Raw genomic sequence first — 57,671 nt, forward strand, 5'->3', positions numbered from 1 at the left:
AGTTGAGCCTACTGTGCCCGGCGGCGCGCCCGCGACGATCACCACCAGGTCCCCTCGTTGGTAGCGGCCGAGTTGCAGCAGCGCCTTATCGACCTCCCGGATCATGCCGTCGGTGGAATTCTGGTGCGGGACGATGAACGTTTCGGTGCCCCAGGTCAAGGCCAGTTGGCTGCGGATCTCGGGCAGATCGGTGAAGGCCAGCAACGGCAGCGGGGTGTGCAACCTGGCCAGGCGCCGCACGGTGTCGCCGGACTGGGTGAACGCGACCAGGGCCTTGGCGTCCAGCCGCTCGCCGATGTCCCGGGCGGCATAGGAGAGCACTCCCCGCTTGGTGCGGGGGATGTGCGTCAGCGGCGGTGCCGCCGTCGAATTCTCCTCCACCGCACACACGATCCGCGACATCGTCCGCACCGCCGCCAGCGGATACTTCCCGACGGCGGTTTCCCCGGACAGCATCAGCGCGTCGGCACCGTCGAGCACCGCGTTCGCGACGTCGGACGCCTCGGCCCGGGTGGGCCGCGGGTTGTCAATCATCGAATCGAGCATTTGGGTTGCGACAATCACCGGCTTAGCGTTCTCCCGGGCGATCTGGATGGCCCGTTTTTGCACCAGCGGGACCTCCTCCAACGGCAGCTCCACCCCCAGGTCGCCGCGGGCCACCATCACGGCGTCGAACGCCAGCACCACCGCCTCCAGGTTGTCGACGGCTTCCGGTTTCTCCAGCTTGGCGATCACCGGCACCCGCCGTCCGATCCGGTCCATCTGCTCGTGGACCAGCTCGATGTCGGACGGCGAGCGCACGAAAGACAGCGCCACCATGTCCACACCGAGGTCGAGCGCAAACCGGAGATCCTCGATGTCTTTGTCCGACAGGGGGGGAGCGGACACGTTCATCCCGGGCAGCGACATCCCCTTGTTGTTGCTCACCACGCCGCCCTCGGTGACGGTACACACCACGTCGTCGCCGTCGATGTCTTTGACGACCAGTCCGATGTTGCCGTCGTCGACCAAAACGCGGTCCCCGCAGGCCGCGTCCCTGGTCAGCTGCTTGTAGGTGGTCGACACCCGATCATGGTCGCCTTCACAGTCGGCAACGGTGATACGCACCGTTTCGCCTTCGGCCCAATAGGTGGACCCCCCGCGGAAGCGCCCCAGCCTGATCTTGGGGCCCTGCAAGTCGGCCAGTATCCCCACCGCGCGGCCGGTGGCATCCGAGGCGGCCCGTACCCGCTCGTAGGCCGCCTTGTGTTCCTGGTAGTCGCTGTGGCTGAAATTGAGTCGGGCAACGTCCATCCCGGCCTCGACCAGCGCCCGAACCATCTCGTCGGTGTTGCTGGCGGGGCCGAGAGTGCAAACGATCTTCCCGCGCCTCACGCCGCCAGCATAGCCGCGCCCGATCACCGTCTCGACCGCTGTGAATTCGGTCTCACATTGCGGTTCGCGGGCGCGGCTTTCCCGTGCGGCTATCCGCCGAGAGTGGTCGGAACCAGCGGAAAACCGGGGAGGTTACGCAGCACCGTCCAGGCGATCGCCGCCACCGCGAGGGTCACGATCACCGGCGCCGGCAGGGCCGGTTGGTCGCGGCGACGGCGCAGCAGCAGCCAGGACGCCAGCGCCGGGATGCCGACAAGCAAAACCACGTTGTCGCTCACGGCGGCCGCAAGGTGGCCGTGCAGCAGGTCGTGCACCATCCGCAACCCCCCGCAGGTGGGGCAGTTCCAGCCGGTGAGCAGCCGGAACGGGCATGGCGGGTACACGGCGTGACGATCGTGGGGGTCGACGAATCCGAGGTAACCGAGCGCACCGGCCAGCACCAATCCCGCGATCACCCACCCGCCCCGGCACGGCGGATCGGATCGCGTCGCGTTGCGGGCGGCCCCGGGGATCACGTCCCCGTCCGGTCAGGATGTTCGGTCACGCTGTTCAGGATGCCAGAACGGCTAAAGACGGCGCGCGTTCGTTTGACGATTGACCGGACGTCAACGCCGACGGCCGCCCAATCGGCTCCACCAGCGCCGGCGGCCGGCATCGCCGAGCGAGCCGACGTCGCTCTCATCGACGGGTTGTGCCGCCTCGGGCGCTACCGTCGCGGGTGCGGCCCCACCCTCGGGGGCTGCCTCGTCGGCTTCCGCCGAGGCGGCCTGGATGTCATCGCCTTGAGCGGCTGGCGCCTCGGCCGGCGACTCCCCCGGGGTTTCCGGCGCCTCCTCTTCCGCGGGACCAGCCTCGGTCTCGGTAGCGTCGGTGGTGACGTCAACCGGCTCGCCGTCGTCACGGTCGGCGACCATGACCGCCGCGGTCGCACCGGACGCCGGCGCGGCGGCTGCGGCCTGCGCCACCGGCTCGGGGACCGCGGGTGCCTCGGCACGACGGGCACCGCGCAGGGTCGCCGGGTCCTCGCGGCCCCGCGGGGCCAGGATGAAGTAGACGACCGCGCCGATGAACACGAACGTCGAGGTGAAGGAATTGATCCGGATCCCGGCGATGTGGGTGGCGGGATCGGCACGCAGCAGCTCGATCCAAAACCGTCCGACGCAGTAACCGCCGACATAGAGCGCGAACAAGCGGCCGTGGCCGATCGTGAACCGCCGGTCCGCATAGATCAGCAAGGCAAAAACCAAAACGTCCCACAGCAATTCGTAGAGAAACGTCGGTTGCACGACGAGCGCCACCTGCCCGGTGGAGACGCCATCGAGGGAATGCACGTCCACGTATCCGTCGGGGTCGCGGCGGTAGAACACCTCCATGCCCCACGGCAGCGTGGTTTCCCGGCCGTAGAGCTCCTGGTTGAAATAGTTTCCCAGCCGGCCGATGGCCTGCGCCAGCACAATGCCCGGGGCCGCGGCGTCGGCGAAAGCCGCAAACGGGATGCCACGACGCCGGCAAGCGATCCACGCGCCGACACCGCCGAGGGCTATCGCGCCCCAAATGCCCAGGCCGCCGTCCCAGATGCGCAGCGCGGCGCCCAGCCCGACACCGCCGCTACCGAAATAGGTTCGCCAATCGGTGATGAGGTGATACAGCCGCCCGCCCACAAGCCCACAAGGAACCGCCCACAGCGCGATGTCGTAAATCGCGCCGTGTTCGCCTCCACGGTTTTCCCAGCGACGGTCGCCGATCACCAGCGCGACCACGATGCCGACGATGATGCACAGCGCGTAGGCACGAATCGGTATCGGCCCGAGGTGCCAGACCCCGCGCGGCGGGCTGGGGAAATAGCCGGGCAGACTGGTCATAGCGTGGAGATCCTTTGGCGCACACCGGCAGCGAGTTCCCCGGCCAGCTTACGCAGCTCGGGCAGGCCGGCGGCCAAAGCCGACACTAGCGCCGATCCCACGATGACGCCATCGGCGTAGGCCCCGATCTGGGCGGCCTGGTCTCGCGAGCGCACCCCTAACCCCACGCCCACCGGGATGTCGGACACCGCCTTCACCCGGCGCACCAGTTCGGGCGCCGCGCGCGACACCGCGTCACGGGCACCCGTGACACCCATCGTCGATGCCGCGTAGACGAACCCCCGCGACGCCTCGACCGTCATCGCCAGCCGCTGCGGGGTCGATGACGGCGCCACCAAAAAGATGCGGTCCAGCCCGTGCCGCTCGGATGCGGCCATCCATTCGTCGGCCTCATCGGGAATGAGATCGGGCGTGATCACGCCCTGGCCGCCGGCCGCCGCGAGGTCTCGGGCGAACGCATCAACCCCGTAGCGCAGCACCGGATTCCAGTAGGTCATCACCACGGCTCGGCCGCCGGCGGCGCTGATCGCCTCGACCGCGGCGACCGAGTCGCGCACCCGCACCCCGCCGCGAAGCGCGGCCGCGGATGCCCTGGCGATGGTCGGGCCGTCCATGCTCGGATCCGAGTAGGGCACACCGACTTCAACGATGTCGCAACCGGATTCGATGAGGGTTTTCATCGCGTCCACGGAGGTCCGCACGTCGGGGAACCCGGTGGGCAGGTAACCGATCAACGCCGCCCGGCCGTCCCGCCGACAGGAGTCGAAAAGCGGTGCCAGTCTGCTCATTTGGCTCATTCGGCTTTGGCCGGCAGTCATCATCCGCCACTGCCCCGATCCTCGAGCAGGCCGAACCACTTGGCAGCGGTCTCCACGTCCTTGTCGCCGCGGCCGGAGAGGTTCACCACGATGACCGCATCCCGGCCCAGCTCGCATCCCAGCCTCAGGGCCCCGGCCAGCGCGTGCGCGGATTCGATGGCCGGAATAATGCCTTCGGTGCGACACAGCACGCCGAACGCCGCCATCGCCTCGGCGTCGGTGACGGGCTGGTACTCCGCCCGCCCGGTCTCTTTGAGCCAGGCGTGTTCCGGGCCCACACCGGGGTAGTCCAGGCCCGCCGAGATCGAATGGGATTCGATGGTCTGCCCGTCCTCATCCTGGAGCAGGTAGGAAAACGATCCCTGGAATACCCCCGGAGAACCGCCGGTGAACGTGGCGGCATGCCGGCCGGTCTGCACGCCATCCCCCGCTGCCTCGAACCCCACCAGCCGGACACCGTGATCGTCGAGGAAGGCGTGGAAAATCCCGATCGCGTTGGATCCCCCGCCGACGCAGGCCACGACCGCGTCGGGCAGCCGGCCCGCCTGATCTAGGATTTGCGCGCGCGCCTCCAGGCCGATGATCCGCTGAAAATCCCGCACCATCATCGGGAACGGATGCGGGCCGGCCGCGGTGCCGAAGCAGTAATACGTGGTGTCGGCGTTGGTGACCCAGTCGCGGAATGCTTCGTTGATCGCATCCTTGAGCGTTTTGGAGCCGGAGTCGACCGAGACGACCTGCGCACCCAGCAGCCGCATCCGCGCCACGTTGAGCGCCTGGCGCTCGGTGTCGACGGCACCCATGTAGATCACACAGTCCAGGCCCAGCAACGCGCACGCGGTGGCGGTGGCCACCCCGTGCTGACCGGCGCCGGTCTCGGCGATCACCCGGGTCTTGCCCATCCGGCGGGCCAGCAGGGCCTGCCCGAGCACGTTGTTGATCTTGTGAGAACCGGTGTGGTTCAGGTCTTCTCGCTTGAGGAAGATCCGTGCCCCACCGGCGTGCTCACGCAGGCGTGCGGCCTCGTACAGCGGGGACGGCCGGCCGGCGTAGTTGGCCTGCAGGGTATCGAGAAGCTCCAGGAACCCGTGATCGGTGCGCGCTTTCTCATAGGCGGCGGTGACCTCCTCGATTACCGCCATCAACGCCTCGGCGACATAGCGACCGCCGTACCCGCCGAAATGACCGTGTGCGTCGGGTTCGTGGCGGGTGGGTTCGGCCACGGCCGCACTCGGGCGTGGCAGATCCGGGCCGCGGTGTGGCATCATCACGAGGCTTTAACGCATAACCGGCTCATCGGGTTCACCGGGTTCGGCATGGGCGCCTCATCGGGGTCAGCGAGCCGGCTTCGGACAGGATGGATGCGTGCCGGCGGCAACCAGATCGGCAACCGCCGCCCGGGGATCGTCGCTGGTGACCAGGCCTTCACCGACGAGCACCGCATCCGCGCCCGCGCCCGCATACGCCAGCAGGTCGGCGGTGCCGCGCACCCCGGATTCGGCGATCCTGATCACGTCGGTCGGCAAGCCGGGAGCGATCCGCGCAAAGCAGTCCCGGTCCACCTCCAGCGTCGTGAGGTCGCGGGCGTTGACCCCGATCACCTTCGCGCCGGCCCGCAACGCCCGGTCGGCTTCCTCCTCGGTGTGCACCTCCACCAGCGCGGTCATGCCCAGCGACTCGGTGCGGTCCAGCATCGACACCAGCGCCGACTGATCCAACGCAGCGACGATGAGCAACAGCATGTCGGCCCCGTGTGCGCGCGCCTCGTGAATTTGGTAGGGCCGCACCACGAAATCTTTCCGCAAGACCGGTACCGACACCGCCGCCCGCACCGCGTCCAGATCGGCCAGGCTTCCGTGAAAACACCGTTCCTCGGTCACCACGCTGATGATTCGGGCACCACCATCCTGATAGGCCCGGGCCAGTTTCCCCGGGTCGGCGATCGGCGCCAGTCGGCCCGCCGACGGGCTGGCGCGTTTGACCTCGGCGATAACGCCGATACCGGGTGCCCGCAACGCCGCCATCACGTCGAGTGGCGGCGGTGCCGCTTCGGCGGCCGCCTTGACCTCGGACAGGCTTACCGCGGCCTCACGAGCGGCAACATCCGCGTGGACTCCCTCGATGATGGAGTCGAGCACGGTTACCGGACTCATGCCCTGCCGGTTCCTTCCCCCGGTCCCACCGGTTCGTGACAACGTCCATCGAAGGGTAGCGAGCGCCGACGGACGCTTCGTCACCGACCCTCGGTGCCGGATTCGGTGCCGGATTCGTGATCGCCCGCCCCCGCGGAATTCTCGGGCTGATCGGTCGGATCACGGCCCTCGTCAAGCGCCTCCCAGAGGGCGCGCTGGGACACCGGGGTGTCCTCAGCGGCCGCGGCCGAGCGGCGCGCCGCCGGCGCCAGGTATTTCGACGCCCGCGAAGCCCCCGAGATCGCGGCCGACCTCATCAACAGCACGCCGGCCATCAGCGTGCCCATCCCCGCGGCCAGCGCCGCCGTCGCGCCGGCGTAGTGCCGCTCGCTGCCCACCAGGAACACCACCGGGACGTGCGCGAGATCGGCCGCCCGCACCGCCACATCCGGGATGACCCACAAACTGATTGCGAGATAACCGATCACCAGACTCGCCAGCGCCGCCAGCACCGCGACCATCCGCAGCGGGCGGCCGCGCACGGCGACCGCGGCCACGGCGATGGCCAGCAACAGCAGCGCCAGCGGCAGCAGCGCCGTCGACCACGACGCCCCGGAGAGCGTCGCGGACCTGGGCGGCCCCAGCCCGTCGAACGAGTGGATCACCACCCACGGCAGCCGCGATGCCACCCACAACGCCCCGGCGGAAACCGCAAGCAACACCTGGGCGGCACCGATCAGCACCCGGCCCCGTCGCTCAGGGTCGGCCGTCACCGTCCGCCTCCTGTCCGGGTCGGGTCATCGCCGTCCCTGGGGCGGAACCCGTCGCGGGCTCGGTCAGCGTCTCCGCCGCGGCGATCGCGTTCAACACCGCGCGGGCCTTGTTGGCCGCCTCGGTGTATTCGTAGGGGCCGTTGGAATCGGCCACCACCCCACCGCCGGCCTGCACGTAGGCCGTGCCGTTGCGCATCAGGGCGGTGCGGATGGCGATCGCGAAATCGGCGTTGCCGGCGAAGTCGAGGTAGCCGACCACCCCGCCGTAGAGGCCGCGGCGGGTCTTTTCCACCTCCTCGATCAGCTCCATGGCCCGCACCTTCGGCGCGCCCGACAGGGTGCCCGCGGGAAAGCAGGCGATCACCGCGTCCAGGGCGGTGCGGCCCTCGGCAAGCATCCCGGTCACCGTGGACACCAGGTGCATCACGTGGCTGTAGCGCTCGATGTGGCTGTAGTCCTCGACGCGAACGGTGCCCGGCACGCACACCCGCCCGAGATCGTTGCGGCCCAAATCGACCAGCATCAGATGCTCGGCGCGTTCCTTGTCGTCGCGCAGCAGCTCTTTTTCCAGCTGCTGATCCTCCTCCTCGGTGCGCCCCCGCCAGCGGGTTCCGGCGATCGGATGGGTCGTCGCCCAGCGATCCTGGATGGTGACCAGCGCCTCCGGGCTGGACCCGACGATCGAAAACGCCAGCTCCCCATGCTCGTCGGGCACGTGCAGCAGATACATGTAGGGGCTCGGGTTGGACACCCGCAGCATCCGGTACACGTCGATCGGATCGGCGCCGGTGTCCATCTCGAAGCGCTGCGAGGGCACCACCTGAAAGGCCTCACCGGCCGCTATTTGCGCGACCAGGTGCTCGACGATCGCGCCGTATTCGTCGACGGTGCGCTGCGCGCGGTGTTTCGGCTCCGGCCGGCTGAACGTTGCGACGGTCGACGGCAGCGGTTGGGCCAGCGCCGCGGTCATCACGTCCAGGCGTGCCACGGCGTCGTCGTAGGCCTCATCGACCCGCTCGTCGGTGCCGTTCCAGTTGACCGCGTTGGCGATCAGGGTGATGGTGCCCTCGTGGTGGTCGACGGCCGCCATGTCGGTGGCCAGCAGCAGCATCATGTCGGGCAACCCGAGGTCGTCCACGGTCAGCTCGGGCAGCCGTTCCAGCCGTCGCACCAGGTCGTAGGCGAAAAAGCCGACCATGCCGCCCGACAGTGGGGGAAGCCCGGGAAGCGCCGCGGTGGCCAGCAGCTCGAGGGTGGCCCGCAACGCCTGCAGCGGGTCCCCGCCGGTGGGGGCGTCCCGCGGCACCGCCCCCAACCACGCCGCCTCGCCGTCGCGCACCGTCAGCGCCGACGGCGACCCGGCGCCGATGAAGGACCACCGCGACCATGACCGCCCGGTTTCGGCCGACTCCAGCAGGAATGTGCCCGGACGATTGGCGGCCAGTTTGCGGTAGGCCGACAGCGGCGTCTCGGCGTCCGCCAAGACCTTGCGTGTCACCGGAACCACCCGATGCCCGGCGGCCAGCGCGCGGAATTCCGTCCGCGAGGTAGTGGCGGCCAGGTCAGCGTGCACCCCCTCATCTTCGCAGACGCGGCGTCGGCCCCCGGCGTAGCGTGGCTCCCATGAAAACCGGTGACAGCGTGCCCGACTTCGAGCTTCCCGACCAGACCGGAGCACCGCGCAGGCTCAGCGAGCTTCTTGCCGGCGGGCCGGTGGTGCTGTTCTTTTACCCCGCCGCCGGAACGCCGGTATGCACCCGCGAGGCCTGCCACTTTCGCGATCTGGCCGGCGAATTCGCCGCCGTCGGGGCGTCCCGGGTGGGCATCAGCACCGACCCGGTGACCAAACAGGCCACCTTCGCCGGCGATCACGGCTTGGACTACCCGCTGCTGTCCGATTCCGACGGCACGGTCGCCGCCATGTTCGGCGTCAAGCGTGGCCTGCTCGGAAAGCTGATGCCGGTCAAGCGCACCACGTTCGTCATCGACACCGACCGCAGGCTGCTCGAGGTGATCGGCGGCGAGCTCAGCTTCAACGCCCACGCCGACAAGGCGTTGGCCACGCTGCGGTCCCGCGGCTAACCGCCGGCCCGGCGCGGTTCCCTTCGGCCCGCCGGGGCAGCCGGTTGCGTGCAACCTGTTGGGGCGCAATCGAATACGACCGCCGGGTCGAGGCATCCGGCATGCGTTGGCGCGTTGGCGCTAAACGTCCTGGATTAGCATGCTCGCATGCCGCTCACGGATGGCCTACGAGAAGGTGACGTGTTCGCCGGATACACCATCCTGCGGCGGCTGGGCACCGGGGGCATGGGTGAGGTGTATCTGGCGCAGCATCCCCGCCTGCCCCGCCGCGACGCGCTGAAGATCCTGCCCGCCCACCTCAGCGCCGACCGTGAATTTCGGGAACGGTTCAGCCGGGAAGCGGCGCTGGCCGCGCAGTTGTCGCACCCGAACATCATCGGCATTCACGACCGGGGGGAAGCCCGGGGCCGGTTGTGGATCTCGATGGACTATGTGCCGGGCACCGACGCTGCGCAGCTGCTGCGCCACCGCTACCCGTCCGGCATGCCGCGAGCCGAGGTGGTCGAAATCGTCACCGCCGTTGCCGACGCCCTCGATTACGCGCATGCGCGCGGCTTGCTGCACCGCGACGTCAAACCCGCCAACATCCTGCTCGGCGAGGGCACCACGCGTGGACGCCGGATCATGCTTGCCGATTTCGGCATCGCCCGCCACCTCGGTGACATCAGCGGCCTGACCGCGACCAACATGATGGTCGGCACCACGGCCTACTGCGCCCCCGAGCAACTCACGGGCGCCGACACCGATGGCCGAGCCGACCAATATGCCCTGGGGTGCACCGCTTTTCACCTGCTGACCGGCTCACCCCCGTTTCCCCACTCCAACCCGGCGGTCGTCATCAGCGGCCACCTGTCCGCGCCACCGCCGCCTATCGGCGAGCGCCGGCCCGAGTTAGCTTGTCTGAACGCCGTTTTCGGTAAAGCGCTGGCCAAGGATCCCGGCGATCGGTACCCGAGTTGCTCGGATTTCGCGGCGGCGCTAACCGGGGCCTCTCCCGGCGGGTCGTCGCAGGGCACGCCGCCGCGGCGGCGCCGGCGACCGGCGATGCTGATCCCCGTCATCGCCACCGTCGCGCTGATCGCGGCGGCCGCGGTACTCGGCACGCACCTGGTGCGACACGCGCATTCGTCACCCTCCGGTGTGGTCGCCGCGTCCGCGCCGGCGCCGCCGATCCGGCTGTCGCGCTATATCACCGATCAATCCGGTGTGCTGACAGCTTCCGGCCGCGCCACGGTGCAACGGGCCATCGATACGCTCTACCTCGAGCGCAACGTCCGCCTGTGGGTGGTCTATGTCAGCAATTTCGCCGGCCTCAGACCCATCAGGTGGGCGGAAGAGACCATGCGGGCCAACGGGTTGACCGACACCGATGCCCTGCTGGCGATCGCCACCGACGAACGGCACTTCTCCTTCCGGGTGCCCGCCGTGGTGGCCCCTCCGGTCAGTGCCGAGGCGATCCGGCGAGACCGTATCGAGCCGGCGGTTAGCCGTGGCGAATGGGTCCGCGCGGCGCTCGGCGCTGCCGACGGGCTGCAGACGCGCGGCGGCTAAAACGGCGGCGGTTGGTTGCGCTCGGCGATGTGGGCGGCGTTAAGCGCGCGCTCGGCGTCGATGCGGCGGGCACGGTCGTGTTCCCGGGTGCGGCACCGCGTGGGCATCATGATCCCGCGCTCACCAGGCTGCCGATAAACCGTTGGGGCAGATGGCAATTCGCCGGTAGGCAGGCACAGCGCGGGGAACAGCAATCGACTGCCCGGGCGAGTGATGTAGGTGTGCCCGGTGGGTGCGGTCCACGCGACGGTGGCGTCGGGCAGCTGCTGGTCGCGCCAACCGTCGGCACCGGTCCAGAAAGTTTTCAGCAAATGATGCTTTCTGCAAAGGCATTTCAAATTCGATGGGTGGGTCGGCCCGAGCGGCCACGCGATGGTGTGGTCGATATCGCAAAGCTCGGCGGGTCGATCGCAGTTGGGGAACCGACACGTCATATCCCGGCACCGGATGAACCGCTCCAGCGCGGCCGAGGGGCGGTAGCCGGGTTCGGGCACCACCGCCCCGCCGGGATGGCACACCGGGCGGACCTTGGCCCCGGTCCGGATCAGCTCGGTAAGCAGCGGGCCGGGTATCAGCCCACCGGTAGTGAGCACGGCGGCCGGCGGTGCGGTCCCGGCGACGGGCGGATCGGGTTCGGGATCGGGGGCCAGCGCCTCAGCCAGCGGGGTCTCGCCGGTGATGGGTCGCGGGGTGGGCGGCTCACCCGAGATGTGCGGGTCGGGCTGACCGTGAAGCGCCGCTTCACCGGCGACGATGTGGACGACCACGCTCGCCGCGCGCTCATCATCGTCGGCGCCGACCGGGCAGTCGGGGCTGGCGCAGCAGCACGCCAGCCCCCCGGCGCCGGCGGCCAGCGCCCCCAGCGCATCGGCGCGACGCTGGGCGATGGTGCGCGGATCGCCATCACACACCTCATGGGCCATCTGGGTGAGCCGACGATCCAGCACCGCCGCGTCGGTGGCAAATAGCCGGCCCCACAGGGCCGCGGTGCCCGCCTCCTGGTGGGCGCTGTCGATGACCACATCGCGACTGCGCGCGGTCGCCCGGGTGCGCCGCAACGCCCCCGGGTCAAAACGATCCACCACCGCCTCGATGGCCTCCGCGGTTTTGTTGACAGACAGCGGCCCCCAGCGTGCCGCGTCCCCGGCCAGGGTCTTATCGACCAGCCGCAGTGTTTCGGGGTCTTTGATCAATTCGGTGTGCCACACGATCGCCGCCGCCAACCGCGCACCGATAATGCCCTCGGCGAACAACGCACCCACCCGGGGCAGCCGGTCACGCAACGCCACACCCAGAGACATCTGCCCCAACGCCATGGCATGGCTCATGCCCTGGGCGGCGGCGACTTCAGCGGCCATGGCGTCCCAGTTATCGCAGGACCACCGCCCGCGTTCGGGGGAGCCTCCGTCGACGCGGCGGGCGACCAGCTCGGCGATGGCCGCCAGCCGGCGCGCCGACGCGGCGGCCTCCGCCCGCGCCCAGCCGGCGATCGCCGCCACCAGCGTCGCGTCATCGGCCCCCGCCAGCGCCGCACCCTCCGGCAACGAGCCATCGAACATACCGCCGTAACTTGGGGTTAGTCGGGCCCTCCGACGCCCGCGGCGGCCCGGCCGGCAACCTGGGGATGAATGCCCAACTGTGGACAAGCGATCGAGACAAGCGATCGAGACAAGCGATCGACAGGGGCGGAGCGGATAGCGAGTGAGCGCCCCGGCGAGACCTCAGTCCTCGGGTGCCAGCAGCACGTCGGCGTCGAAGCAGCTGTGATCCCCGGTGTGACAGGCACCGCCGACCTGGTCGACCAGCAGCAGCACCGCGTCACCGTCGCAGTCCAGGCGCACCGAATGCACATGCTGGGTGTGCCCCGAGGTCGCGCCCTTGACCCAGTGCTCGCCGCGGGAGCGGGAAAAATAGGTGGCCCGGCGGGTGGCCAGGGTGCGGGCCAGGGCCTCGTCGTCCATCCAGGCGACCATCAGCACCTCGCCGCTGGCGCGCTCTTGCACCACCGCGGTGAACAGCCCGTCGGCGTTGCGTTTAAGCCGGGCCGCGATGGCCGGGTCGAGCGTCATCGCACCGTGATCCCCTCGGCCGCCATCGCGGCCTTCACCTGGGCGATGGTCAGCTGGCGGAAGTGAAAAACACTGGCCGCCAATACCGCATCGGCGCCGGCGCGGACCGCGGGCGCGAAATGCTCCACCGCCCCGGCGCCGCCGCTGGCGATCACCGGCAGGCGCACCGCGGCGCGCACCGCCCGCAGCATCGGCAGGTCGAAGCCGGCCCGGGTGCCGTCGGCGTCCATCGAATTGAGCAGGATCTCCCCCACCCCCAGCTCGGCGCCCCGGACCGCCCACTCGATCGCGTCGATGCCGGTGCCGCGGCGCCCGCCGTGCGTGGTGACCTCCCAGCCCGAGGCCGTCGGCGCCGCGCCGGCGGGCACCGTGCGCGCGTCGACGGAGAGCACAATGCACTGCGAGCCGAAAGCCCGGGCCAGCTCCCCCAACAGGTCCGGCCGCGCGATCGCGGCGGTGTTGACCGCAACCTTGTCGGCCCCGGCGCGCAGCAACGCGTCGACATCGGCCACGCTGCGCACCCCACCGCCCACCGTGAGGGGAATGAATACCTGCTCGGCGGTGCGGCGCACCACCTCGAGCATGGTGGCCCGCCCCGAGGAGGAGGCCGTCACGTCGAGAAACGTCAACTCGTCGGCCCCCTCGGCGTCGTAGGCGGCCGCAAGTTCGACGGGATCACCGGCGTCGCGCAGGTTTTCGAAGTTGACGCCCTTGACCACCCGGCCGTCGTCGACGTCTAGGCACGGGATCACCCGCACCGCGACACCGTTAGCGGCACCCATCAGTAATCCTCCGGTCTGCCGGTGCGCTGCAGGATCTCCAGCATCTGGGAGTGCACGCCCGGGGCGGCGGCCAAGGCGGAGCGGGCGTCCGGGGTCCAGGGCTCACCGGCCAGGTTGGTCACGATGCCGCCGGCGGCCCGCACCAGCGCCACCCCGGCGGCGTGATCCCACACGTGGTCACCGAAACTGACTGCACCACCGAGGATTCCGTCCGCAACATACGCCAGGTCGATGCCGGTGGCGCCGTGCATGCGCAGCCGCGACGACACCCGGCTGAGGTTTTCCAGCACGGCCAGCCGGTAGCGTCCCGGAAAGCGCCCGCGCGAGTCCACGTTGAAGGTGCCCACGCCGATGATCGACTCGGAAAGCTCCCCGGCTTCCAGCGGCGGCTGCGGCACACCGTTTTTGATCAGCGGCCCACCCGCCACCGCGGTGTAGCGCTGACCGGTGAACGGCACCCAGGTCAGGCCCGCCACCGGATCCCCGTCGTGCATCAGGCCCAACAGGATCGCGGCCATCGGGGACCCGGCGGCGTAATTGAACGTCCCGTCGATGGGATCGAGCACCCACAGCAACGACGAGCCGATGTCCGGGCCGCCGAACTCCTCGCCGTGCACCCTGATGCCGGTGGCCGCGACCAGCGCATCGGCGACCCGGCGCTCGATCTCGAGATCGACCTTGGTGGCGAAGTCGTCACCTTTTTTGCGGACCGCCGAACCGGCACGGTGCCCGGCGATGAACGGCTCGGCCGCCGCGTCGAGGATCGCCGACGCCTCGGCCACCAACGCATCGAGATCCCCGAGGTCCACCGTCATCGCACCGCCGCCAGCGCCTGGGCCAGACTGAACCGCCCCGCGTACAGCGCTTTACCCACTATGGCGCCCTCCACCCCGCGGCCCGCCAGCCCGGCGAGGGCGCGCAGGTCCTCCAGGCTGGACACCCCACCGGACGCGATCAGCGGGACGCCGGTGCGCTCGGCGACCCGCGCGAGCAGCTCCACATTGGGACCGCTCAGCGTGCCGTCCTTGCTGACATCGGTGACGACGAACCGCGCACATCCTTGCGCCTCAAGGCGTTCCATTACTTCCCACAGGTCGCCACCGTCGGTTTCCCAACCGCGCCCACGCAACCGGTGCCGGCCGTCGATGATCTGGACGTCCAGGCCGACGGCGATTTTCTCGCCGTGGCGGGCAATGACTTTCGCGCACCAGTCCGGGTTCTCCAGCGCCGCGGTTCCGAGATTGACCCGGGCGCACCCGGTGGCCAGCGCCGCGGACAGCGACTCGTCGTCGCGGATACCGCCGGACAGCTCGACGTTCACGTCGAGTTTACCGACGACCTCGGCCAGCAGTTCGCGGTTGGACCCCCGCCCGAAGGCGGCATCCAGATCGACCAGGTGCACCCACTGCGCGCCGTCACGCTGCCAGCCCAGCGCGGCGTCGAGCGCCGAACCGTACTCGGTTTCGCTGCCGGCTCGGCCCTGCACCAGACGAACGGCGCGACCGTTGACAACGTCCACCGCGGGCAACACGATCAGCGCCATCAGCCACCCCGTTCCGCCGGGGCACGACGGCTCCCGCACACTCTCGGGGAGTTCCTCCTCATAGCCCTCGAAGTCCTCATAGTCCTCATAGTCCTCATAGTCCTCATAGTCCGTCGACCCAGTTGCTCAACAGCACGGCTCCGGCGTCCCCGCTTTTCTCGGGGTGAAACTGGGTGGCCGCCAGCGGGCCGTCCTCGACCGCGGCCAAAAACCGGACGTGGTGGGTGGCCCAGCTCAGCAGCGCGTCGGGCGCGCCTTCCCAGCACTGCGCGGCGTAGGAGTGCACGAAATAAAACCGGGTATCGGCGCTTAGGCCCTTGAACAGGGCGCTGCCGGGCGCCGCGGTCACCACGTTCCAGCCCATGTGCGGCACGATCGGGGCGTCCAGCCGGGTCACCGCGCCGGGCCACTGCCCGCAGCCCGGCGACTCGATCCCGAACTCCACGCCGCGGGCGAACAGGATCTGCATGCCCACACAGACCCCCAGCACCGGGCGCCCCGCCGAAACCCGGTCGGCAATGATCCGATCCCCGCCTATTGCCCGCAAACCCGCCATGCACGCCTGAAACGCCCCGACGCCGGGAACCACCAGCCCGTCGGCGGCCAAGGCGGCGCCGGCATCCGCGGTCACCTCCACCGTGGCGCCGACCCGCTGCAGCGCGCGTTGCGCCGACCGCAGATTGCCCGAGCCGTAGTCCAGGATTACAACGGATTTGCTTTTCACAGAACGCCTTTGGTGGACGGCACCCCGCTTACCCGGGGATCGGCTTCGACGGCCTGGCGCAACGCGCGGGCCACGGCCTTGTACTGGGCCTCGGTGATGTGGTGCGGGTCGCGGCCGTAGAGGACGCGCACATGCAGCGCGATCCGGGCGTTGGCCGCCAGCGTCTCGAACACGTGCCGGTTGACGACCGTGTGGTAGGGCACCCCGCTGCCCGCAATCGTGAAGTGCCGCAGGTGATCCGGTTCGCCGCTGTGCACACAGTACGGCCGCCCGGACACGTCGACGACGGCGTGGGCGAGCGTCTCGTCCATCGGGACGAACGCGTCGCCGAACCGGCGGATGCCCGTCTTGTCGCCGAGCGCCTGGCCCAGCGCCTGACCGAGCGCGATCGCGGTGTCCTCGATGGTGTGGTGGGCGTCGACGTGGACATCGCCCGTGGCACGCACGGTCAAATCGAAACTCGCGTGGCTGCCCAGCGCGGTCAGCATGTGGTCGTAAAACCCGATACCGGTGTCGATGTGGGCCCGGCCGGCGCCGTCCAGGTCGAGGTCGACGACGATTGCGCACTCCCGGGTGCTGCGTTCGATCCGCGCGCGGCGGCTGCCGGTGGTGAGTGTCACGGTGCTCCTAGGGGTTGGGCCAGCTCGGTGGCGGCAAGGCGGGCGCTGGCATCCAGAAACGCGTCGTTCTCCTCGGCTAATCCCGTGGTGACGCGCAGATATCCGGGGATACCCACGTCGCGGATCAGCACACCGGCGTCCAGGTAGCGCCGCCAGGCGGTGGGCGCGTCGGCGAACCGTCCGAACAGCACGAAGTTGGCGTCGCTGGGGATGACCTGAAACCCCATGCGGCTCAACGCCGCCGAGACCCGTTCGCGCTCGGCGACCAGCGTCGCGACGCTGGCCAGGGTGTCGTCGGCGTGCCGCAGCGCGGCGCGCGCCGCGGCCTGGGTGACCGACGACAGGTGATACGGCAGGCGCACCAGCAGCATCGCCTCGACGACCGCGGGTGTGGCGACCAAATATCCCAGCCGTCCGCCGGCAAAGGCAAAAGCCTTGCTCATGGTGCGGGTGACGACGAGCTTGGCCGGATATTCCTCGAGGAGGGCCACCGCGCTGGGCTGCCGGGAGAATTCGCCGTAGGCCTCATCGAGGATCAAGATGCCCGGTACCGCGTCCAGCAGCCGGCGCAGCTCGGGCAGCGAGACACTCTGCCCGGAAGGGTTGTTGGGGCTGGTGAGCAGCACCACGTCGGGCCGGTGCTCGGTGACCGCGGCAACGGCGGCGTCGACGTCCAGGCGGAAGTCCTCGGCCCGCATGACCGGAATCCATCGGGTGTGGGTGCCCCCGGCGATGATCGGGTGCATCGAATAGGACGGGACGAAGCCGATCGCGCTGCGCCCCGGCCCGCCGAAGGCCTGCAGCAGCTGTTGCAGGATCTCATTGGACCCGTTGGCGGCCCAGATGTTTTCCACACCCAGCCGGGCTCCGGTCTGCGCGCTCAGGTAGCGGGCCAGGTCGGCGCGCAGGGCCAGCGCATCACGGTCGGGGTAGCGATGCAGCCCCACGGCCGCCGCCCGCACCGAGCGCACCAGGTCGTCGACCAGCGCCTGGCTGGGCGGATGCGGGTTCTCGTTGGTGTTCAGCCGCACCGCAACCGCCAACTGCGGCGCCCCGTAGGGTGATTTTCCGCGCAGGTCGTCGCGCAGCGGCAGCTCCCCGAGCGTGGGGTTCATCGCTCGAACCTCCGCCGGATCGCCTCGCCGTGCGCGGGCAGGTCCTCCGCCTCGGCCAGGGTGATCACGTGCCCGGAGACGTCTTTCAGCGCCGCTTCGCTGTAGTCGACGACATGAATGCCGCGCAGGAAGGTCTGCACCGACAGGCCGCCGGAATGCCGGGCGCAGCCCGCGGTGGGCAACACGTGGTTAGAACCCGCGCAGTAGTCGCCGAGACTGACCGGCGACCAGGGGCCGACGAAAATCGCACCGGCGGAACGGATTCGGGCAGCCACACCGGGCGCGTCAACGGTGTGGATCTCCAGGTGCTCGGGGGCGTAGGCGTTGACCGTGCGCACCCCCGCGTCCAGATCGTCGACGAGGATGATCGCCGACTGGCTGCCGCTCAGCGCGGCCGTCACCCGCTGGCGGTGCACGGTGCCGGCCACTTGAGAAGCCAGTTCGCTCTCGGTGGCGTCGGCCAACTGCGCACTGGGCGTTATCAGCACACTGGCGGCCATCTCGTCGTGCTCGGCCTGACTGATCAGATCCGCGGCGACATGAGCCGGATCCGCGGTGTGATCGGCGAGGATGGCGATCTCCGTCGGCCCGGCCTCGGCGTCGATACCCACCCGCGAGCGGCAGAGCCGCTTGGCGGCCGTGACGTAGATATTGCCGGGCCCGGTGATCATGTCGACCGGCGCCAGCTCGGCCCCGTCGGTATCGGTGCCGCCGTAGGCCAGCAGCGCCACCGCCTGGGCCCCCCCGACCGCCCAGACCTCGGCCACACCCAACAGCCGGGCGGCGGCCAGGATCGTCGGGTGCGGCCGTCCGCCGAATCGCGGCTGCGGTGGGCTGGCCACCACCAGCGAACCGACCCCAGCGGCCTGCGCCGGCACCACGTTCATCACCACACTGGAGGGGTAGACGGCATTTCCGCCGGGAACGTACAGCCCCACCCGCTCGACGGGAACCCAACGCTCGGTGACCGTCGCCCCCGGCCCCAGTCGGGTGCTGTGGTCGCTGCGGCGCTGCCCGTCGTGCACCGCACGGGTCCGCGCGATCGCCACCTGCAAGGCGTCGCGGACATCGCTCGCCAGCCCAGCCAGCGCGGCGTCCAGCTCCGCCGGCGCGACCCGCACCGCCGCGGGCCGCACGTGATCGAATGACTCGCAGAACTCCAGCGCCGCCTCGGCCCCCCGCGCGGCCACCGCCGCCACGATCGGGCGCACCGTGGGCAGCACCGCATCCACGTCGGCGGAACCGCGCGGCAGCGACGCCCGCAATCGGGCGGCCGACAACCGGGCGCCCCGCAGGTCGATCCGGGCCATCAACGGTGCCGAGGTGCTCATTCGACCATTGTCCCAGAACGGCCCGACCCGACATCGTCGCGTCTCGGCCCGGCCAGGCGCCCCCGCCTTCGCCCCCGCCTTTCGCTAAAGATCCAACCCGATATCCAGCGCCCGCGCCGAGTGGGTCAGCGCGCCGACGGCCAGGTAATCCACCCCGGTGCCGGCGTAGCCGGCGGCGGTGTCCAGGGTGAGCCCGCCGGAGGACTCCAGCTTGACGGCGGGCGCGCGAGCATCACGACGCTGCACCGCGGCCCGGGTCTGCGGGATCGTGAAGTTGTCCAGCAGCACCAACTCCGGCTCCTCGCCCAGCAGCTCGTCGAACTGCTCCAGCGAGTCGACTTCGACCTCACACGGCAGGTTCGGTGCCGCCGCGCGCACCGCCCGCAGCGCGGCCACCACCGATCCCGCCGCCGCGACGTGGTTGTCTTTGATCAGCGCGGCGTCCCCCAGCCCGAGGCGGTGATTGACGCCGCCGCCGACGCGGACCGCGTATTTCTGCAGCACCCGCAGCCCGGGCAGGGTTTTGCGGGTGTCCCGGATCCGGGCCTTGGTGCCGCGCACGGCGTCGACCCAGGCCGCCGTCGCGGTGGCGATCCCGGACAGGTGGCAAAGCAGGTTCAGCAGGGTCCGCTCCGCGGTCAGCAGGCCACGGGTGTCGGCCTGCACCCGCAGCAGCGCCGCGCCCGGCCGCAGCCGCGCGCCGTCCTCGACACGGTCGAGCACCCGGTAGCCGCCGGGCCCGAGCACCTCGTCCAGCACCAGCAGCGCGACGTCCACCCCGGCGATCACCCCGGGCTCGCGGGCTCTCAGCGCCGCGCTGACCGTTGCCCCTTCGGGCACGGTGGCCAATGTGGTGATGTCCGGGCCGTAGCCCAGATCCTCATCCAGGGCACGACGGATCGTGGCCCGGGCCGCATCCAGCTCGGCACCGGATAGCGACGCCGTGCCGCCGCTCTGCGCCGCGTCAGGCCGCGTCCCCGCCGGCGCGGCCATCAGCACACCCCCGCCGGCGCCTCGACGTGCACCGCTCCCCCCGCCAGTCGGACCACGACGCTGCGGGCCTGATCCGCAGCGGCGTTGGGGTAGTCGGCGCGATGATGACAGCCCCGGCTCTCCTCACGGGCCAGGGCGGCGGCGGTCACCGCCCGCGCCGTCACGGTCAGCGCCACGTCCTCGAAATCGGCACGGCTCGCCACCCGGCGAACGGGTGCCGCGGCCAGCATGTCGGTCAACCGACGCAGTCCGCCGGCGGTGCGAACCACCGAGGCGTCCCGGGCCATCGCCCGCTGCAGCCGGCCGCGTGGCATCGCCGGCTGCGGCACCGGATCGGGTGTTCTCGCGTGGGTGCGCCCGACGGCCGCGGCGTGCGCGGCGGCGGCCCGCCCCGCGCGGCCCCCGACGACAAGGCCTTCCAGCAGGCTGTTGGAGGCCAGCCGGTTGGCGCCGTGCATCCCGGTGCGGGCCACCTCGCCGGCCGCGAACAACCCCGGCAGCTCGGTGCGCCCGTCGACGTCGGTGACCACGCCGCCGCAGCTGTAGTGCGCCCCGGGAACGACCGGAATCGGTTGGCGCAGGGGATCGACGCCGATCGCCCGGCAGGCGGCCGTGACGGTGGGAAACCGCGATTCGAGATCCGCGACAGCCCGGGCGTCGAGGTAGACGTGCGTGTCGCCGGTGGCCTTCAGCCGCGCGTCGATGGCCGCCGCGACCACGTCACGCGGCGCCAGATCCCCCATCGGGTGAATGCCCGCCGTTACTGAATTGCCTTGGCTATCAAACAATACCGCGCCCTCACCGCGGAGGGCTTCGGTGATCAGCGGGCGACGGCCGCCGGTGCGGCCGTCGAAGAGCATGGTCGGATGGAATTGGATGAACTCGACGTCGCTGACCGGCACACCGGCCCACAACGCCAACGCAATGCCGTCGCCGGTGCAACCCTCGGGGTTGGTGGTCGCGGCATACAGGTGGCCCAGCCCGCCGGTGGCCAGGACCACCGAGGGCGCGTGCACGATCCCGAAGCCCCCCGGGCCGAGCACCCAGACGCCCGTCACCGCCGCACCGTCGTGCAGCACCCGTAACACCACGTGGTTGGTGCGCACGTCCAGCGCGGCCGCCGCACGGTCGAGCACCCGCTGCACCTCCGCCCCGGTGGCGTCGCCGCCGGCGTGGATGATCCGCCGCCGCGAGTGGCCGCCTTCCCGGGTCAGCGCCCACCGGCCGGGCAGTGATTCATCGAATTGTGCTCCGCCACCGACCAATTCGGCCACCGCACGATATCCGTCGGCGACGATCGAGGACACCGCGTCGGGGTCGCAGAGACCCGCGCCCGCGGCCAGCGTGTCGGCCACGTGGGCGTCCACCGAGTCGTCGGTGTCCGGCAGCGCCACGGCGATGCCGCCCTGGGCGTAAAACGTGGCGGTCGCCCCGGGTGTCCGCTCGGCCTTGCTGAGCACCACGACGCTGCGCCCGGCGCGGTGCGCGGCCAGCGCGGCGGCCAGCCCGGCGACACCGGTGCCGACGACCACGACGTCGGTGCGCCGTTCCCACTGCGGCGCGGGGATCATTCGCCGCCGCCCGGCCGCCCGATCCGGATCATCCGCTGCACGCTGCGTCGCGCCAGCCGGGCCGTCTGCGGATCGACATCGACTTCATCGACACCCTCAACCAGGCAGCGCAACAGCGCCGCAGGCGTGATCATCTTCATGTATTTGCAGGTCGCACGGCCGTTGACGGCCCGAAAGTCGACTCCGGGGGCGGCGTTGCGCAGCTGGTAGAGCATGCCGACCTCGGTGGCGACCAGCACCTGCCGCGCCCGGGTGGTGCGCGCGGCGTCGAGCATTCCCCCGGTGGACAGGATCTTCACCCGCTCGGCCGGGAAGGCACCTTCCCCAGCCAGATACAGCGCGGAGGTGGCGCAGCCGCACTCGGGGTGCACGAACAACTCGGCATCGGGGTGGGCGCGGGCCTGTTCGGTGAGCTCGGCGCCGTTGATGGCGGCGTGCACGTGGCATTCACCGGCCCACACATGCAGGTTGGCGCGCCCGGTCACGCGGCGAACGTGCGCGCCGAGGAATTGGTCCGGGCAGAACAGCACCTCGCGATCCGGGTCGATGGAGTTGACCACGTCCACAGCGTTCGCCGAGGTGCAGCAGATGTCGGTGAGCGCCTTCACCGCCGCCGTGGTGTTGACGTAGGAGACCACCACCGCTCCGGGGTGCTCCCGCTTCCAGGCGCGCAGCTCATCGGGAGTGATCGAGTCCGCCAGCGAGCAGCCGGCCCGCTGATCCGGGATGAGCACCGTCTTGTTCGGGCTGAGAATTTTGGCGGTCTCGGCCATGAAGTGCACACCGCAGAACACGATGGTGTCCTCGGGCGCGGCGGCGGCGATCCGCGACAGCGCCAGCGAGTCACCGACGTGATCGGCGACGTCTTGGATGGCGGGCACCTGGTAGTTGTGCGCCAGGATGGTGGCGTTACGCGCCTTGGCCAACCGCCGAATCTCCGCCGCCCATCGCTCGTCGGCTTGCACCCCGGTGTAACCGGTGGGCGAGTCGCTGATATCCGCACGCAGGTCGCCGCCGGGCCGAGCCCGGGTGTCCGCACGATTCAGGACCGTCATAGCCGTTCCTTTCGCCCGTGCCGGGGTTTTCGACTTACAATCGAAAACATGCCCCATAGTAGCACCGACCACGAAGTGCTCGCCGTGGTGTTCCAGGTTCGCCGCGCCGAGACCGGGCGCGGCACCGAGAAACCACAGCTGCACGTGCTGTTGTGGCAACGGGCACGGGAACCGCACCGCGGCGCGTGGGCACTGCCGGGCGGGAGGCTGCGCGACGACGAGGACATCACCATCTCGGTTCGCCGCCAATTGGCCGAGAAGGTGGATCTGCGAGAGGTCGCGCATCTGGAACAGCTCGCGGTGTTCTCCGATCCCGGCCGGGTGCCGGGGCGGCGGGTCATCGCGGCGACGTTTCTGGGGCTGGTGCCGTTTCCCGCCACCCCCGAACTGCCACCCGACACCCGCTGGCACCCGGTCACCTCGCTGCCGCCGATGGCGTTCGACCACGGGCCGATGGTGACCCACGCCCGCAGCCGGCTGGTCGCCAAGATGTCCTACACCAATATCGGATTCGCTTTGGCACCAAGCGAATTCGTGGTGTCCACGCTGCGCGACATCTACAGCGCGGCGTTGGGGTACCAGGTCGACGCCACCAACCTGCAACGGGTGTTGACCCGCCGCGGCGTCATCACCCAGACCGGCACCCTCGCGCGGTCCGGGCGCAGCGGCGGGCGTCCGGCGGCCCGGTACCGCTTCACCGACTCGCGGCTGCGGGTCACCGACGAATTCGCCGCGCTGCGCCCGCCCGGGTGAGCTGACTGGATTCTTAAACCGCTCTTCAGCAACAATGCCCCGATGGACCTTCTCGGGGCCGCGACCACCAGCGGTGCGCAATGGATCGGCAAGCCGCCGCATGAGGAGCTGGACCGCACGGCCCGCCCGCGGCCGCCGTCAGAGGATCCCTTCTACCTGCCGCCAGCCGGCTTTCAGCACGCCGCGCCGGGAACCGTGCTGCGTTCGCGCGACGTCGAGCTGGCGTATCTGGGCCTGATACCCCAGCGGACCACCGCCACCCAGCTGCTCTACCGCACCACCGACGTGCACGGGAAACCCCAGGCCGCCGTGACCACGGTGGTCGTTCCCGAGCGGATCCCGTCGCACCGAACCTGCCCGCTGCTGTCGTATCAGTGCGCGATCGATGCGGTGACATCGCGCTGCTTTCCCTCCTATGCGCTGCGGCGGCACGCCCGGGTGATCGGTGCGCTGCCGCAGCTGGAGCTCCTGCTGATCACCGCCGCGCTGGCCGAGGACTGGGCGGTCTCGGTGCCCGACCATGAGGGGCCCAGGGGTCTGTGGGGCGCGCCGTACGAACCGGGCTACTGCATCCTGGACGGGGCCCGCGCGGCGCTGAGCTTCGAGCGCTTCGGACTGTCGGCGTCGGCGCCCGTCGCGATGTGGGGGTATTCCGGCGGTGGGCTGGCGACCGCGTGGGCCGCCGAGGTCTACGCCGACTACGCACCCGAGCTGAACGTCGTCGGCGCGGTGCTGGGATCACCCGTCGGCGATTTGGGCCACGCCTTCCGCCGGCTCAACGGCGGCCTGCTCGCCGGTTTGCCCGCGATGGTGATCGCCGCGCTGGCGCACGTCTACCCGGACCTGGACCGGGTGATCCGCGAGCACACCAACGACACCGGGCGCGCGCTGCTGCGCCGGCTGGAGACCATGACCACGGCGGCCGCGGTCGTCCGGATGGCGAAAAAGGATGTGGGCAAATACCTGGACCGGCCGCTGGAGGAGATCCTGGCGATGCCGGAGGTGCGGCACGTCTTCGCGGACATCAAACTCGGCACGGCGGTGCCCGCGCCGCCGGTGCTGATCGTGCAGGCCGTACACGATTTTCTCGTCGACGTCGCCGACGTCGACGCGCTGGCCGAGACGTACTCCGCGGGCGGAGCGCACGTCACCTACCACCGGGACGCGTTCTGCGACCACATCCTGCTGCATCCGCTGTCCGCCCCGATGACGATGCGATGGTTGCAGGACCGGTTTGCCGGCCGGCCGCTAAGCCGGCATGTGATCAGGACGACGTGGCCGACACTGCTCAACCCGCTGACCTATCTCGGCATGGTGCGCCTGGGCGTGATCGCGGCGAAGATCCTCACCGGCAGGGCGGTCCATCGCCGCCCGCGGTGACTACCTTCCGGCCCCGGGTGACACCCCTCACCGCGCTATCCGGTGGCGGTGCCGCCGGATAGCGGCCCAGGTCGTCGCGGGTGGCGGCGGCGGTCAGCAGGGCATACACCAGCGCACCCGTCGAGGCCGGCAGCAACAGGGTGGCGGCGATCTGCACCGGCCCGCGACCGAAAAACACCGGCGGCGCCTCGGTGACATAGGACACCGGGTGGTCGTGGGTGAGGGGTGCGCCGTCGACATCGACCGCCCCGTATCGCAGCCGCACCAGCAGGGCTCCCACCGCGGCCCCGGCCGCGGCCGCGGCCACCAAACCGAGTGTGAGCCCGGCGACCATCGCCGGCCCCCGGTGCTCCCGCCACTGCCACACCAGCACCGCGGCCACCACCGAAACCACGCTCAACAAGCCCAGCATCAGCACCGCCGCGACGAAGAAATGCTCGGACTCGACGCCCAGGTAGTCCAACAGACGCTCACCCGAACGCTGCAGCGCCACCACGGCGTGGATCGGCGGAGCGATCCACGCCCACAACGCTCCGATCACCACCCCGGTGACGGCCAGCCCCGCCACCACGACGACGACCGCTCGCGTTTGCGACGTGCGCGGGGCGTGATCGCCCGGCTGGTTGGTCATGGCGGTACCTCCAGGTCGGCCGAATCCACCTGCCCGTGCCGCGAACATGTCGCCCGCCAGCCGTCGGGCCGCACCTGCACGACCATCCGCCGGCCGCATTGCGCGCAGAAGCGCGGCGGCTCCAAGCCCAACTGGGCCGCCGCCGGCACCGCGGCGCCGGCCGGCTCGTCCCGGTGGCTGACACCGGTGTAAACGTTGTACACACCCGCGCCGATCGGGGCGGGCAATTGCGGAGGCACAATCTCCAGTTTCTACCGGCTGGCTAGGGGCTGGCTACAGGCTGGCTACGGGCTGACTAGAGGCTGGCTAGAGGCTGGCGTTGAGTGCCTTGATCGGCATCTGCAGGTCGTCGAGCAACGCCAGGTCGGCCGCGGCGGGACGGCCGAGCGTGGTCAGGTAGTTGCCGACGATCACCGCGTTAATGCCGCCCAAAATCCCCTGCCTGGCCCCGAGGTCACCCAGGGTGATCTCCCGGCCGCCGGCGAATCGCAACACGGTGCGCGGCAGCGCCAGCCGAAACGCGCCGACGGCCTTGAGCGCCTCGACCGCCGGCATCACCTCCAGCTCCCCGAAGGGGGTGCCGGGCCGCGGGTTAAGGAAGTTCAGCGGAACCTCGTCGGGGCCGAGTTCGGCCAGCTCGGCAGCGAACTCGGCACGCTGCGCCAAGGTCTCCCCCAGGCCCAGGATGCCGCCGCAGCACACCTCCATGCCGGCCTCGCGCACCATCGACAGCGTCTGCCGGCGCTCTTCCCAGGTGTGGGTGGTGACGACGTTCGGGAAAAACGAGCGCGCGGTTTCGAGGTTGTGGTTATAGCGGTGCACACCCATTGCCGCCAGCCGCCGCGCCTGGTCGGCGGTGAGCATCCCCAGCGAGCAGGCGATCTGAATGTCGACCTCGCGGCGAATCGCCTCGATACCGGCGGCCACCTGGGCCATCAACCGCTCGTCGGGCCCGCGCACCGCGGCCACGATGCAAAACTCGGTGGCCCCGGTTTTGGCGGTCTGCTTGGCCGCCTCGACCAGGCCGGCAATGTCCAGCCGGGCGCTGCGCACCGGCGAGTCGAACACCCCCGACTGCGAGCAGAAGTGGCAATCCTCCGGGCAGCCACCGGTTTTCAGGCTGATGATGCCCTCGACTTCGACCTCGGGGCCGCACCAGCGCAGCCGCACCTCGTGGGCCAGGGTCAGCAGCTCCTGCAGCCGGGCATCGGGCAGCCGCAGCACCTGGAGCACCTGCTCGCGGTCCAGCCCCATACCGTGTTCGAGCACCTGCCGGCGCGCCACCGCGAGGATGTCGGGTCCGTCCGGGCCGTCATCGCCGGCGCCGTTGCTGGGCCGAGTCGCCACCGCAGTCACCCAGTACTCCCCTGCATCTACTCCCCTGCATCGTGATGGCACCGCAAGCCCCGGGCGGAAAACGCCCGGAGCCGTCGGCAGCCTGCCGGCAACGGTGTTCCCGTTAGGGTAACGGTGCGCCGGCCGGCCCGGTCCGCCGGGCCGGCCGGCTACGAGCATCACCCCCGCCGTCGCGAGAGTGCCACTAGCGACGGGTCTAGTCGAGAAACGCGTCGGCAGTTGCACTCTCGCGGCCATGCGGGGCCATGCGGGGCTGGCGGGGCTTGCGGAGCTGGCGGGGCTTGCGGGGCTGGCGGGCGGACAAGCTCGTCAGCCGATCGGATGCTCGATCTTTTTCTCGCCATCCCAGCGGCGTAAGCCCTCGACCCGGCCGTGGATCTCCGCCGGGCGCCCCGCCACCCGCACCGCCCGGCCGAGCTGGGCGCCGCCGACCCTGCGGGCCAGCGTGACGTGCGCGGTCCACTGTCCGGGAAGGCAGTTGGGCATCGGCTCGGGCGCGACATGCGGCAGGCACAGCCGGTACACCTCGGCATGCAGTGCCAGCAACTCGCTCGTGGGCACCAGCAGCCGCGCCAGCACCACCTTCGCCCGGCCGAAAAGCAGCGGCGCGCCGACCACACAGCCCAGCGGGAACCGTGGGCTCAGCGACGCCAGTGCGGCATCGACGTCGGCGGCGATGCGTTCGGCCACGACCATGGTCGCGTGCGGACGGCTGGCCGGCGCCTGGCTGGGGATGCCGGCGGCCGCCAGGTCGGCCCAGATGCCCCGGATCGTCGTCTCGGTGTCCCGGTCGAAGACCAGCTCGATCGAATGAACCATCACCCCACCAGGGCGCTAACCCAAGCCGGCTCGAAGGCTCGGGCGCTCATCGCGGCAAACTCGGCGGCGTCCATCGACCCGGCGCCCGCGGGCAGCGCGGCCCGCAGCGGCGCCTGCCGGGCCAGCGCGCACCGGTTGGACGTCTCCACCGGCCCCGGGCGCGCCGGCCAGCTGCCGAGCACCAGCCCGGCGCACGAAACGTTACGGGTCGCCAGCGCTTCCAGGGTCAACGCGGTGTGGTTGAGGGTGCCCAGCCCGGCGCTGGTGACCACCAACACCCGGGCGCGCAGGGCGACCGCGAGATCGCGCAGCGTCCCGCCGTCGTGGGCGAGCTCGACCAGCAGCCCGCCCGCGCCTTCGACCAGCGTCAGGCGCTCGGGACGGTCCAGGCCCCGGATGAGGTCCAGCACCTCAGCGCGGGCGGGCAGCCGCATGCCGGCCCGCTCGGCGGCCGCGGCCGGGGCCAGCGGCTGCGGGTAACGGGCCAGGCCGGCCAGCCGGCGCACCCCGGACAGCCGGGCCACCTCGGCGAGGTCGTCGTCGCCGGCGGCGGTCCCGGTCTGCACCGGCTTGCACACCGCCACCTCGACGCCGGCCTGGCCGGCGTGCGCGGCCAGCGCCGCGGTGGCGACCGTCTTGCCGACGCCCGTGCCGGTCCCGGTGACGATCAGGATCGTCACCGCCGTGGCGCACCCAGGTCCCGCAGCACCTGCGTCAGCACGGCGCGGGCCCGCTCGAGCTCGCCGGCGTCCAGCGATGCCCGCGCGGTCAGCCGCAGCCGCGACGTTCCGGCGGGCACCGTCGGCGGCCGGAAGCAGCCCACCCGTACCCCCGCCTCCAGGCACGCGGTGGCGGCCCGATGCGCCCGCTGCGGATCGCCGAGGATCACCGGCACCACCGCCGACTGCGGCCGGGTCGCCAGCCCGCAGATCTCGGCCAGGGTGGCCGCGTGGCGCAGCACCGCCCCGGGTCGCCACGGTTCGGCGGCCAGTACCCGCAGCGCGGCCTGCGCGGCGCCCACCGCCGCCGGCGCCAGCGCGGTGTCGAAGATGAAAGCCCGGGCGGTGTCGATGAGGTGCTCACGCACCGCCGCCGGCCCCAGCACCACGCCGCCCTGGCTGCCCAGCGCCTTGGACAGCGTGGCCGTCATCACCACGTCGGGGGCACCGGCCAGCCCCAGCTCGTGCAGCAGTCCGCGCCCCCCCGCCCCGCGCACCCCCAGGCCATGCGCCTCATCGACCAGCAGCAGCGCGCCGTGGCGCCGGCAGGCCTCATGCAGCCCGCCGAGGGGCGCCAGCGAGCCGTCGGCGGAAAACACCGAGTCGGTGACCACCACCGCGCGCTCCTCGTCCCGCGCCGCCAGCGCCGCCTCCACGGCCTCGACATCGCGGTGCGGCGTCACCACCACCCGGGCCCGGGAAAGCCGGCAGGCGTCCACCACCGAGGCGTGCGCGTCGGCGTCGGACACCAGCAGCGAGCCCGGGCCCGACAACCCGGCCACCGCCCCCAGGTTGGCGGTGTATCCCGAGGAGAACAGCAAACCCGACGCGGCGCCGACGAACTCGGCCAGCGCCGATTCGAATTGCTGGTGTAGCTCGGTGTCGCCGCTGACCAGCCGCGAGCCGGTGGCGCCGGCGCCCCAGGTGCGCAACGCCGCCACCCCGCCCGCGATCACGTCGGGGTGCCGGGAAAGCCCGAGGTAGTCGTTGGAGGCCAGGTCGACTTCGGTGGCGACGGCGGGGCGGGGCCGCAGCACGCGGCGCAGCCCAGCGCGGCGACGCCGCCGGGCGTCGCCGTCCAGCCAGGCCAGCGGCGCGGGGCCGATCGGTGCCTTCATCGGCGTTTAGCCTACGAGCCGCGCGACCTCGACCATTGCGGAGGTGATCTGCGCGATCTCCGCCGGGCTGCAGATGAACGGCGGCATGGCGTACACCAGGTTGCGAAACGGGCGCAGCCACACACCGCGGTCCAGCGCCGCCGGGGTGGCGACCGCCAGGTCGACCGGCCGGTCGCATTCGATGACCCCGATGGCGCCGCACACCCGCACATCGGTCACCCGGGGCAGCGCCCGCGCCGGTTCCAGCCCGGCGCTCAACCCGGCGCTGATCCCGGCGATCACCGAACGCCAGTCCTGGCGCAGCAGCACTTCGATGCTGGCCACCGACACCGCGCACGCCAGCGCATTGGCCATGAAGGTGGGGCCGTGCAGCAGGGCTCCCGCCGCGCTGATGGTGTGCGCGATCTCGGTGGTGCACAAGGTGGCCGCCAGCCCCAGGTACCCCCCGGTGAGCGCCTTGCCCACGCACATGATGTCCGGGCTGACCCCGGCGTGGTCGGCGGCGAACAGCTCACCGGTGCGGCCGAAGCCGGTCGCGATCTCGTCGAAGACCAGCAACACCTGATGCCGCCGGCAGATATCCCGCAGGTCACGCAGGTAGCGCGGGTCGTGAAAGCGCATCCCGCCCGCCCCTTGCACCACGGGTTCGACGACCACCGCCGCCAGCTCGGCGGCGTGCGCGGCCAACTGGGCTTCGAAGGCCGCGCTGTAGCCCGGGTCGTAGTCGCGGGGCACCTGCGGGGCGAAAATCTGCGGCGCCAGGATGCCGGCCCACATCGCGTGCATGCCGCCATCGGGGTCGCAGATGCTCATCGGGGTGAACGTGTCGCCGTGATAGCCGCCCCGCCAGGTCATCAGCCGGTGTTTGCGGTGCTGCCCGCGACCGCGCCAATACTGCAGCGCCATCTTCACCGCGACCTCCACCGACACCGATCCGGAGTCGCTGAAAAAGACGGTCTGCAAACCCGCCGGGGTGATGTCGACGAGCAGCTGCGCCAGCCGGGCGGCCGGCTCGTGGGTCAGCCCGCCGAACATGACGTGGTTCATCGTGGCCAGCTGCGCGCTCAGCGCGGCGTCAAGGACCGGGTGCCCGTGACCGTGGATCGCGGTCCACCAGGAGCTCATCGCGTCCAGTGCCTCGACCCGCCGGCCGTCGCGGATCAGCGTCAGCCACGGCCCGTGCGCGCCGACCGCCACCACCGGGGGCACGGTTTCGGCGCCGACGGTGCTGTAGGGATGCCACAGGTGGGCGGCGTCGATCGCGCTGATCTGCTCGGGGGTCAAACCCGGGGTCGCCGCGGGCATGAAGATCGAGGGTAGAGCACCCGGGTCCGCCACCGGCACGCCCCGGGTCGCCGAAACACCGATTGTCGGGGAGCATTGGACGGCATGACTACGCCGCATCCTCCCGACGGCCCGTCCGGGGGCGATCGCGCCCGGCTCGCACCGCTGATCCCCGAGGACCGCCCCCGGGTGCTGCGGCTGCGGTTGGCGCCCTGGGATGTGCTCGGCACCCTGGCGATTCTGACGGCGATCGCGCTGGCGGCGCTGCTCACCGACTGGCGGGCGCTGCTTTTCGGGTTCCTTGCGGAGGTGTGCACCGGTGACGACTGCGCGCCGGTGCCTTACGGCGTCGATTTCTACATCTATCCGGTGGTCTGGGGCGGGCTCGGTGCGGCGGTCGCGGCGGCGCTGATCGGCCCGGTCGTCTCCCTCGTCAAGGGCTGGTACCTGTCCTTCTGGCCGGTGGTGGCGCTGGCCCTGGTGTTTCTCAGCGCGCTGGCCGGTTCCGCGCTGACCGCCTTCAGCGCCCACTTCTGGCACTGACCGCCGCGGCGGCGCGAGCCCGGCGATCGGGCCGTCCCCGGCCGCAGAGCGCTTCGGATCACCGTCCGGTGACGGTAACGACACAGGTTCGCCGCCATCCGGGTGGTTGCCGACCATCCGGCTAACGCGTTGTCAAAGTTACTAAAGTTACTGTTGTGAGTTTCGGACGGTCGTTGGCGCGCCTTCGGACCGCGGTGTCAGCGCGCCGAGATCCGACGGAGGGTCAGCGACGGGCCCGCAGCGGGCCCCCAGCGGGCGATTTGAGGAGGGGAACCCTGATGAGACACGGCTACGTGATCGGCCTGGGCCTGTTGATCGCGGTGGTGCTGCCGGTGGCCGGGACCGGCCGCGCGCACGCCGACCCGAGCATCCTGACGGCCGGCAACCAGAACACCATCAACTACGTGATTCAGCGCGCGCTATCGCAGCGTGGCGTGCCCTACGTCTACGGGGGCGGCAACGCGGCGGGCCCCACCCGGGGCACCGGACTGAATGCCAACGTCGTCGGATTCGACGCCTCGGGCCTGATCCAATACGCCTTCGCCGGCGCCGGCATCAAGATGCCGAGGACCTCCGGCCAGCAGTGCAGCGTCGGCTTCAAGGTCCCGCCGGCGCAGGCCCGCCCCGGTGACCTGATCTGCTATGGCCCCGGCGGCAGCCAAAGCGTCGCGATGTACCTCGGAAACGGTCAGATGATCGAGGCCACCGAGCCCGCCGTCACGGTGTCGCCGGCGCGCACCGCCGGCATGACGCCGTATCTGACCCGGATCATCGCCTGACGACCGGCGGTGCCGGCGCGTTAGTAGGCGTGGCGCCGGGCGCCCGCCGCGGACACGGTGGCCTCGCCGCCACCGACGAGTCCCGCGGGTCCGGGCGCCGGTTGGGTAGATTGTCTGGCGATGCTGAGCCTGTCTGCGACCCCCTCGGCGCCCGCTCCGGTCGCCCAGGCGGCACGCTCCGCGCTGGTGACGCGGAATCGGGCGTCGGGTTTGTACCGGCACGACCTGGACGGCCTGCGCGGTATCGCGATCGCCTTGGTGGCGATGTTTCACGTCTGGTTCGGCCGGGTGTCCGGCGGGGTGGACGTGTTCCTGGCGCTGTCCGGCTTTTTCTTCGGCGGCAAGGTCATCCGGGCCGCGCTCAACCCAGGGGGGTCGCTGTCGTTGGTGCCGGAGGTGACCCGGCTGGTCCGTCGGCTGCTGCCGGCCCTGGTCGTGGTGCTCGCCGGGTGCGCGGTGCTCACCATCCTGGTGCAGCCGCAGACCCGCTGGGAAACCTTCGCCGACCAAAGCCTGGCCAGCCTGGGCTACTACCAGAACTGGGAGCTGGCCCACACGGTGGCCGACTACCTGCGCGCCGGCGAGGCGGTCAGCCCGCTGCAGCACATCTGGTCGATGTCGGTGCAGGGCCAGTTCTACATCGCGTTCCTGGCCGTGATCTTCGGCTGCGCCTACCTCCTGCGACGGCGCCTGGGCGGGCGGCTGCGGGGCTTCTTCGTAGTGCTGCTGAGCGCCCTGACGCTGGTCTCGTTCGGCTACGCGATAGCTGCCCACCGGGCCAACCAGGCCACCGCCTACTACAACAGCTTCGCGCGGGCCTGGGAGTTGCTGCTGGGAGCGCTCGTCGGCGCGCTGGTCCCCTTCGTCCGCTGGCCGATGTGGCTGCGCACGCTGATCGCCACCGTGGCGCTGGCGGCGATCCTGTCCTGCGGGGCGCTCATCGACGGCGTCCGGGAATTCCCCGGCCCGTGGGCCCTGGTGCCCGTCGGGGCGACGATGCTGATGATTCTGGCCGGGGCCAACCGGCATACCCTGCCCGGCACCGGTGACCGGTTGCCGCTGCCGAATCGGCTGCTGGCGACCGCGCCGCTGGTGACGCTGGGCGCGATGGCCTACTCGCTGTATTTGTGGCACTGGCCGCTGCTGATCTTCTGGCTGTCCTATACCGGCCATCGGCGCGCCGGCTTCCTCGACGGCGCGGCGGTGCTGCTGCTCTCCGGGGTGCTGGCCTACCTCACGCTGCGCCACGTCGAGGATCCGCTGCGGTATCGGGCGCCGGCCGCCGATCCGCCCGTCGCGGCGGTCCCCTGGCGGGTGCGGCTGCGGCGACCGACGATGGTGCTGGGGTCGGTGGTGGCCCTGCTGGGCGTCACTTTGACCGCGACGTCGTTCACCTGGCGGGAGCACGTCACCGTGCAGCGCGCGGAGGGCAAGGAGCTCAGCGGGCTCAATGCCCGCGACTACCCGGGGGCGCGTGCGCTGGTCGACCACGTGCGGGTGCCCAAGCTGCAGATGCGGCCCACGGTGCTGGAAGCCAAAAACGACCTGCCGCCGTCGACGAAAGACAACTGCATCAGCGACTGGAACAACCCGGCGCTGATCAATTGCACCTACGGCGACAAAGACGCCACCCGGACCATCGCGTTGGCCGGCGGGTCGCACGCCGAACACTGGCTCACCGCCCTGGACCTGCTCGGCCGCAGGCACCACTTCAAGGTGGTGACGTATCTGAAGATGGGCTGTCCGTTGTCCACCGAGGAAGTCCCGCTGATCATGGGCAACAACGCCCCCTACCCGCAGTGCCACGAGTGGGTGCAAAAAACGATGGCCAAGCTCATCGCCGACCACCCGGACTACGTGTTCACCACCTCCACCCGGCCCTGGAACATCAAACCCGGTGATGTGATGCCGGGGACGTACATCGGGATTTGGCAAGCGTTCTCCGACAACAACATTCCCGTGCTCGCCATGCGCGATACCCCCTGGCTGGTCAAGGACGGCCAACCGTTCGTGCCCGCGGACTGCCTGGCCAAGGGCGGCAACGGGTTGTCGTGCGGGATCAAGCGCTCCGACGCGCTCTCCGACCACAACCCCACCCTCGACTTCGTCGGGCAATTCCCGCTGCTCAAGCCGCTGGACATGAGCGACGCGGTGTGCCGCGCCGACGTCTGCCGGGCGGTCGAGGGAAACGTGCTGATCTATCACGACGCTCATCACATCTCGGCGACCTACATGCGCACCCTGGCCACCGAGCTCGGCCGCCAGATCGCGGCGGCCACCGGATGGTGGTGACAACCCACCCGACACCGGCGCGGCTACCCTCGATGTGATGTCGTCAGACGAGTCAGCCTCCCGGCCGGACACCGCACCCGGCCCCCCGGCGCTGCCCACCGTGTGGCCGGGTAGTCCGTACCCGCTCGGGGCCACCTACGACGGCGGCGGCACCAACTTCGCGGTGTTCTCCGAGGTCGCCGAGAAGGTCGAGCTGTGCCTGATCGCCGACGACGGCACCGAGTCACGGATCCGCCTCGACGAGGTCGACGGACATATCTGGCATGCCTATCTGCCGACCGTGACCCCCGGCCAGCGGTACGGGTTTCGGGTCTACGGGCCCTTCGACCCGGCCGCCGGACACCGCTGTGACCCCAGCAAACTGCTGCTCGACCCGTACGGGAAGGCCTTTCACGGCGACTTCGACTTCGGACCGGCGCTGTTCTCCTACGACACGGCCAACCCCGATTCCCCCACCCTGCCGATGATCGACTCGCTGGGACACACCATGACCAGCGTGGTGATCAACCCGTTTTTCGACTGGCAATCCGACCGCGCCCCGCGCATTCCGTACCACCAGACGGTCATCTACGAGGCGCACGTCAAGGGCATGACCCAAACCCACCCCGCGATCCCCGAAGAACTGCGGGGCACCTACGCCGGGCTGGCCCACCCGGCGATCATCGACTACCTCAAATCGCTCAACGTCACCGCCATCGAGCTGATGCCGGTGCACCAGTTCATGCACGATTACCGGCTGCTGCGAAAGGGTCTGCGAAACTACTGGGGATACAACACATTCGGGTTCTTCGCCCCGCACAACCAGTACGCCGCCAACCGGCACTCTTCGGTGAGCGAATTCAAGACCATGGTCCGCACCTTCCACCAGGAGGGCATCGAGGTCATCCTCGACGTGGTCTACAACCACACCGCCGAAGGCAACCACCTGGGCCCGACCATCAATTTCCGCGGCATCGACAACGCCGCCTACTACCGCCTCGACGACGAGGATCCGCGCTATTACAAGGATTTCACCGGAACCGGCAACAGCCTCAACGCCCGCAACCCGCACACCCTGCAGCTGATCATGGATTCGCTTCGTTACTGGGTGCTCGAGATGCACGTCGACGGGTTCCGTTTCGATCTGGCCGCCACCTTGGCCCGCGAGCTGCACGACGTCGACCGATTGAGCGCGTTTTTCGATATCGTGCAGCAGGATCCGGTGATCAGTCAGGTCAAGTTGATCGCCGAGCCGTGGGACGTCGGCGAGGGCGGCTACCAGGTCGGCAACTTCCCGGGCTTGTGGACCGAATGGAACGGAAAATACCGCGACACGGTGCGTGACTACTGGCGCGGCGAGCCCGCAACCCTCGGCGAGTTCGCGTCCCGGCTGACCGGATCGTCGGACCTCTACGAGGCGACCGGCCGGCGTCCCAGCGCCAGCATCAACTTCGTCACCTGCCACGACGGTTTCACGCTGGCGGATCTGGTGTCCTACAACGAAAAACACAACGAGGCCAACGGCGACGACAACCGCGACGGGGAAAACTACAACCGCTCCTGGAACTGCGGTGTCGAGGGCCCCACCGACGATCCCGACATTCTGGCGCTGCGCGGCCGGCAGATGCGTAACTTCCTGGCCACCTTGATGGTGTCGCAGGGCACCCCGATGCTGTCGCACGGCGACGAGATCGGGCGCAGCCAGTCGGGCAACAACAACGCCTACTGCCAAGACTCCGAATTGACCTGGATGGACTGGTCGTTGGTCGACAAGAATGCCGATTTGCTGGCCTTTACCCGTAAGGCGACGGCGCTGCGCAGGGCCCATCCGGTTTTTCGCCGCCGCCGGTTCTTCGAAGGCGCGCCGATCCGCAAGGGCGAGCAGGTGCGCGATATCGCCTGGCTGACACCGGCCGGCCGGGAGATGACACCCGAAGACTGGGGCAGCCAGTTCGGCAAAAGCATCGCCGTGTTCCTCAACGGCGAGGCCATCCCCTCCCCGGACGCACGCGGCCAACGGGTGGTCGACGACTCGTTTCTGCTGTGCTTCAACGCCCATGACCAGGCGGTGAAATTCGTTATTCCCCAAGATCATTACGCCCAGGTGTGGACGGCGGAGCTGGACACCACCGACCCCACCGGCGACAGCGCTCTGGTCGTGGCCGCCGGCGAGAGCATCTCCGTTCCGGCCCGCTCCCTGCTGGTGCTGCGTAAGACCGCCTGAACGCCAAGCCTTTCCGGTGGCTACAGCAAGTAGCGGTAGGCCGGTGACCCCGGCTCGAGGATCTCGATGTGCAGCCCGGTGCCCCGCATCCGGGCCAGCAGCCCGTCGAGGTCAGCGGCCGACCCCAACTCGATGCCGACCAGGGCCTCACCGGTCTCGCGGTTGTTGCGCTTGACGTACTCGAACAGCGTGATGTCGTCGTTGGGCCCGAGCACCTCGTCGAGGAACCGGCGCAACGCGCCGGGCTCCTGCGGGAAATCGACCAGGAAGTAGTGCTTGAGGCCGAGGTGCACCAGCGACCGCTCCAGCACCTCGCCGTAGCGGGAGACGTCGTTGTTGCCGCCGGAGATCAGGCACACCACCGTGGCGCCGGGCTCGACGCCGGCCTCCAGCAGACCGGCGACCGACAGCGCGCCCGCCGGCTCGGCGATGATCCCCTCGTTCTGGTAGAGGTCGAGCATCGCGGTGCAGACCGCGCCCTCATCGACGGCGGTGATCGACACCATGTCGCCGGCGGCGGCCAGTGCGGCATAGGTCAGCGTGCCCGCCCGGCTGACCGCGGCCCCGTCGACGAACTGGTCGACGTGCTCCAGGGTCACCGGGCCGCCGGCGGCCAACGCCGCCATCATCGCGGCCGCCCCGGCCGGCTCCACGCCCAGCACCGCGGTGTTCGCGGTCCGCTCGGCCAGGTAGGTGGTGATGCCGGCGACGCAGCCGCCACCGCCCACCGGCACCACCACCAGGTCGGGTTCGGTGTCGAGCTGGTCGAGCAATTCCACGGCGATGGTGCCCTGACCGGCGATGGTGCGCAGATCGTCGTAGGGCGGAACCAGCGTGGCGCCGGTGCGGGCCACGTCCTCGAGGGCCGCCGCGGCCGCCATCTCATACGTCGACCCGCCCACAATCAACTCGATGAATTCCCCGCCGTGGTAGCGAATGCGGTCTTTTTTCTGCTTGGGGGTCTTGGCCGGCACGTAAACCCGGCCGTAAATCCCCAACGCGCGGCACGCGTAGGCGAAACCCTGCGCGTGATTGCCCGCCGAGGAGCACACCACGCCCGCGGCGGTCTCCTGCTCAGACAGCTGCACCAGCAGGTTGTAGGCGCCGCGCAGCTTGTAGGAGCGCACGATTTGCAGGTCTTCGCGTTTGAGATAGACCGTGGCGCCGGTGGCCGCCGACAACCGCTCGCAGTGCTGCAGCGGCGTGGGGCTGACCACCGGGGCGATCCGCTTCGCCGCCGCCTCGATGTCCGCGGCACACAAGGCGCCCGGCACGGACGGGCTCTGGCTCAGCTCAGCGGACACCGGATAATCGTGCCACCCGGTGGGGGTTTCAGTGCACCGGGGTGAGCACGAACACCGGGATCTCCCGCTCGGTGTTGGCCTGATACGTGGCGTAGTCGGGCCAGACCTGCACCGCGCGTTGCCACCAGATGGCCTTCTCCTCGCCGAACACCTCGCGGGCCTCATAGTCCCCGCTGACCGGGCCGTCCTGCAGCTCGACCCGCGGGTTCTTTTTGACGTTGTGATACCACTGCGGGTGCTTCGGCGCGCCGGCCAGCGAGGCGACGATGGCGTACTGCCCATCGTGCTCGACCCGCATCAGCGGGGTTTTCCGGAGTTTGCCCGTCTTGGCTCCCACGGTGGTCAGCAGGACGACCGGCTTTCCCTGCATCTCGGTGCCCTCGGTTCCGCCGGAGGCCATGTACTTCTCGGCCTGCTCGCGAGACCAGTCCAGCGGGCTGGGTGCGTATTCACCTGTTAGCGGCATGCCCCCACTGTAAGGGCCGGTCCGTGGGGTACGGCCACCCGGGGGCGCCGCTTCGGCGGTGCCCTCGGCGGTGCCCCGGGCGGGGCTACAGTGGCAAGAATGCCGCCGACCCTGATCACCGGTGCGAACGTCTGGGACGGGCTTTCCGGCGGGCCCGTGCCACGGCAGGTGCTCGTCGACGATGCGCGCATCCAGCGGGTGGGCGAGGCGGTCGAGGCACCCGCCGACGCGCAGCGGATCGACCTGTCCGGGCACACCCTGACACCGGGATTCATCGACTGTCACGTTCACCTCACCCTGGCCCCGCCGCTCGGCCCGGCCCTGGCCGCTGACTCCAGCGTCGCGAAGGCGTTGAAGGCGCTGCCGGTGCTGCGGGCCTTGCTGAGCAACGGGTTCACCACGGTGCGCGACCTGGGGTGCGCGGACGTCGACTACCCGACGATCGACCTGCGCGAGGCGGTGGCGGCCGGCATCGTGGACGGCCCGCGGCTGCTGGTGGCGCCGCATCTGCTGTCCGCGCGCGGCGGCCACGGCGATTTCAGCGCGATGCTTGCCGGGCAGTACCAGGGGCCGTCGCGGGCCCTGGAGCTCGCCGCCGCCGATGGCTGTGACGAGATCCGCACCCGGGTCCGCCAGGAGATCCGGGCCGGGGCGGACTGGATCAAGTTCGCCGCCACCGGGGGGTTCGCCTCCCCGTCGGATGATCCCGGGCAGGCCACCTACAGCGACGACGAGATGGGCGTGCTGGTGGCGACGGCCGCCGACCTCGGTGTCCCGGTCGCCGCGCACAGCTACGGCGACGACGGCATCCGGCGCGCGGTGCGCGCCGGGGTGCGCAGCATCGAACACGGCAACCTCGCCTCGGCGGAGACGCTGCGGATGATCCGGGACGCCGGGGTGTTTTTGGTTCCCACGCAGTATGCGATCCTCTCCGGGGCGCACCGCGGCGACGACGACCCCCGCTGGGCGGCGGCGCCCGAGTATGCCCGCCGCAAAGCCCGCAAATACCGGGCCGCGTTGCTGGCCGCCGCCGAACGGCTCGCCGGGAGCGACGTCCGGATCGCGTTCGGCACCGACGCCGGCATGTTCCCGCACCACGAGAATTGGCGGGAGTTCCCGATGATGGTGTCCGCCGGCATCACCCCGCTGCGGGCCCTGCAAGCCGCCACCAGCACGGCGGCCGACTTGCTGGGTCTCGACGATCGCGGCGTGGTCGCCGAGGGCAAGATCGCCGATCTGATCGCCATGCCCGGGGACCCGTTCACCGACATCGAGGCCACCGGCCGGGTCGACTTCGTCATGAAGGAGGGCGTGATCTACCGGCGCCCGGCGGCTAACGCTACCCCCCCAGGCAGCCCGGGCCCAGCAGCTCCTTGAGGTCGCCCATCAGCGCCGGCGACGGCGTCACCCGCAGGGCGGGATCCAGCTCCAGCGTGGTGACCCGGTCCTCACTGACCAGCCGCAGATGCACCCGCGAGGTACCCGGGTGGCGGGCCAGCACCTGTTTGAGCGCGCTGACCTTGTCGGCGGTGCACTGCCGGGTCGGCAGGCTGACGGCAACCGGGCGGTCCGCCTTGAGGTTGGAAAAGTCAGGCACCACAAGATCATTGGCGATCAACACGGTCCGATCGTCGCGGACCGCCACCCGGGCGTTGATCAGCACGACGGCGTCGTCGACGATGTCCGCGCCGTAGGTGGAGTAGGTCTGCGGGAAGAACATCACCTCGATGCCCCCGGTGAGGTCTTCCAATTGCGCTGATGCCCAGGACATTCCGTTCTTGTTCACACGCCGGCTCACCGACGCCAGGATGCCGCCCACCTTGACCGGCGCATCGTTGGGGACCTCACCGTCGAGGATCGCCGGGATCGCGGTGTCGACCTGGGCGGCCAGCAAGTGCGCGACGCCGTTGAGCGGATGCCCGGACACGTACAGGCCCAGCATCTCGCGCTCCAGCGCCAGCTTGTGCTTGTCGTCCCACTCCTCGTCGGGAACCTTGATGGAAAACACCGCGTCCACGGCGGTATCCGAGCCACCGAACAGGTCGAACTGGCCCATCGCCTCGGCTTTCTTGGTGCCCAGCACCGAGTCCACCGCGTCGCTGTGCACCAAAAACAGCCCCTTGCGCGGATGCCCCAGCGTGTCGAACGCGCCCGCCTTGATCAGCGACTCGGTGACCTTCTTGTTGCACGCGGCGATGTCCACCTTGTTCAGATAGTCGGAGAAGTCGGTGAACTTGCCCTTCTCGGTGCGGGTCTTGATCAGCGAGGCAACGACATTGGCGCCCACGTTGCGCACCGCACCCAGGCCGTAGCGGATGTCGGTGCCCACGGAGGCGAAGTTCAGTCCGGACTCGTTGACGTCGGGTGGCAGCACGGTGATGCCGAGCTTGCGGCAGTCCGCCAGGTACACCGCGGCCTTGTCCTTGTCGTCGCCGACCGAGGTCAATAGCCCCGCCATGTATTCCGCGGGATAGTTGGCCTTCAGATAGGCGGTCCAATACGACACCATGGCATAGCCGGCGGCGTGCGACTTGTTGAACGCGTAGTCGGCGAACGGCAGGATGGTGTCCCAGAGCGCCTTGATCGCGCCGGCCGAAAAGCCGTTGGCGCGCATCCCCGCCGCGAAGTTCTCGTATTCGGCGGCCAGCACGTCCGCCTTCTTCTTTCCCATGGCCTTGCGCAGAATGTCGGCCTGGGCCAGCGAATATCCGGCCACCTTCTGCGCGATGCGCATGATCTGCTCTTGGTAGACGATCAGACCGTAGGTCTCGGCGAGGATGTCGGAAAGCGGCTCGGCCAGCTCGGGGTGAATCGGCGTGATGGCCTGACGGCCGTTTTTGCGGTCGGCGTAGTCGATGTGCGCGTTTTGGCCCATGGGCCCGGGCCGATACAGCGCGATCACCGCGACGACGTCCTCAAAGCCGGTGGGCCGCATGCGGCGCAGCAGATCCCGCATCGGACCGCCGTCGAGCTGGAACACCCCCAGGGTGTCGCCGCGGCCCAGCAACTCGTAGGTGGCCGGGTCGTCGAGGGGAAGCGACTCCAGGTCGACGTCAATTCCCCTGTTGGCCTTGATGTTTTCGATCGCGTCACCGATGATCGTCAGATTGCGCAGCCCGAGGAAGTCCATCTTGAGCAGGCCGATGGCCTCGCACGCCGGGTAATCCCAGCCGGTGATGATCGCGCCGTCCTGCGGCCGTTTCCACAGCGGGATGACCTCGGTCAGCGGCTCACTGCTCATGATCACCGCGCACGCGTGCACCCCGGCGTTGCGGATCAGCCCCTCCAGGCCACGGGCGGTCTGGTAGATGGTGCGCACGTCGGGGTCGGTGTCGATGAGGGCGCGGACCTCGGCGGCTTCCTTGTAGCGCTCGTGGCTGGGGTCGGTGATACCCGCCAGCGGGATGTCCTTCGCCATGATCGCCGGCGGCAGCGCCTTGGTGATTCGATCGGCGATCGCGAAACCGGGCTGCCCGTAGTGGATTCGCGCCGCGTCCTTTAGCGCCGCTTTGGTTTTGATGGTGCCGAACGTGATCACCTGGGCGACCCGGTCATGGCCCCACTTATCGGCGGCGTAGCGCACCATCTCGCCGCGGCGGCGGTCGTCGAAGTCGATGTCGATGTCGGGCATCGACGTGCGTTCCGGGTTCAGGAACCGCTCGAAGAGCAGGCCGTGCGGAATCGGGTCGATGTCGGTGATGCCCAGGGCGTAGGCGACCAGCGAGCCGGCGGCCGAGCCCCGGCCCGGCCCGACCCGGATGCCCACCGACCGCGCGTAGTTGACCAGGTCCGCGACGATCAGAAAGTAGGAGGGAAATCCCTTGGCGCAGATGACCTCGATCTCGTAGGCGGCCCGCTGGGCATACCCGTCGGGCAGTCCGCCCGGGAATCGCCGGCGCAGGCCCGCGTCCACCTCGTGGCGCAGCCACGACGCCTGGTCGTGGCCCTCGGGCACCGGGAACACCGGCATCCGGTCGCGTCGGGCCCACACGTCGGCGTAGCAGCCCACCCGCTCGGCGATGGCCAGCGTGGCGTCGCAGGCGCCGGGCACCTCGTCGTCCCAGATCGCGCGCATCTCGGCGGCCGATTTGAGGTAGTAGCCGTCGCCTTCGAACCGGAACCGGTTGGGGTCCGAGAGGGTCCTGCCGGTTTGCACACACAGCAGCGCCTCGTGGTTGTGGGCGGCGTCGCGGGTGACGTAGTGGCAGTCGTTGGTGGCCAGCGGGGGGATGTCCAGGGCGCGGCCGATCTGCAGCAGCCCGTCGCGCACCCGCCGTTCGATGGCCAGCCCGTGATCCATCAGCTCGAGAAAGTAGTTGTCGGCACCGAAGATCTCCCGCCAGGTGGCCGCCGCCTCCAGCGCCTCGCGGTATTGGCCGAGCCGCAGCCGGGTCTGCACCTCACCCGACGGGCAGCCGGTGGTGGCGATGATGCCGGCGGCGTGTTCGGCGATCAGCTCGGCGTCCATCCGCGCCCACTTGCCCAGCTGGCCCTCGAACGACGCCAGCGAGGACAGCTTGAACAGGTTGCGCAGCCCGGTGGCGTTCTCGGCGATCATCGTCAGGTGGGTGTAGGAGCCGCCCCCGGACACGTCGTCGGCCTTCTGGCCGGGATCGCCCCAGAGGATTCGCCGGGTGTCGAAACGCGAACCGGGAGCGACGTAGGCCTCGATCCCGATGATCGGCTTGATCCCGGCCTCGGTGGCGGCGTTGTAGAACTCGCTGGCGCCGAACATGTTTCCGTGATCGGTCATCCCGATGGCGGACATGCCAAGCCGCTGCGCCTCGGCGAGCATCGGGGTGATCTTCGCGGCACCGTCGAGCATCGAGTACTCGGTGTGGTTATGCAGGTGCACGAAGGACCGCGAAGAAGAGCCGCTCATCGAAGGCCAGTCTAGGGCCCGCCGCCGACGCCGCCCGGCGTGTCGGCCAAGTGTGTCTCAACGCCCGCACCCTCGCCGGACACCCCGTCATCACCAACGCCTCGAGGGCAGGCCGGCTACCGGCGCCCGGGGTGTCCGCACACCGGCGCCCAACACCTGGTGAGTCGCCGGCAACCGGTTTTTTACCACGGGCAATCCCGGCGTGACGGTCACCTAATCGACGCGCAACGGCGAGTTGATGGCCTTGGCGGCATGGATCACATGAACCACACATTGCCCATCTACGACCGAATCGGCGGCCATGAGGCGATCGAGGTCGTCGTCGAGGATTTCTACCGGCGGGTGCTCGCCGACAATCAGCTGGCCGGTTTTTTCTCCGGGACGAACCTGAGCCGCCTGAAAGGGCGCCAAGCCGAATTCCTGGCCGCCGCCCTGGGCGGGCCCGAGCCGTACACCGGGGTGTCGATGAAGCAGGCGCATCGGGGCCGCGGGATCACCATGCACCACTTCAACCTGGTGGCGGGCCATTTGACCGATGCGCTGTCGGCGGCCGGCGTTTCCCCCGAGACGGTCGATGAAATACTCGCGATCGTCGCGCCGCTGGCTGGCGACATCGCGTCGGATTACGCGACGGCTCGAGTCTGACCGATCGCGCGCCTGGATAACGAGCGGCCGACAAGCGAGCTCGCCAACCCGGCGCGGTGCCCCGATCGCCATGCCAGCACAATGCGGGGGTGCCCCGAACGTTCGACGAGCTGGTGGCGGAGGCCGCCGCGGCACCCGTGGAGGGCTGGGATTTCTCCTGGCTTGACGGCCGGGGCAGCGAACAGCGCCCGTCGTGGGGTTATCAACGCCTGATGAGCCAACGGCTGGCGGGCGTGTCGGCGGCCCTGGACATCCAGACCGGCGGCGGCGAAGTGCTGGCCGGCGCGGCGAAATTCCCGACCACGATGGCGGCCACCGAGCCCTACCCACCCAACGCCGCGCTGGCCACCCGGCGGTTGCACCCGCGCGGCGCGGTGGTCGTCCGCACCCGGGACGAGCCGCCGCTGCCGTTCGCCGACGAGGCGTTCGACCTGGTCATCAGCCGCCACCCGACCGCCGTGTGGTGGACCGAAATCGCCCGGGTGCTGCGGCCGGGCGGCGCCTACTTCGCCCAGCACATCGGGCCCGCGACGATGTCCGAGCTGGCCGACTACTTCACCGGCCCGCGGCCAGCGCGGGGCGCCGAATTTCATCCGGACGCCCAACGGGCCGGGGCGCGCGCCGCGGGCCTGCAGCTCGTGGATCTCCAGATGGAGCGGCTGCGCGTCGAGTTCTTCGACGTCGGCGCCGTCGTCTACTTTCTGCGCAAGGTGATCTGGACCGTTCCGGACTTCACCGTGGACCGCTACCGCGACCGGCTGCGGGAGCTGCATGAGCGCATCGCCTCCGGCGGGCCGTTTGTCGCCCATGCCACCCGGGTCCTCGTCGACGCCCGCAAACCGGACCGCTGACGGGGTCAGCTCTCGGCGCGCAGCACCTCCAGGGCGTGCTGCAGGTCGGCCGGATACGGGCTGACGATCCGCATCTGCCGCCCATCACCCGGATGGGTGAACGACAGCGACCGCGCATGCAGCCATTGACGTTGCAGTCCAAGCTTTTCCGCCAGCGTCGGGTCGGCGCCGTAGGTGAGGTCCCCGCAGCAGGGGTGGTGCAGCGCGGCGAAATGCACCCGGATCTGGTGGGTGCGCCCGGTCTCCAGGTGCACCTCGAGCAGGGTGGCGGCGACGAAGGCTTCCAGGGTGTCGTAGTGGGTGAGGCTGTGTCGGCCGTTTTTGGTGACCGCGAATTTCCAGTCGTGGCTGTGGTGCCGGCCGATCGGCGCGTCGATCGTGCCGCTGGACGGGTCGGGGTGGCCCTGCACCAGCGCGTGGTAGCGCTTGTCGACGGTGCGGTGTTTGAACGCGCGCTTGAGAGCGGTGTAGGCCCGGTCGGAGAGCGCCACCACCATCACCCCCGAGGTGCCGACGTCCAGGCGATGCACGATGCCCTGGCGCTCGGGCACCCCCGAGGCGGTGATCCGGTAGCCGGCGGCCGCCAATCCGCCCAGCACCGTGGGCCCGCTCCAGCCGACGGACGCATGCGCCGCCACCCCAGGGGGTTTGTCGACGGCGACGATGTCCTCGTCGGCGTAGAGGATCGTCATGCCCTCGACCTCGACCGGGGTGTTCGCCGGCGGTGCCGGCGCATCGGGCAGTCGCACCTGCAGCCAGGCCCCCGCCTTCAGCCGATCGGACTTGCCCGCCGGTGCGCCGTCGAGTGCCACACCGCCGTCTTCGGCGATCGCCGCCGCGGCGCTGCGCGACACGCCGAGCAGCCGCGCCAGCCCGGCGTCGACCCGCATGCCCGCCAGGCCCTCCGGGACGGGCAGTGAGCGCTCGGTCGTCAACGCCGGCTCCTCGACAGCGCGTCGCTGTGCATCCTCGCCCCCGGTCACCCGCCCCTACGCCGCCCGACGGTGTCGAAGTCGAAGCCCAGGATGGACAACACCACCAGCAGGATGGCCCCGCCCACCACCGACGGGTCGGCCACGTTGAACACCGGCCACCACCCGATCGACAAGAAGTCCACCACGTGTCCGCGCAGCGGCCCCGGCGAGCGGAAGAACCGGTCGACCAAATTGCCCGTCGCGCCGCCGAGGATCATCCCCAGCCCGATCGCCCACCACGGCGACACCAGCCGCCGACCCATCCAAAAGATGCCGCCCACGACCCCGATCGCGATCAGCGTCAACAGCCACGTGTAGCCGGTGGCCATGGAAAACGCGGCCCCGGAATTGCGCACCAGGGTCCAGGTCACGGTGTCGCCGATGATCGACACCGGCCGCCCCGGTGTGAGCAGCTTGACCGCCAGCACCTTGGTGACGATGTCGAGGAGCAGCACCACCGCCGCCACCGAGAGCAGCAGGCGCAGCCGCCGCGGCGGCGCGGGGGCGTCGGACCCCGCGGCCTCCCCGGCCGCCGTCATCGGCTCCGTCGATCCGTGATCGCTCACTCCTCCATCATCCCGTACCCGCATCCGTTAGGGACGTCAGGCATGATGCCGGCATGAGCCGGCTCACCGTGATCAGCACCGGCGGCACGATCGCCAGCAGCGCCGGCGCCGACGGGGTGCTGCGGCCCACTCGCGGCGCAGCGGAGCTGACCCGGGGTCTTGACGTCGACGTGGTGGACCTGATGGCGGTGGACAGCTCCCAGTTGACACCCGCCGACTGGGACCGTGTGCGGGCGGCGGTGCGGACCGCGACCGGCGACGGCGCGGCGGGTGTGGTCATCACGCACGGCACCGACACCCTCGAGGAGACCGCGCTGTGGCTGGAACTCACCTACGCCGGCGCCGCGCCGGTGGTGCTGACCGGTGCGCTGCGCGGCGCCGACGCACCCGACACCGACGGTCCCGGTAATCTGCGCGACGCGCTGGCGGTGGCCGCCAGCCCGTCGGCCCGCGGCCTGGGGGTGCTGGTCTGCCTGGGCGGGCGGCTATGGCAGCCGCTGGGCCTGCGGAAAACGGCGGGTCGCAGCGGCTTCGCCGGCGACCTGGTCGGCACCGTCGACGGCGGCGTGACGCTGACGCGTCCCAAAACCCGGCCCTATCTGGGTGAGCTGACCGCCGCCGCCGCGCCCCGGGTGGACATCGTGGCCGTCTATGCGGGCAGTGATGCGGTGGCGCTGGACGCCTGCGTGGCGGCCGGCGCGCGGGGGGTGGTGCTGGCGGCGCTGGGCTCGGGCAACGCGCCGGCCGCGGTGATCGACGGGGTGCGCCGGCAGTGCCGCGCCGGGGTGGTGGTTGCGGTGTCCACCCGGGTCGCGGGCGGGCGGGTCGGAGCGGGCTACGGTCCGGGCCGCGAGCTGGTGGCCGCGGGCGCGCTGATGGTGCCGCGGCTCCCGCCACCGCAGGCCCGGGTGCTGCTGATGGCCGCGCTGGCGACGGGCCTACCGGCCGGCGAGGTCATCGACCGGTGGGGCTGAGCCGTCCTCGGCCCGCAGCCCGTCCTCGGCCCGCAGCCCGTCCTCGGTCCGCAGCCCGTCCTCGGCCCGCAGCCCGGCCTCGGCCCGCAGCCCGGCCTCGGCCCGCAGCCCGGCGACATAGTCCGGCCAGGCCAGGCTGTCCAGCGGGTCGGCGCGGGTGAGATCGCCGGTGTCGGCGGGCAACGTCCGCATCGGGCCCGGGCCGGTGACGCGGGTTTCGAACCGCACCGTGACCACCCCGTGCCCCGCACCCTGCACCCAGCCGTGCCCCAGGTCGGGGTGGGCCACGTCGTCTCCCACCCGCCACCCCGCAGGCTCCGGCGGCGCCGCATCCGCCTGGTGGGATTCCCATGTCGCCGCCGTCGGTTCGAGATCGACGAACAGCGGCTCCTGGCGTACCTCGGTCAAACCCGAAAAGCCCACACCGAGAAGACGCACCGGCCCGATTTGGCGCGGGTCCAGCAACAGCCGGCGGGCCACCGATACCAGCGCGGCGGCGTCGGTGGTGGCGTGCGGCAGGGTCGCCGAGCGGGTGAGCGTGCCCATATCGGATTTCCTCAGCTTCACCGTGACGGTGCGTGCGCCCCGCCCGTCGCGGACCAGCCGTCGATGCGCGTGCTCGGCGATCGGGGCGACCGCCTCCTGTAGCTGTTCGAGGGTGGTCACATCGACCGCGAACGTGGACTCGGCGCTGATCTGCTTGGCCTCGGCGCGCTCGGCGACCGGGCGGTCGTCGACACCGCGGGCCAGCCGGTGCAGTGCGGGGCCGGCGGTGGCCCCCAGGATGTTGGCCGCCTCCGCCTCGCTCAGCGCGGCCAGCTGCCCGATGGTCTCGATGCCCAGCCGGTGCAGCCTTTCCTCGGCGACCGGGCCGATGCCCCACAGCCGCCGCACCGGCAAACCGGCGAGCAGCGCCTGCTCCTCGCGGCGCCGGATCACCCGAACGCCATCGGGCTTGGCCAACCCCGAGGCGATCTTGGCGATTTGTTTCCCCGAACCCGCGCCCACCGAGGCGACCAGGCCGGTCTCCTGGCGCACCCGTCGCCGCAGGTCCTCGCAGAATCGTTCGACGTCCCGAGCCGGCGCGCCGCAAAGCCCGGGCGGCTCGGCGAACGCCTCGTCGTGCGACAGCTGCTCGACGACCGGCACCACGCCGCGCACGGTGTCGAAAACCCGGCGGCTGGCCACCCGGTACACCATGCCGCGTGGCGGCAACACCACCGCCTGGATGCCCACCAGCCGGCGCGCCTGCTGCATCGGCATCGCCGAACGGGCGCCGAACACCCGGGCTTCATAACTCGCGCCGGCAACCACACCCCGGCCGCCCAGACCACCGACCAGCACCGGGCGGCCTCGCAGCGTGGGGCGGGTCAGCTGCTCGACGGAGGCGAAGAACGCGTCCATGTCCAGGTGCACGACCCAGCGGGCGGTCACACCCTCAATCATCCCGCCTGCCGGTCCTCGGCCGTCCCCGGCCGCCCTTGGCCCTCCTTGGCTGCCTTTGGCCGCGAAAGTGCTCCTGTCGACGGGTCTACTCGGGCAATAGGTTGGTGGTTGCACTTTCGCGGTCACACAAGCGGGCAGCCCGCCGCACGCAACGCCTCCCGAGCCCGGGCCACGATGACGTGCGGCCGGCAGCGCAGCAGCTCGGAGCTCACCCGCACCAGCCGCCAGCCCCGGCGCTGCAGCGCGGCGGTGCGCTCGATGTCGTTGGCGCGGACCCGCGGATCGGTCCAATGTTGCGGACCGTCGTATTCGACGCCGACACGCCAGTCCTCCCAGCCCATGTCGATGCGGGCCAGCACCCAATTCCACTCGTCGCGCACCACGATCTGGGTCTGGGGCCGCGGCAGGCCCCCGCCGATGAGCACCAGCCGGGTCCGGGTCTCCTGGGGCGACTCGGCGCCGGCGTCCACCAGGGAAAGCACCCGTCGCAGCTGTTTCAGGCCGCGGGCACCGCGATGCGTCTCGATCAGCGGCCCAATGTCGTCGGCCGTCACCCCGGTGGCCCGCCCCAAGGCGTCCAGCCGGATCACCGCTGCCGCCAGCCCGGGCCGCCGACCCAGGTCGAACGCGGTCCGGGCGGGGCAGGTCACCGCAATCCCGTCGACCGCCGTGGTCTCACCGGCCAGCAGCGTCTCGTTGCGGGTGATGATCAGCGGCGGCGGACGTTTGCGGTCGCTGATGAGTTCGGCGGGCGCGTGCGGGTCCACCCACTCCGCGCCGAGCAGCGCCGCCGCGGAGTTACCGGCGACGACCGCTTTCCGCCCCGACCACAGCCACGCGGCCAGCGCCCGGTCTCGCGCGGTGAGCTCCCCACCGCGCCGCTGGTAGACGTTGCGGTAAATCCGGGTGCAGGAGCGTCGCAGTTCCCGTTCGGTCACCGTGCCGGCCCGGACCGCATCGGTTCCGACGAACGGTGTTGGCCTCCCCATGCGGTGCAGACTGCCATGACACCCCGACATGCCGCGAAAGTGCACCTGCCGACGGGTCTACTCGCGATATGCGTCGCCAGTTGCACTTTCGCGGGCGGCCGGGCGGCCCGGCGGCCGGGCCGGGCGGCCGGGCGGCCCGGCCGGGTCGGCCGGGTCCGCAGCTCAGCGGCCCGGCCGGGCGGCCGGCTCAGCCTTGGCGATGGCGACCCGCACGCCGTCACCGATCGCGACGGCGTCCGCTGCCGGCTCAGCGAACTCGAAGTGGGTGGCGAGGATTTCCCGGGCGATCATCTCGCGGTGCGCCTGCGCCCACCCCTGGCGCTGCGCCGGCACCGACATCCGCACCCTGATCCGGTCGGAAACGTCCAGGCCGATCGCCTTGCGCAGTTCCTGCAGTTCGCGGATGCGGTCTTTGGCCCAGCCCTCGGCCTCCAGCTCGGGGGTCACCGTGGCGTCCAGCACCACCAGGCCCGCGCCGTCGGGCAGCGCGGCGGTGTATTCCGGGTCGGCGGCCACCAGCTTCGAGCTGTACTCGCCGGGTTGCAGCACCGCGGGGCCCGCGGTCAGCGTGCCGTCCGGGTTGACGACGCCCTCGCCCGCCTTGACGGCCCTGATGGCGGCCTGCACGTCCTTTCCCAGCCGCGGCCCGGCGACCCGGGCGTTGACACTGAGCTCGAAGCGCCCGTAGCGAGCGATGTCGTCGCTGAGTTCGACCTTCTTGACGTTGAGCTCATCGGCGATAAGGTCGGTGAACGGCTCCAGCCGATGCGGATCCTCCACCGCCACAGTGAGTTTCGGTAACGGTAACCGCACCCGCAGCCGGTGCGCCTTGCGCAGCGACGACGCCGCCGAGCACACCTCGCGCACCTGGTCCATGGCGGCCACCAGCGCCGGGTCGGCGGGCAGGTCACCGGCAGCCGGCCAGTCGGTCAGGTGCACCGAACGCTCACCGGTGATCCCGCGCCAGATGACCTCGGTGGTCAGCGGAAGCAGCGGGGCGGCCAGCCGGCCGGTGACCTCCAGCACGGTGTGCAGGGTGTCCACGGCGTCGGGGTCCTCGTCCCAGAACCGTTGGCGTGAGCGGCGCACATACCAGTTCGTCAGCGCCTCGGTGAAGCGCCGCAGCTGCTCGCAGGCCCCGGAGATGTCGCAGGCATCCAGCGCCGCGGTGAGCTGATCCCGCAGCGCGGCGAGCTTGGCCAGGATGTAGCGATCCAAAACGTGCGGCGAATCGGTGCGCCAGGAACCGGCTTTCGGTGCGTAGAGCGCCAGGAAGCTGTAGGCGTTCCACAGCGGCAACAGCACCTGGCGCACCGCTTCGCGGATGCCCGCTTCGGTGACAATCAGATTGCCGCCGCGCAGGATCGGCGAGGCCATCAAAAACCAGCGCATGGCATCGGAACCGTCGCGCTCGAACACCTCGGTCACGTCGGGATAGTTGCGCCGCGACTTGCTCATCTTCTGGCCGTCATAGCCCAGAACAATCCCGTGCGCCACACAGGTTTTAAACGCGGGCCGGTCGAATAGCGCGGTGGCCAGCACGTGCAGGGTGTAAAACCAGCCACGGGTCTGCCCGATGTATTCGACGATGAAGTCTCCCGGGTAGTGCGTCTGGAACCACTCGGCGTTCTCGAACGGGTAGTGCACCTGCGCGTAGGGCATGGAGCCCGAATCGAACCAGACGTCGAGCACGTCGGGAATGCGCCGCATCGTCGAACGTCCCGTCGGGTCATCGGGATTGGGGCGGGTCAGCTCGTCGATGTAGGGCCGGTGCAGGTTGTCCGGGCGCACCCCGAAGTCGCGCTCCAGCTCGTCGAGGCTGCCGTAGACGTCGATCCGCGGGTAGGCCGGATCGTCGGACTTCCACACCGGAATCGGAGTGCCCCAGTAGCGGTTTCGCGAGATCGACCAGTCGCGCGCCCCCTGCAGCCACTTGCCGAACTGGCCGTCTTTGACATGCTCGGGGTACCAGGTGATCTGCCGGTTGAGTTCGACCATGCGGTCCCGGAATTCGCTGACCTTGACAAACCACGACGACACCGCACGGTAGATCAGCGGGTTACGGCACCGCCAGCAGTGCGGGTAGGGGTGCTCGTAGGTTTCGTGGCGCAGCAGCAGCGCCCCGTTGGCCGCGGCGGGTCCGCTGCCGTTCTTCAGATCACGAATGATCCGCGCGTTGGCGTCGAAGACGTGCCGGCCCTGATAGTCCGGCACGGTGGCGTCGAAACGGCCCTTGGAATCCACCGGGGTCACCGCCACGATGCCGGCCTTGTCGGCGGCCAGCATGTCGTCCTCGCCGTAGGCCGGAGCCAGGTGCACGATGCCGGTACCGTCCTCGGTGGTCACAAAATCACCGGCCAGCACGCGAAAAGCATTGGGCGAGTTCATAAAATACCGAAATGGTGGTAGGTATCGCAGGCCCAGCAGGTCGGCGCCGCGGCAGGTGCCCAGCACCTCGGGGTGCTCACCGAGCTCGCGGGCGTAGGCGCCCAGCCGGGCCTGGGCCAGCACGAACCGGCGATCGCCGGCCCGCACCTGCACATAGGTCACATCGGGGTTGACCGCGACCGCCTGGTTGGCCGGCAACGTCCAGGGTGTCGTCGTCCACACCAGCAGGTAGGCGCCCGCCAATTCGCCTTCAGGGACACGGAATCCGACGGTGATCGCCGGGTCCTGGCGACTTTGGTAGATGTCGTCGTCCATGCGCAACTCGTGGTTGGACAGCGGGGTTTCGTCGCGCCAGCAATACGGCAGCACCCGGTAACCCTCATAGGCCAGGCCCTTGTCCCACAGTTGCTTGAACGCCCAGATGACCGACTCCATGTAGGGCAGATCGAGGGTCTTGTAGTCGTTGTCGAAATCGACCCAGCGGGCCTGGCGGGTCACATAGGCCCGCCATTCGTCGGTGTAGCGCAGCACCGACGCGCGGCAGGTGTCGTTGAACGCCGCGATGCCCATGGCGTCGATCTGGGATTTGTCGGTGATGCCGAGCTGCTGCTCGACCTCGAGCTCGGCGGGCAGCCCGTGGGTGTCCCAGCCGAAGCGGCGCTCCACCTTATAGCCGCGCATGGTGCGATACCGCGGCACAATGTCTTTGACATAGCCGGTGAGCAGATGCCCGTAGTGCGGCAAGCCGTTGGCGAAGGGCGGCCCGTCATAAAACACGTACTCCGGGGCACCGGCGCGACGGGCGATACTGGCGCGGAAGGTGTCGTCGGCCGCCCAGTAGTCGAGAACCTCGAGTTCCAACGCCGGAAAGTCGGGGGCGCCACCGGCCGGCCGTGGATAGGTGTGCTCGGTCAACGCGTCGTCTCCTGTGCCACGGTGCCGATTTTGGCACCGCCATGCCGGTAGGCCGGGGACGACGCCGCGCCGGTGCGCGAGCGCCGCGGTACCACCCCGCTTGCACACGCCGACGTGGCGTGGCCGCTCGATTAAGGCTGTGACGGGCCGACCCGTTCGGTTCTACTGGGCCGCTTCCATCGCGTTGCATCGCCGAAGCCGGCCGTTCTTCCGAAGGCTCCCCGGTGATGGCCGGATCAACGCCGTTACCTCGAGATTCTACGGGCTGCGCCCGCCGGGCTCCGGGCGGACCCCGCCGGGCGCTCAGCCCAGCGCGGCCTTGGCGTCGGCCAGGTTGTCGGCCCCCAGCACCAGGGGGGTGTTGGTCGCCAGGTAGACGGTGTCCAGGTTGACCTTTGCGGCGCCGAGCTTGTGGACAGCCTCGGCCAGCGCGCCGGGGCGATCCGCCACCTCGAGAACGATGACCCCCTGCTCTCCTTCGATCTTGATGCCGGCGCTGGTCAGCGCTTCGAACGCCGCGGTGGGGTCCTGCACCAGGATGTGCAGCTCCGCCTGTCCTCCCCCGCTGCCCAGAGCGCACAGACCGGTGATGTTGACGCCCGCTCTCCCGAGCACCTCACCCACCCGGGCCAGCTCACCGGGCTCGTCATCCAGATAGAGCGTCAGATCGGTCGCCATGACACCCTCCTTCGCGGCCGCCGCCCGCCCTGGTCCCGGGCGCATCGGGTTCGGGCAAGCCGGTGTCTCAACGCTACTGCGGACGACGCGACTAGTTGTCGCGTTTTCGCAGTGTCAGCCATGCCGGCTTCGCCCCGCGACCGGACGGCGAAAAGTCACACGGCGCTTGCCGCATGCGCGGGTTCACCCTCTCCCGCGGGAATGCCAAGGGGCTGCCCGGCCGCACCGCTACGCTGCGGTCGGGCAGCCCCTTGGGCCTAGTGCGCGCCACGCATCGGTGATACCCGCATCGCTGATGGGATCGGTGACCGGAGATGCACCGGGTGCTCTCACGCCAGGACCTCTAACAGCCCCACCCGCCACAGCGCCGCGTACAGCTGGTGCATCGGAGCACGCAACAACCACGCGGCCCCCTCCACCAGCGGGTCACCTCCGACGCCGAACGGCCGGTCATCCAGGCGCTTGGCTAGCTCCTTCTTCGTCGGCGTGGCCTTCGCCGGCGTGGCCTTTTCGGCGGTCTTCTTGGCGGCCGTTGTCGCCGGCGCTGCGACCGGCACCGCCCGCAGCTTGGGCGCAGCGGGCACTCTCGTGGCTACGTCATCCCACAGAACAGCAGTCATGGTTGCCTCCTCGACGGAAAATCAATCGGACACTTCTGGACTGACTGTTCCGTCCCTCTCCCGGTTCCCGGCATCCGAGCGGATCGCTCGGCCGGTGAGGCAACTCGCGCTTTTTAGCTCAACGGCCAGGGGAAACGCCGTGCCGCAAGCCGGATCGGGACGAAACTAAGCCCGGATATCGACCCGGACTAGAACTGGAACTCATGCGTCCCTCACCTCCTCGCGGCCAGCACACATGCGGGATACCCGCATCCTTCACACGCAAGCGGGAGCGCAGAACCCGGCGACCGCCGGAAGACCGCACCCCACTCGTCAGGGCTTCGACACCACACGCCGTATCCGGAGACACCGGAAGCCACTTGGGCTCAACCCTTAAGCCGGGAGGAGCTGTCCTGACCCTGGGCGTCTCTCGACGTTCGGGGTCAGTGGCCTGTATCCGTGTGGCCGCCTCGCCTAACGAGGTGCTTACCTACCCGATAGTGCAATACCAACGCCACGACGTCAAACCCATAGCTTCCCCCGTGTCCGGATTGTTAGCGGATCCCTGACACGTCACGGCGGCACGACCGCCGAGCGGGCCCTAGACGAGTTCGTAATCGGCCAGGTTCGGTCGCGTCATGACCCGCTGGAAGCGGCTGAAACTCCACGGCCAGGCGACCGGCACCCCGCGGTCGTCGAGGTACCAGCTGCGGCAGCCGGTCACCCACACGGTCCGGCGGGCCGCCTGCACCCGCTCGGCCTCGAACCGGGCGGTGGCCCGGTGGCCGGCGCTGATCTGGCGGCACTTACCGCGGTTCAACAGCTCGAGGAGCTGCATCAGGTAGCAGATCTGGGCCTCGGCGACGTCGATCAGCGAAAAGTTGCCGACCGGCCCGTTGGGACCGTTGAGCATGAACAGGTTCGGGAAATCCGGCACCGACACCGACAGGTAGGCGACCGGCCGCCGACCCCAGACCTCGTCGAGGCGCACTCCGCCGCGGCCCACCACCGCCATCGGGCGCAAAAAGCGGTCCACCCGAAACCCGGTGGCCAGCACCAGCACATCGAGGCGGTGCAGCCGCCCGTCGGCGGTGCGCACCCCCTGGGCCTCCACCCGCTCGATGGGCTCGGTGATCAGGTGGGCATTGGGCCGCTGGATGGCGTCGTAGAAGTTCGGCGAGATGATCAACCGCTTGCAACCCGCCCGGTAGTCCGGCCGCAGCTTCGCCCGCAGCCCGGGATCGGTGACGTTCTCCTCCAGATTCGCCAGGGCCGCCTGTTGCAGCAGCTTCAGCGCGGGGGATTCGGCGTCGACGACGGCGTCGGCGAAGCTCTGGATGAAACTGGTGTTCAGCTGCGCGCGCAGTTGGGCCAGGATCGCCGGATTCGCCCGGTAACGGGCCCGCTCGGCGTCGTCGATGGGCGGGTTCTGCAGCCGCACGACCCATTGGGGGTGCGCTGGAAGAGGTGGAATTCCCCCACGATGTCGGTGACGGCGCCGGTGATCTGCACCGCCGATGAACCGGTGCCGATCACCCCGAGCCGCGCCCCGCTCAGCGGCACGCCGTGATCCCAGCGGGCGCTGTGAAACACCCGGCCGGCGAACTCGTCGAGCCCGTCGATGTCGGGATAGCGCGGGTGGTGCAGCACCCCGGTGGCGGCGATCACCACGTCGGCCTCATCGTGTTCGCCGGTGGACGTCTGCACGCGCCACCTGGTGCCGTCATGCTCGAGGCGCCGCACTTCGCGGCCGTAGCGGATCAGTCCGTCGACGCGGTAGCGGTGCGCGACGCTGTCCAGATAGGCCAGGATCTCCGGACCGGGCGCGAACACGTGGCTCCACTCCGGGTTGGGGGCAAAGCTGTAGGTGTACAGGTGCGCGGGCACATCGCAGCAGATGCCCGGGTAGGTGTTCTCCCGCCAGGTGCCGCCGAGCCGATCGGCCTTCTCGTAGACGGTGACGTCGGTAAAACCGGCCTCGCGCAGCTTGATGGCGGCGAGCACACCCGCCATCCCGGCCCCGATCACCACGAAACGCATGCTCAGTCCCGCCGTGGGCGCAACCCGTCCAGCACCAGCGACACGACGAAATCCGCGACTTGGCTCGCCGTGACGCCGTCGTCGGTGGACAGCCGCCGGTGCGCCAGCTGCCCGATGAGCGCCGCCAGGGTGTAGGCCACCATCCGGGGTGGGGCGGCCACCATCTCGCCGCGCTCCTGGGCGGCGACGACAAAGGCTTCGATGTCGTCGATGAACCGCTCGTAGATGCCGCCGAGGTGTTTTTCGAACCGGTCGCCGAGGGTATAGGCGTCGCGGAAGAGCAGCTTGACGGTCGCCTTGTCGGCTTCGAAGAACTCGAAGGTGGCCTGCACCGCGGTGCGGAACACCGCCACCCCGTTGGCGCCGTCGGGTGGCGCAGCGACCGCCGCCGCCAGGTGTGCCCGCAGGGCCGCCTCCTCGACGGCCATCAACGCGTGGAACAGCTCGTCTTTGGAGTCGAAGTACCAGTAGACCGAGCCGTAGGCCAGCCCGGCCCGCTTGGCGATGTCGGCGATGGTTGTGGCGTGAAAACCCTTGTGGGCGAAGACTTCTTTGGCCGCAGCGATAATCTGCCCGCGGCGCTCCGACTTGTCCTCGTCGCTGATCGCGCGACGCCGGCGGCGCTGGTCGCCGGGGGCGGGGGCGGCGGTCACCGCTGCGCCAGCCGCTCGAGACGCCCGACGGCGTCGATGAACTCCTCGACCATCTCGAGAACCACCGTGCGGGCCGGGCGTACCTTGTCCAGCGAGCCGACCACCTGGCCGACGAAATAGGTCGCCAGCTCGCGGGCCTTGGCGCCCGGGCGGGTGGCGGCCTGCTGGATTCGCAGCTGCGGATCGGCGATCAGCGCGCTCTGCAGCGGCATGCCCAGCGGGTCGGGGGCGTCGGGCCGGTCCCATTCGTCGGTCCAGGCGCTGCGCAGCATGCGGGCGGGCTTGCCGGTCAGCGACCGCGACCGCACCGTGTCCGAGGAGGTGGCGGCCAGGAATTTGTCCCTGACCACCACGGGTGTCTCGGCTTCCTCGGTGGTCAGCCACACCGAACCGCACCACACGCCCTCGGCGCCCAGGGCCAAAGCCGCGGCGATCTGGCGTCCGCGGGCGATCCCGCCGGCGGCCAGGACGGGCGTCGGGGAGACGGCGTCGACGATCTCGGGGACCAGCACCATCGTGGTCACCTCGCCGGTGTGCCCGCCGGCCTCGGTGCCCTGCGCGACGATCACGTCGACCCCCGCGGCAACGTGGCGCAGCGCGTGCTCTTTGGTGCCGGCCAGGGCGGCCACCAGCACGTCGTGGGCGTGGGCGCGTTCGACCAGATCCGGCGGTGGCGGCCCGAGCGCGCTGGCGATCAGCCGGATGTCGTGGGCGAAGGCAACGTCCAGCAGCGGCTGATAGCCCTTGGGGGAGATGCTGAGCTGGGCTCCCGGCGACTCGGGCGCCGACCCGGACGGGACGTCGTAACGGGCCAGCAGGTCGTCGACAAAGGCCCGATGCTGCTCCGGCAGCAGCGCGCTGAGCTGCCCCGCGTCGATACCGCCCCGCTCGGCGCCGACGTACTTCGGCGGCAGCAGCAGGTCCACTCCGTAGGGTTTGCCGTTGGTCTGCCGTTCGATCCAGGTCAGCTCGGTCTGCAGGCGGCGCGGGCTGTGCGCGACGGCGCCGAGGACTCCGAAACCGCCGGCG

52 protein-coding genes, 1 pseudogene and 1 riboswitch (2 of these 54 cut by a window edge) are annotated in these 57,671 nt (G+C 70.1%); of the genes and pseudogenes, 12 read left to right on the forward strand and 41 right to left on the reverse strand.

Annotation, left to right across the window (positions count from 1 at the left end):
* The 8 genes from pyk to QJR12_RS15930 form a co-directional block, all read right to left on the reverse strand.
* Positions 1–1,374: the 5' portion of a pyruvate kinase gene (gene pyk / locus QJR12_RS15895; protein ID WP_300584161.1), read on the reverse strand. 42 nt of this gene lie to the left of the window's left edge; only the first 1,374 of its 1,416 coding nucleotides appear in the window; the start codon lies at positions 1,372–1,374; the stop codon falls past the left edge of the window.
* An 89-nt stretch (positions 1,375–1,463) separates the two neighbouring features.
* The gene (locus QJR12_RS15900) at positions 1,464–1,817 is read right to left on the reverse strand and encodes a DUF2752 domain-containing protein (RefSeq protein ID WP_366526319.1); all 354 of its coding nucleotides are present in this window, start codon (positions 1,815–1,817) and stop codon (positions 1,464–1,466) included.
* 162 nt (positions 1,818–1,979) lie between these two features.
* Positions 1,980–3,236, reverse strand: a complete 1,257-nt coding sequence (gene lgt / locus QJR12_RS15905; protein ID WP_300584164.1) for a prolipoprotein diacylglyceryl transferase — start codon at positions 3,234–3,236, stop codon at positions 1,980–1,982.
* The gene (trpA, locus tag QJR12_RS15910) at positions 3,233–4,054 is read right to left on the reverse strand and encodes a tryptophan synthase subunit alpha (RefSeq protein WP_300584273.1); all 822 of its coding nucleotides are present in this window, start codon (positions 4,052–4,054) and stop codon (positions 3,233–3,235) included. The genes lgt and trpA overlap by 4 nt, the downstream gene beginning before the upstream one ends.
* Positions 4,054–5,322 (reverse strand): tryptophan synthase subunit beta, encoded by a 1,269-nt coding sequence (gene trpB / locus QJR12_RS15915; RefSeq protein ID WP_300584165.1) that lies wholly within the window; start codon positions 5,320–5,322, stop codon positions 4,054–4,056. The genes trpA and trpB overlap by 1 nt, the downstream gene beginning before the upstream one ends.
* A 66-nt stretch (positions 5,323–5,388) precedes the next feature.
* Entirely contained in the window at positions 5,389–6,207 is an 819-nt protein-coding gene (gene trpC / locus QJR12_RS15920; RefSeq protein WP_300584167.1) for an indole-3-glycerol phosphate synthase TrpC, read from the reverse strand.
* A gap of 80 nt (positions 6,208–6,287) precedes the next feature.
* Complete coding sequence (locus tag QJR12_RS15925; RefSeq protein WP_300584275.1) at positions 6,288–6,926, reverse strand: TIGR02234 family membrane protein; 639 nt, start codon at positions 6,924–6,926, stop codon at positions 6,288–6,290.
* A gap of 16 nt (positions 6,927–6,942) precedes the next feature.
* The gene (locus QJR12_RS15930; RefSeq protein ID WP_300584169.1) at positions 6,943–8,532 is read right to left on the reverse strand and encodes an anthranilate synthase component I; all 1,590 of its coding nucleotides are present in this window, start codon (positions 8,530–8,532) and stop codon (positions 6,943–6,945) included.
* 50 nt (positions 8,533–8,582) lie between these two features.
* On the opposite strand from QJR12_RS15930, the gene QJR12_RS15935 reads away from it, so the two are divergent.
* The gene (locus QJR12_RS15935; protein WP_300584171.1) at positions 8,583–9,041 is read left to right on the forward strand and encodes a peroxiredoxin; all 459 of its coding nucleotides are present in this window, start codon (positions 8,583–8,585) and stop codon (positions 9,039–9,041) included.
* A 147-nt stretch (positions 9,042–9,188) separates the two neighbouring features.
* Positions 9,189–10,592, forward strand: coding sequence for a serine/threonine-protein kinase (locus QJR12_RS15940; RefSeq protein ID WP_300584173.1), 1,404 nt, complete (start codon positions 9,189–9,191; stop codon positions 10,590–10,592).
* Here the strand turns inward: QJR12_RS15940 and QJR12_RS15945 are convergent.
* The 12 genes from QJR12_RS15945 to nadA form a co-directional block, all read right to left on the reverse strand.
* Positions 10,589–12,151 carry an HNH endonuclease signature motif containing protein gene (locus QJR12_RS15945; RefSeq protein WP_300584177.1) on the reverse strand — a complete coding sequence of 521 codons (1,563 nt, stop codon included), beginning with the start codon at positions 12,149–12,151 and terminating at the stop codon, positions 10,589–10,591. The two genes, QJR12_RS15940 and QJR12_RS15945, sit on opposite strands and share 4 nt — an antisense overlap.
* 162 nt (positions 12,152–12,313) lie before the next feature.
* Positions 12,314–12,661, reverse strand: coding sequence for a phosphoribosyl-AMP cyclohydrolase (hisI, locus tag QJR12_RS15950; RefSeq protein ID WP_300584179.1), 348 nt, complete (start codon positions 12,659–12,661; stop codon positions 12,314–12,316).
* Positions 12,658–13,443: an imidazole glycerol phosphate synthase subunit HisF gene (gene hisF / locus QJR12_RS15955; RefSeq protein ID WP_300584180.1), complete on the reverse strand. Its 786-nt coding sequence runs from the start codon at positions 13,441–13,443 to the stop codon at positions 12,658–12,660. The genes hisI and hisF overlap by 4 nt, the downstream gene beginning before the upstream one ends.
* On the reverse strand, positions 13,443–14,258 hold the full coding sequence (locus QJR12_RS15960) for an inositol monophosphatase (protein WP_300584182.1): 816 nt from the start codon (positions 14,256–14,258) through the stop codon (positions 13,443–13,445). The genes hisF and QJR12_RS15960 overlap by 1 nt, the downstream gene beginning before the upstream one ends.
* Positions 14,255–14,989, reverse strand: coding sequence for a bifunctional 1-(5-phosphoribosyl)-5-((5-phosphoribosylamino)methylideneamino)imidazole-4-carboxamide isomerase/phosphoribosylanthranilate isomerase PriA (gene priA, locus QJR12_RS15965; protein ID WP_300584276.1), 735 nt, complete (start codon positions 14,987–14,989; stop codon positions 14,255–14,257). Before priA ends, QJR12_RS15960 begins: the two co-directional genes overlap by 4 nt.
* A 100-nt stretch (positions 14,990–15,089) precedes the next feature.
* Positions 15,090–15,710: an imidazole glycerol phosphate synthase subunit HisH gene (gene hisH, locus QJR12_RS15970; protein ID WP_300584184.1), complete on the reverse strand. Its 621-nt coding sequence runs from the start codon at positions 15,708–15,710 to the stop codon at positions 15,090–15,092.
* Positions 15,707–16,330, reverse strand: a complete 624-nt coding sequence (gene hisB / locus QJR12_RS15975; protein ID WP_300584186.1) for an imidazoleglycerol-phosphate dehydratase HisB — start codon at positions 16,328–16,330, stop codon at positions 15,707–15,709. The genes hisH and hisB overlap by 4 nt, the downstream gene beginning before the upstream one ends.
* Positions 16,327–17,445 carry a histidinol-phosphate transaminase gene (locus QJR12_RS15980; RefSeq protein ID WP_300584187.1) on the reverse strand — a complete coding sequence of 373 codons (1,119 nt, stop codon included), beginning with the start codon at positions 17,443–17,445 and terminating at the stop codon, positions 16,327–16,329. Before QJR12_RS15980 ends, hisB begins: the two co-directional genes overlap by 4 nt.
* Positions 17,442–18,758 (reverse strand): histidinol dehydrogenase, encoded by a 1,317-nt coding sequence (gene hisD, locus QJR12_RS15985; protein WP_300584278.1) that lies wholly within the window; start codon positions 18,756–18,758, stop codon positions 17,442–17,444. Before hisD ends, QJR12_RS15980 begins: the two co-directional genes overlap by 4 nt.
* A 102-nt stretch (positions 18,759–18,860) precedes the next feature.
* A complete protein-coding gene (gene nadC, locus QJR12_RS15990; RefSeq protein ID WP_300584188.1) occupies positions 18,861–19,769 on the reverse strand; it encodes a carboxylating nicotinate-nucleotide diphosphorylase in 909 nt (302 codons plus the stop codon).
* A complete protein-coding gene (locus QJR12_RS15995; RefSeq protein ID WP_300584190.1) occupies positions 19,769–21,340 on the reverse strand; it encodes an L-aspartate oxidase in 1,572 nt (523 codons plus the stop codon). Before QJR12_RS15995 ends, nadC begins: the two co-directional genes overlap by 1 nt.
* Entirely contained in the window at positions 21,337–22,395 is a 1,059-nt protein-coding gene (gene nadA / locus QJR12_RS16000; protein WP_300584192.1) for a quinolinate synthase NadA, read from the reverse strand. Before nadA ends, QJR12_RS15995 begins: the two co-directional genes overlap by 4 nt.
* Positions 22,396–22,443: 48 nt before the next feature.
* Here nadA and QJR12_RS16005 point away from each other — a divergent pair, with 48 nt between their 5' ends.
* Both QJR12_RS16005 and QJR12_RS16010 read left to right on the forward strand, forming a co-directional pair.
* Positions 22,444–23,148 (forward strand): NUDIX domain-containing protein, encoded by a 705-nt coding sequence (locus tag QJR12_RS16005; protein WP_300584194.1) that lies wholly within the window; start codon positions 22,444–22,446, stop codon positions 23,146–23,148.
* Between the two features lie 42 nt (positions 23,149–23,190).
* Positions 23,191–24,528, forward strand: coding sequence for a lipase family protein (locus QJR12_RS16010; protein ID WP_300584196.1), 1,338 nt, complete (start codon positions 23,191–23,193; stop codon positions 24,526–24,528).
* Here QJR12_RS16010 and QJR12_RS16015 read toward each other — a convergent pair.
* From QJR12_RS16015 to QJR12_RS16045, 7 genes are all read right to left on the reverse strand, one after another.
* Positions 24,494–25,159 (reverse strand): DUF2567 domain-containing protein, encoded by a 666-nt coding sequence (locus QJR12_RS16015; protein WP_300584198.1) that lies wholly within the window; start codon positions 25,157–25,159, stop codon positions 24,494–24,496. The genes QJR12_RS16010 and QJR12_RS16015 overlap by 35 nt on opposite strands.
* Positions 25,156–25,398 (reverse strand): hypothetical protein, encoded by a 243-nt coding sequence (locus QJR12_RS16020; protein ID WP_300584200.1) that lies wholly within the window; start codon positions 25,396–25,398, stop codon positions 25,156–25,158. The genes QJR12_RS16015 and QJR12_RS16020 overlap by 4 nt, the downstream gene beginning before the upstream one ends.
* Positions 25,399–25,465: 67 nt before the next feature.
* Positions 25,466–26,515 (reverse strand): biotin synthase BioB, encoded by a 1,050-nt coding sequence (gene bioB / locus QJR12_RS16025; protein WP_300584202.1) that lies wholly within the window; start codon positions 26,513–26,515, stop codon positions 25,466–25,468.
* 309 nt (positions 26,516–26,824) lie between these two features.
* Positions 26,825–27,334, reverse strand: coding sequence for a 2'-5' RNA ligase family protein (locus QJR12_RS16030; RefSeq protein ID WP_300584203.1), 510 nt, complete (start codon positions 27,332–27,334; stop codon positions 26,825–26,827).
* Positions 27,334–28,014, reverse strand: coding sequence for a dethiobiotin synthase (gene bioD, locus QJR12_RS16035; protein WP_300584205.1), 681 nt, complete (start codon positions 28,012–28,014; stop codon positions 27,334–27,336). The genes QJR12_RS16030 and bioD overlap by 1 nt, the downstream gene beginning before the upstream one ends.
* Positions 28,011–29,171 carry an 8-amino-7-oxononanoate synthase gene (locus QJR12_RS16040; RefSeq protein ID WP_300584207.1) on the reverse strand — a complete coding sequence of 387 codons (1,161 nt, stop codon included), beginning with the start codon at positions 29,169–29,171 and terminating at the stop codon, positions 28,011–28,013. Before QJR12_RS16040 ends, bioD begins: the two co-directional genes overlap by 4 nt.
* Before the next feature lie 6 nt (positions 29,172–29,177).
* Entirely contained in the window at positions 29,178–30,476 is a 1,299-nt protein-coding gene (locus QJR12_RS16045; protein WP_300584209.1) for an adenosylmethionine--8-amino-7-oxononanoate transaminase, read from the reverse strand.
* Positions 30,477–30,560: 84 nt separating this feature from the next.
* Between QJR12_RS16045 and QJR12_RS16050 the strand changes: the two genes are divergently transcribed.
* From QJR12_RS16050 to glgX, 4 genes are all read left to right on the forward strand, one after another.
* The gene (locus tag QJR12_RS16050; protein ID WP_300584211.1) at positions 30,561–30,998 is read left to right on the forward strand and encodes a hypothetical protein; all 438 of its coding nucleotides are present in this window, start codon (positions 30,561–30,563) and stop codon (positions 30,996–30,998) included.
* Between the two features lie 278 nt (positions 30,999–31,276).
* Entirely contained in the window at positions 31,277–31,777 is a 501-nt protein-coding gene (ripD, locus tag QJR12_RS16055) for an NlpC/P60 family peptidoglycan-binding protein RipD (protein ID WP_300584213.1), read from the forward strand.
* Between the two features lie 120 nt (positions 31,778–31,897).
* Positions 31,898–34,069 (forward strand): acyltransferase family protein, encoded by a 2,172-nt coding sequence (locus QJR12_RS16060; RefSeq protein ID WP_300584215.1) that lies wholly within the window; start codon positions 31,898–31,900, stop codon positions 34,067–34,069.
* A gap of 37 nt (positions 34,070–34,106) precedes the next feature.
* The gene (gene glgX, locus QJR12_RS16065) at positions 34,107–36,272 is read left to right on the forward strand and encodes a glycogen debranching protein GlgX (protein ID WP_300584217.1); all 2,166 of its coding nucleotides are present in this window, start codon (positions 34,107–34,109) and stop codon (positions 36,270–36,272) included.
* Positions 36,273–36,292: 20 nt separating this feature from the next.
* Here glgX and ilvA read toward each other — a convergent pair whose 3' ends face one another.
* Positions 36,293–37,576: a threonine ammonia-lyase gene (ilvA, locus tag QJR12_RS16070; RefSeq protein WP_300584219.1), complete on the reverse strand. Its 1,284-nt coding sequence runs from the start codon at positions 37,574–37,576 to the stop codon at positions 36,293–36,295.
* A 28-nt stretch (positions 37,577–37,604) separates the two neighbouring features.
* Positions 37,605–38,042: a nitroreductase family deazaflavin-dependent oxidoreductase gene (locus QJR12_RS16075; protein ID WP_300584221.1), complete on the reverse strand. Its 438-nt coding sequence runs from the start codon at positions 38,040–38,042 to the stop codon at positions 37,605–37,607.
* A 99-nt stretch (positions 38,043–38,141) separates the two neighbouring features.
* Between QJR12_RS16075 and QJR12_RS16080 the strand changes: the two genes are divergently transcribed.
* On the forward strand, positions 38,142–39,419 hold the full coding sequence (locus tag QJR12_RS16080; RefSeq protein ID WP_300584223.1) for an amidohydrolase family protein: 1,278 nt from the start codon (positions 38,142–38,144) through the stop codon (positions 39,417–39,419).
* Here the strand turns inward: QJR12_RS16080 and dnaE are convergent.
* Complete coding sequence (gene dnaE / locus QJR12_RS16085; RefSeq protein ID WP_300584224.1) at positions 39,382–42,924, reverse strand: DNA polymerase III subunit alpha; 3,543 nt, start codon at positions 42,922–42,924, stop codon at positions 39,382–39,384. The two genes, QJR12_RS16080 and dnaE, sit on opposite strands and share 38 nt — an antisense overlap.
* Before the next feature lie 261 nt (positions 42,925–43,185).
* Between dnaE and QJR12_RS16090 the strand changes: the two genes are divergently transcribed.
* Both QJR12_RS16090 and QJR12_RS16095 read left to right on the forward strand, forming a co-directional pair.
* Entirely contained in the window at positions 43,186–43,569 is a 384-nt protein-coding gene (locus QJR12_RS16090; protein ID WP_300584226.1) for a group 1 truncated hemoglobin, read from the forward strand.
* A gap of 89 nt (positions 43,570–43,658) precedes the next feature.
* Positions 43,659–44,420, forward strand: a complete 762-nt coding sequence (locus tag QJR12_RS16095; protein WP_300584228.1) for a class I SAM-dependent methyltransferase — start codon at positions 43,659–43,661, stop codon at positions 44,418–44,420.
* 5 nt (positions 44,421–44,425) lie between these two features.
* Here QJR12_RS16095 and QJR12_RS16100 read toward each other — a convergent pair whose 3' ends face one another.
* Together QJR12_RS16100 and lspA are read right to left on the reverse strand one after the other, a co-directional pair.
* Complete coding sequence (locus tag QJR12_RS16100) at positions 44,426–45,310, reverse strand: RluA family pseudouridine synthase (RefSeq protein WP_300584280.1); 885 nt, start codon at positions 45,308–45,310, stop codon at positions 44,426–44,428.
* Between the two features lie 89 nt (positions 45,311–45,399).
* Complete coding sequence (gene lspA / locus QJR12_RS16105) at positions 45,400–45,933, reverse strand: signal peptidase II (RefSeq protein WP_300584282.1); 534 nt, start codon at positions 45,931–45,933, stop codon at positions 45,400–45,402.
* A gap of 80 nt (positions 45,934–46,013) precedes the next feature.
* Here lspA and QJR12_RS16110 point away from each other — a divergent pair, with 80 nt between their 5' ends.
* A complete protein-coding gene (locus tag QJR12_RS16110; protein WP_300584230.1) occupies positions 46,014–46,934 on the forward strand; it encodes an asparaginase in 921 nt (306 codons plus the stop codon).
* A gap of 114 nt (positions 46,935–47,048) precedes the next feature.
* Here the strand turns inward: QJR12_RS16110 and QJR12_RS16115 are convergent.
* From QJR12_RS16115 to QJR12_RS16155, 9 genes and pseudogenes are all read right to left on the reverse strand, one after another.
* Positions 47,049–48,368, reverse strand: a pseudogene (locus tag QJR12_RS16115) (DNA polymerase IV); the annotation flags it as partial.
* 134 nt (positions 48,369–48,502) lie between these two features.
* A complete protein-coding gene (locus QJR12_RS16120) occupies positions 48,503–49,369 on the reverse strand; it encodes a DUF559 domain-containing protein (protein ID WP_300584232.1) in 867 nt (288 codons plus the stop codon).
* Positions 49,370–49,531: 162 nt separating this feature from the next.
* Positions 49,532–52,672, reverse strand: a complete 3,141-nt coding sequence (ileS, locus tag QJR12_RS16125; RefSeq protein WP_300584234.1) for an isoleucine--tRNA ligase — start codon at positions 52,670–52,672, stop codon at positions 49,532–49,534.
* 303 nt (positions 52,673–52,975) lie between these two features.
* Complete coding sequence (locus QJR12_RS16130) at positions 52,976–53,350, reverse strand: amino acid-binding protein (protein ID WP_300584236.1); 375 nt, start codon at positions 53,348–53,350, stop codon at positions 52,976–52,978.
* Positions 53,351–53,679: 329 nt separating this feature from the next.
* Positions 53,680–53,970, reverse strand: a complete 291-nt coding sequence (locus QJR12_RS16135) for an Rv1535 family protein (RefSeq protein WP_300584238.1) — start codon at positions 53,968–53,970, stop codon at positions 53,680–53,682.
* A gap of 297 nt (positions 53,971–54,267) precedes the next feature.
* Positions 54,268–54,438: riboswitch (M-box (ykoK) riboswitch) on the reverse strand.
* 112 nt (positions 54,439–54,550) lie between these two features.
* Positions 54,551–55,390 (reverse strand): hypothetical protein, encoded by an 840-nt coding sequence (locus QJR12_RS16140; RefSeq protein WP_300584240.1) that lies wholly within the window; start codon positions 55,388–55,390, stop codon positions 54,551–54,553.
* Positions 55,300–55,989, reverse strand: a complete 690-nt coding sequence (locus QJR12_RS16145) for an NAD(P)/FAD-dependent oxidoreductase (protein WP_300584242.1) — start codon at positions 55,987–55,989, stop codon at positions 55,300–55,302. The genes QJR12_RS16140 and QJR12_RS16145 overlap by 91 nt, the downstream gene beginning before the upstream one ends.
* Before the next feature lie 2 nt (positions 55,990–55,991).
* Entirely contained in the window at positions 55,992–56,642 is a 651-nt protein-coding gene (locus QJR12_RS16150; protein ID WP_300584244.1) for a TetR/AcrR family transcriptional regulator, read from the reverse strand.
* Positions 56,639–57,671, reverse strand: the 3' portion of a protein-coding gene (locus QJR12_RS16155) for a nitronate monooxygenase family protein (RefSeq protein ID WP_300584246.1). Its footprint extends 89 nt past the window's final position; 1,033 of the gene's 1,122 nt are visible here — the last part of the coding sequence; the start codon falls outside the window, past its right edge — the gene reads right to left on this strand; the stop codon is at positions 56,639–56,641. Before QJR12_RS16155 ends, QJR12_RS16150 begins: the two co-directional genes overlap by 4 nt.

Source organism: Mycobacterium sp. (genome assembly GCF_029961025.1).
Classification (GTDB): Bacteria; Actinomycetota; Actinomycetes; order Mycobacteriales; family Mycobacteriaceae; genus Mycobacterium.

Bases quoted from the DNA above. Each gene is read 5' to 3' on its own strand.
- QJR12_RS15995 (WP_300584190.1), bottom strand. From the start codon at position 21,340: ATGATCCCCGCGCCGCAGTGGGAACGGCGCACCGACGTCGTGGTCGTC.
- QJR12_RS16135 (WP_300584238.1), bottom strand. From the start codon at position 53,970: ATGACTGCTGTTCTGTGGGATGACGTAGCCACGAGAGTGCCCGCTGCG.
- dnaE (WP_300584224.1), bottom strand. From the start codon at position 42,924: ATGAGCGGCTCTTCTTCGCGGTCCTTCGTGCACCTGCATAACCACACC.
- QJR12_RS16130 (WP_300584236.1), bottom strand. From the start codon at position 53,350: ATGGCGACCGATCTGACGCTCTATCTGGATGACGAGCCCGGTGAGCTG.
- lspA (WP_300584282.1), bottom strand. From the start codon at position 45,933: ATGACGGCGGCCGGGGAGGCCGCGGGGTCCGACGCCCCCGCGCCGCCG.
- QJR12_RS15940 (WP_300584173.1), top strand. From the start codon at position 9,189: ATGCCGCTCACGGATGGCCTACGAGAAGGTGACGTGTTCGCCGGATAC.
- QJR12_RS15945 (WP_300584177.1), bottom strand. From the start codon at position 12,151: ATGTTCGATGGCTCGTTGCCGGAGGGTGCGGCGCTGGCGGGGGCCGAT.
- nadC (WP_300584188.1), bottom strand. From the start codon at position 19,769: ATGGCCGCGCCGGCGGGGACGCGGCCTGACGCGGCGCAGAGCGGCGGC.
- QJR12_RS16015 (WP_300584198.1), bottom strand. From the start codon at position 25,159: ATGACCAACCAGCCGGGCGATCACGCCCCGCGCACGTCGCAAACGCGA.
- QJR12_RS16050 (WP_300584211.1), top strand. From the start codon at position 30,561: ATGACTACGCCGCATCCTCCCGACGGCCCGTCCGGGGGCGATCGCGCC.
- lgt (WP_300584164.1), bottom strand. From the start codon at position 3,236: ATGACCAGTCTGCCCGGCTATTTCCCCAGCCCGCCGCGCGGGGTCTGG.
- QJR12_RS15980 (WP_300584187.1), bottom strand. From the start codon at position 17,445: ATGAACCCCACGCTCGGGGAGCTGCCGCTGCGCGACGACCTGCGCGGA.
- QJR12_RS16030 (WP_300584203.1), bottom strand. From the start codon at position 27,334: ATGGTTCATTCGATCGAGCTGGTCTTCGACCGGGACACCGAGACGACG.
- QJR12_RS16120 (WP_300584232.1), bottom strand. From the start codon at position 49,369: ATGGGGAGGCCAACACCGTTCGTCGGAACCGATGCGGTCCGGGCCGGC.
- nadA (WP_300584192.1), bottom strand. From the start codon at position 22,395: ATGACGGTCCTGAATCGTGCGGACACCCGGGCTCGGCCCGGCGGCGAC.
- QJR12_RS16010 (WP_300584196.1), top strand. From the start codon at position 23,191: ATGGACCTTCTCGGGGCCGCGACCACCAGCGGTGCGCAATGGATCGGC.
- QJR12_RS16060 (WP_300584215.1), top strand. From the start codon at position 31,898: ATGCTGAGCCTGTCTGCGACCCCCTCGGCGCCCGCTCCGGTCGCCCAG.
- QJR12_RS16005 (WP_300584194.1), top strand. From the start codon at position 22,444: ATGCCCCATAGTAGCACCGACCACGAAGTGCTCGCCGTGGTGTTCCAG.
- QJR12_RS16090 (WP_300584226.1), top strand. From the start codon at position 43,186: ATGAACCACACATTGCCCATCTACGACCGAATCGGCGGCCATGAGGCG.
- trpB (WP_300584165.1), bottom strand. From the start codon at position 5,322: ATGATGCCACACCGCGGCCCGGATCTGCCACGCCCGAGTGCGGCCGTG.
- trpC (WP_300584167.1), bottom strand. From the start codon at position 6,207: ATGAGTCCGGTAACCGTGCTCGACTCCATCATCGAGGGAGTCCACGCG.
- QJR12_RS16100 (WP_300584280.1), bottom strand. From the start codon at position 45,310: ATGCGGGTCGACGCCGGGCTGGCGCGGCTGCTCGGCGTGTCGCGCAGC.
- hisF (WP_300584180.1), bottom strand. From the start codon at position 13,443: ATGGGTGCCGCTAACGGTGTCGCGGTGCGGGTGATCCCGTGCCTAGAC.
- hisI (WP_300584179.1), bottom strand. From the start codon at position 12,661: ATGACGCTCGACCCGGCCATCGCGGCCCGGCTTAAACGCAACGCCGAC.
- trpA (WP_300584273.1), bottom strand. From the start codon at position 4,054: ATGACTGCCGGCCAAAGCCGAATGAGCCAAATGAGCAGACTGGCACCG.
- QJR12_RS15960 (WP_300584182.1), bottom strand. From the start codon at position 14,258: ATGACGGTGGACCTCGGGGATCTCGATGCGTTGGTGGCCGAGGCGTCG.
- glgX (WP_300584217.1), top strand. From the start codon at position 34,107: ATGTCGTCAGACGAGTCAGCCTCCCGGCCGGACACCGCACCCGGCCCC.
- QJR12_RS16040 (WP_300584207.1), bottom strand. From the start codon at position 29,171: ATGAAGGCACCGATCGGCCCCGCGCCGCTGGCCTGGCTGGACGGCGAC.
- QJR12_RS16145 (WP_300584242.1), bottom strand. From the start codon at position 55,989: ATGCGTTTCGTGGTGATCGGGGCCGGGATGGCGGGTGTGCTCGCCGCC.
- QJR12_RS16110 (WP_300584230.1), top strand. From the start codon at position 46,014: ATGAGCCGGCTCACCGTGATCAGCACCGGCGGCACGATCGCCAGCAGC.
- QJR12_RS16045 (WP_300584209.1), bottom strand. From the start codon at position 30,476: ATGCCCGCGGCGACCCCGGGTTTGACCCCCGAGCAGATCAGCGCGATC.
- QJR12_RS16075 (WP_300584221.1), bottom strand. From the start codon at position 38,042: ATGCCGCTAACAGGTGAATACGCACCCAGCCCGCTGGACTGGTCTCGC.
- QJR12_RS16080 (WP_300584223.1), top strand. From the start codon at position 38,142: ATGCCGCCGACCCTGATCACCGGTGCGAACGTCTGGGACGGGCTTTCC.
- QJR12_RS15935 (WP_300584171.1), top strand. From the start codon at position 8,583: ATGAAAACCGGTGACAGCGTGCCCGACTTCGAGCTTCCCGACCAGACC.
- ripD (WP_300584213.1), top strand. From the start codon at position 31,277: ATGAGACACGGCTACGTGATCGGCCTGGGCCTGTTGATCGCGGTGGTG.